Source organism: Vibrio neptunius (assembly GCA_019339365.1).
Lineage (GTDB): Bacteria > Pseudomonadota > Gammaproteobacteria > Enterobacterales > Vibrionaceae > Vibrio > Vibrio neptunius.
This window is the reverse complement of record CP079859.1, coordinates 3,460,285-3,517,955: the sequence shown is the minus strand read 5'-3', so window position 1 is coordinate 3,517,955 and position 57,671 is coordinate 3,460,285. Positions and strand designations below refer to the sequence as shown.

Sequence of the window (57,671 nt, the reverse complement as noted above, 5' to 3'; positions counted from 1 at the left end):
ACTTCAAGATCATTATCAGGGCGAAGCTCAGACCCTTGCCAGTGGCACCGAAGAGAACTTACTCAAGCTGGCTGAACTTAGAGGCAATATGACCCCAGACCAAATGGACAGGTGGGAAGAAATCAAACAGAGCTATCAACGTCAGCAACTCATGGGAGACTCTGAAGACAGAGCCGGTCAAGTTGTCCAACAATTAGCAATGCTCAACCAGCATGTCGCGCGTTTTGGGCAGGAGAGTACCAATGAATCGTAATCAATGGGCCAAATGGCTGGAAGAGTCTTTGATAGACTATCGCCTTGATGACCATGAGAGACGCCATCTTCAGGCGGAACTGACGGAAGCGGTAATGTCAGAAGAAGACCGAGCGTTTTTACGCAATCAGAGTTTTAAGCTCGCTAAGCAATTCATGGAGAAAGGCTCTGATCCGATGGCGGTATTACGTTGGCTTGAACGTATCATTAAGGTACTGGATAACGTCATCGCGGGTCAGTCAAGTGAGTTAGCGACCAGTTGGTTTTCGCCAGGGAGAAGCTGCTCTACTGGCATAATTGAGCAGTTAAAGTTGGCTCGTGACTCCATCGATATTTGCGTGTTTACTATTGCTGATGATGATCTGACTAAACACATTCTTGAAGCTCACCAACGTGGAGTCACCGTTCGAATTATCTCAGACAACGACAAAATGTATGACAAAGGCAGCGATATTGAGTATTTAGCCGAGCAAGGTGTTGCTGTTAAAATTGATACCACGCCCTATCATATGCACCATAAGTTTGCGATTTTCGATCAGAAGCGTCTTATTAATGGTAGTTTCAACTGGACACGTAGCGCATCGAAATACAATCAGGAAGACATAACTTTGTCTGATGACAAACGCTTCCTTCAATCCTTTTCAAGACAGTTTGAAAAACTGTGGCAGCAGTTTCCCTGCCATCAGCCTTCACAATATTAAGGAGCACCTATGACGGAACCTGTTACAGCCCCGCCAGAAGTGATGAAAGTAGAAGCAACTCCAGAAGTAGTGGCTATTGCCGAACGTTTTGATCCCTTTGACAGTGTGGCGACCATTACTTTTGGTAGTGAAGCGCTGGAGAAAATCACCGCTTTCTCTGATTCTGTTTTAGCTCAGGTTAGAGTCAGAGACAGTGGTGAAGCTGGCGATATTCTTCAAGCCATGGTGTCTTCAATGGATAGCAGTGCGTTTGATCAACTAGGTCAGCGTAGCTTACTGTCGCGATTACCTTTGTTTGGTGAAGTGTTTGATTCGTTCAAGAGGTTTTCAACGAGCTTTGACTCAGTGAGAAATCAGCTAGATCAATTGGTTGAGCGCTTGCAAGGACAGGAAGTGAAATTAGCGCATGACATTAATCAACTTGATACGCTGTACCAACATAATCTAGAGCTACTGGAAGGGTTAGAACATTATATTGACGCAGGTCGATACAAGTTAAGTCAGCTTAATAGCGATGTGTTACCGCGGCTGCTTGCTAAATCCGAACAAAGTGAAGATGCTTTAGATGCGCAGCAATACCGAGATGCGACACAGGCTGTGGCGAGGTTAGAAAAACGCGTACACAACTTGGAGCTCACTAGGTTGGCCGCGATTCAAACTGCACCACAGATTCGTTTGTCCCAAGAGGGCAACAAAATGTTGATGGAGGATATTCAAGATATCGTTCATAACACTTTCCCGTTGTGGAAGCGCCAATTTTTGATTGCTATTTCCAATTATGAAAAGGAAAAAGCGCTGCAAGTTACACATGCGGTCAAAGATTACACCAACAAGCAGTACGTTCAGAATGCACAGAAGCTCAAAGTGTTAGAAGAGCAAATTGCCGAGAACTACCAGCGCGGTATTTTGGATTTAGATTCGTTACAAACAGTCAATCAGCTCACCATTGAAACTCTAAGCAATACCCTCTCAAGAGCAAAAGAAGGTCGAGAGCAGCGTGAAAAGGCGCAGCGAGTGATTGAGCAGGCAGAGCAAGAGCTGAAATCTGCCCTACAACAATCTCTGGAAAAATAACGTTCAGGCAACGACGGCTAATCTTAGCCGTCGTTTTATTCTATGCTATCCGCAAAGTGATTGAACAGGAAACTAGATATGGAGTTAAGCGCGCAGTTGGGAGCTTTGTTGCAATCTCAACAATACATTCTGACCACTGCTGAATCTTGCACTGGTGGTGGCGTTTCAGCCGCGATTACGGATATTGCAGGTAGCTCTGCTTGGTTTGAACGAGCATTCATTACCTACAGCAATGAAGCAAAAATGGAAATGCTGGATGTTGAAGCATCGACCTTGATCGCTCATGGTGCCGTCAGTGAAGAAACGGTTACTGAAATGGTGTTGGGGGCGATTAAACACTCAAATGCCAATATTGGTGTATCTGTCAGCGGTATCGCAGGGCCAGATGGCGGAAGCGAAGATAAGCCAGTAGGGACCGTATGCTTTGCGTGGGCTGATGACAGTGGATGGAGTAAAGCAGCAACGTATTGCTTTGATGGCGACCGTCATGAAGTTCGTAGGCAAGCTGTCGAAGTGGCGCAAAAGGTCCTGTATGAGGAACTAAGTGAGCGTGTGCAGTCGTAGGTTTTTAAAATTAAAGTATTTAAAAATTAGATAGATATAACGAAAGTCTAAAAAAAATTCATACAGCTATAGACACTGTATGAATCAACAGTATAATGATTTTCATTGATTGCCTCAGTGGACTCTGAGGAAAATAGAGAAGAATTCAAAGATCATCAATGCGTTGATGAAAAAATCGGAGAAAGTGATGGACGATAACAAACAGAAAGCGCTTGCCGCTGCGCTCGGTCAGATTGAAAAGCAATTCGGTAAAGGCTCTATTATGCGTCTTGGTGATAACCGTGCTATGGATGTTGAAACCATCTCGACAGGTTCACTTTCTCTTGATATCGCATTGGGTGCTGGTGGTCTGCCAATGGGCCGTATCGTTGAAGTTTATGGCCCAGAGTCATCAGGTAAGACGACGCTAACTCTTGAGCTGATTGCTGCTGCACAACGTGAAGGTAAAACATGTGCCTTTATTGATGCCGAACACGCTCTTGATCCTGTCTACGCTAAGAAGCTAGGCGTAGATATTGATGCACTATTGGTTTCTCAGCCAGACACGGGTGAACAAGCATTAGAGATTTGTGATGCTCTGGCGCGATCAGGTGCGATTGACGTTATGGTTGTCGACTCTGTGGCTGCATTGACACCGAAAGCGGAAATCGAAGGTGAGATGGGCGATAGCCATATGGGTCTTCAGGCGCGTATGCTTTCTCAAGCAATGCGTAAGCTGACGGGTAACCTGAAGCAGTCAAACTGTATGTGTATCTTCATCAACCAGATCCGTATGAAGATCGGTGTCATGTTTGGTAACCCTGAAACGACTACAGGTGGTAATGCACTAAAATTCTACGCTTCTGTTCGTCTTGATATCCGCCGCACAGGCTCTATCAAGGAAGGCGACGAAGTGGTAGGTAACGAAACTCGCATTAAAGTGGTTAAGAACAAGATCGCGGCACCGTTTAAACAAGCGGAAACGCAAATCATGTACGGCGCAGGCTTTAACCGTGAAGGTGAGTTGATTGACCTAGGCGTGAAGAATAAGCTGGTTGAAAAAGCGGGTGCTTGGTATAGCTACAATGGCGATAAGATTGGCCAGGGTAAAGCCAATGCGTGTAAGTACCTGCGTGAAAACCCAGCGGCGGCTCAGCAAATCGACACTAAACTGCGTGAGTTGTTGCTAACTCCGGCAGAAATTCAGCCAGACGCCGCTGAGCTAGGTGAAATGCCAGAGCAAGAAGAGCTATAAGTACTCATAGCTCAGAGTTTTGAAGCCCTGCAACTTGCAGGGCTTTGTTGTATTTAGCGTAACCGAATAATGTTGAGTGCTTATGTTTCAACGCAAACCTCCCACTTTATCCAGTAAAGAAGCCGCCATTCAACGGCTTAGTCGGCGTGACCATGGTGAGTATGAGCTTTATCAGAAGCTTGCAATGAAAGGTTATGAAGAAGAGGCGATTCAAGAAGCGGTGAAGTTCTGTCTTGACCACAACTACTTAGACGACCTTCGTTACGCCAAAAGCCAGATCCGACAGCATGTATACAAAGGGCATGGTGAACGACGTATTCGTCAGGAACTTAATCAGAAACGTGTCAGTGAACCCACCATCGAAAAGGCATTTGAAGAAGAGCCACAAGACTGGTTTGAGTTGGCGAAACAGGCTGCCGAAAAAAAGTTCAAAGGCCTTAAAGCGAAAGATCAGAAAGAGTATGCAAAACAGGTTCGATTTCTTCAATATCGTGGCTACAGCTTTGAACAAATAAGCTATGCCCTGAGTACTGAAGACGGATCATAAATAGTGGTTATGCGCTCATTTTTTGATTTATTGCGAAAATCGCGCAGAAAAGGCTCTTTTCTACAAGAAAGCTAGTCGTGGCTGATTGCTTGATCTACAATACGGCAAAATTCTAACTCGACTATTTTCAGGAAGAGCTGCATGTACATGAGCACTGATGAGGTTCGCAATTCGTTCCTCAAGTTCTTTGAAAGCAAAGGACACCAAATCGTAGACAGTTCATCGTTGGTTCCACATAACGATCCAACCCTGCTATTTACTAACGCAGGTATGAACCAATTCAAAGATTGCTTCTTAGGCGCTGAAAAGCGAGCCTACACGCGAGCAACTACGGCTCAGCGTTGTGTACGTGCAGGTGGTAAACATAATGACCTTGAAAATGTTGGCTTCACCGCTCGTCACCATACATTCTTCGAAATGTTGGGTAACTTCAGTTTTGGAGATTACTTCAAAGAAGACGCGATTGCGTTTGCTTGGGAGTTCCTGACTAAAACTCTTGGCCTACCAGAAGAGAAGCTACTGGTTACGGTATACGAAACAGATGACGAAGCCTTCGAGATCTGGAACAAGAAAGTCGGTGTACCTGCTGATAAGATTGTTCGCATTGGCGACAAAGAAGGTGGCAAGAAGTTCGAATCTGACAACTTCTGGACGATGGGTGATACAGGTCCTTGTGGCCCATGTACTGAAATCTTTTATGATCACGGTGAGCACATCTGGGGCGGTCGCCCTGGCACTCCAGAAGAAGATGGTGACCGTTTCATCGAGATCTGGAACAACGTGTTCATGCAGTTCAACCGTCATGCAGATGGCACGATGGAGGAACTACCAAAGCCTGCTGTTGATACAGGTATGGGTATCGAGCGTATTTCTGCAATCATGCAAGGCGTTCACTCAAACTACGAAATCGATGTATTTCAAAAGCTAATCAAAGCGACGGCTGAGGTGGTAGGTCACGACGATCTATCAAACCAGTCGCTACGCGTTATTGCTGACCACATCCGTTCTTGTTCATTCCTAATCGCTGATGGCGTGATGCCTTCAAACGAAGGTCGTGGTTACGTCCTACGTCGTATTATTCGTCGTGCCGTTCGTCACGGTAACAAGTTGGGTGCGCAAGGTGTATTCTTCCACAAACTTGTTGGTGTACTTGCTGAAGTGATGGGCAGCGCTGCAGAAGAACTTAAGAAACAGCAAGAGCTTGTTGAGAAAGTACTTCGCATCGAAGAAGAGAACTTTGGTCGCACACTAGAGCGCGGCATGGTGATTCTTAATGAAGCACTAGACGCACTTGAAGGCAATGAGCTAGACGGTGAAACCGTCTTCAAGCTTTACGATACTTACGGTTTCCCTGCTGACTTAACTAACGATGTAGCTCGCGAACGTGACTTTACCATCGACGAAGCTGGCTTTGAGAAAGCGATGGCAGAGCAGCGTCAACGTGCTCGCGAAGCAGGCCAATTCGGTACTGATTATAACGCAACGATCAAGACGGAAGCTGAGTCTGAGTTCTGTGGCTACACAGGTACTGAAGGTAAGAGTACTGTTGCTGAAATCTTCGTTGAGGGTGAAGTAGCAGACTCTCTATCGGCAGGCGACAAAGCGATAATCATCCTTGGTGAAACACCATTCTATGCAGAGTCTGGCGGTCAGTGCGGTGACGCGGGCGTGCTAAAAACCGAATCTGGTCTTTTTAAAGTCGAAGATACTCAGAAATTAGGTAACGCAATTGCGCACCATGGTGTTCTTGTGGAAGGCGTTCTAGCGAAAGGTGATGAAGTAGGAGCGATTGTCGATGCTGAGCGTCGCGCTTCCATCTCTCTTAACCACTCAGCGACTCACCTATTACACGCAGCGTTACGTTCAGTACTGGGCGAGCACGTTACTCAGAAAGGCTCGCTAGTTAAACCTGAAAACCTACGTTTCGACTTCTCACACCTAGAAGCGGTAACGCCAGAAGAGCTAAAAGACGTTGAGCGCCTCGTGAATGCTCAAGTTCGTCGCAACCACGTTATTGAAACTAACGTGATGGACATCGAGTCAGCGAAGCAGAAAGGTGCAATGGCACTATTCGGCGAAAAGTATGATGATGAGGTTCGCGTTCTATCTATGGGTGAGTTCTCTACTGAGCTTTGTGGTGGTATCCACGCATCAAACACGGGTGATATTGGCCTATTCAAGATCACTTCTGAAGGTGGTATCGCAGCAGGTATCCGCCGTATCGAAGCCGTAACCGGTGAAGCAGCACTAGACGCAATCGAAGCTCAACAAGCGAAGTTCGAAGAGAAGCTTGCAGAATCTGCGTCGAAAGCAAAATCTCTAGAGAAAGAGATTCAGAAGCTAAAAGACAAGATGGCAGCAGCTGAAAGTGCAAACATCATGGGCAAAGCTCAAGAGATCAACGGCGTTAAAGTCCTTATCGCTGCGATGCAAGATGCCGATCCTAAGAACCTGCGTACTATGGTTGATGACATCAAGAACCAGATGGGCAGTGGTGTCGTCATGCTGGCGAACGTCAATGGTGAGAAGATTGGTTTGATTGCGGGGGTCACAAAAGATCTTATCGGCAAAGTTAAAGCGGGCGACTTAGTGAAAATGGTTGCTGAGCAAGTCGGCGGCAAAGGTGGTGGTCGACCTGACATGGCTCAGGCTGGCGGCACAGACGTTGAAGCGCTTCCTGAAGCAATCAAGTCTGTTCAGCCATGGCTTGAAGAGCGCCTGTAAAATCTGATTTGTATATAAATACGCTCAATCAATTGTTTGATTGGGCGTAATTTTTTTCTACTAACCAAGTGGTTTAATAGCTCAGTTACTCTGTGCTGATTAAGCAGCTTGGTTTTTGTTATTAATGCTGCAAACAATATTCAATTGATTGAATGCGGCCTAATGAGACTTTGGTCTTGGGAAGGTGAAGACTGGTGAAAAAGCCCCTTATCGTGCAAAAGTTTGGCGGAACCTCTGTGGGTTCAATTGAAAGGATCCACAAAGTCGCTGAGCACATCATTAAGGCGAAGAATGATGGTAATCAAGTTGTAGTCGTTGTGTCTGCTATGTCTGGAGAGACAAACCGACTATTGGATTTGGCAAAGCAGGTAGACAGCGTGCCAACTGCCCGAGAACTTGATGTTTTGCTCTCTGCTGGTGAGCAGGTGTCGATGGCACTGCTGGCAATGACTCTAAATAAACTAGGTTATGCCGCACGCTCACTTACCGGAGCACAAGCGAACATTGTGACGGACAATCAACACAATGACGCGACGATTAAGCACATTGATACCTCAACAATTGAATCATGGCTGGCACAAGACAATATTGTCATTGTCGCGGGCTTCCAGGGTATAAATGAGAATGGGGACATCACCACGTTAGGTCGAGGGGGATCTGATACCAGTGCTGTTACTTTAGCTGGCTTTCTACAAGCTGAAGAGTGCCAGATTTTTACTGATGTCGACGGCATCTATACTTGCGATCCTCGCACGGTTCCTAGTGCCAAGAAGCTGGATGTGATTGATTTTCCTTCTATGGAAGAAATGGCACGTAAAGGAGCGAAAGTGCTCCACCTTCCTTCGGTTCAGTACGCTTGGCGACATAATGTGCCACTTCGTGTTCTCTCCACGTTTGATAGCAATACAGGCAGTCTGGTCAAGGGCAGTGAATGCCAAAAGGCGATCTGTGGTGTCGCAATCCAGCGTGAACTGACAATGCTTAAGGTTGACCGTGATGCATTCTGTGGCCTAGAGAAACAGTGTCAGATGCTGGGTGTCACGATTTGGAATGTGATCGACCATGCAGAATGGGTAGGTGCGGTGATAAAACACGATGCTTATGCCAAGCTGGAACTGGTGTTCGGTGACAAAATCCGTAATAGTGAAGAGGTTAGCTTGCTTACAGCAGTAGGCCTTCAGGTCGAAGGATTGGTTGAACAGTCTTATGCCTTGTTGTCTGAACAGGGGATAGATGTGATGCATTATGCAGTGAATTCACAGTCGTTGATGTTGGTGTTGTCTCCAGAATACGTCGACAAAGCGGCAAACATACTGCATGATGCTTACATTACTTCTGCAGAGGCGCTCGACTGCCAGCAAAAACATGCCTTTTTAGGTTAATTAGGCTCGAGAATAGAGTTTACGAAAATATAACTTTTGTTGGATAATAGCCTCGTAGCAAGAAAAATCAGAGATTACTCAAGGAGCACAGAATGCTAATTTTAACTCGCCGCGTTGGCGAAACTCTAATGATCGGTGATGAAGTCACAGTCACAGTACTGGGCGTGAAAGGCAACCAAGTACGTATCGGTGTTAATGCGCCGAAAGAAGTGTCTGTTCACCGTGAAGAAATCTACATGCGCATTCAGGCAGAAAAAGGTAATGGTAACACTGCACCAGGCAACTACTAATTACACGAGAAGGCTGACATTATGTCAGCCTTTTTTATATTGTTGATAGGCATATTTATAGCAAAAAGAGCGAATTAGCATCGCTTTGATTAAATAGCCAACGGTTGGCCAACTTTTTGCTGATTTTGCCAAGAAAATGTTTGACATATTTTGGGTAAATCGTAATATGTGCCTCCGCAAGACGGTGAGGTGGCCGAGAGGCTGAAGGCGCTCCCCTGCTAAGGGAGTATGCGGTTTGTAGCCGCATCGAGGGTTCGAATCCCTCCCTCACCGCCATTCTTGCACTGCTCTTCGGAGCTGCTTTAAAACAAGCATTGCGCGCTCGTAGCTCAGCTGGATAGAGTACCTGGCTACGAACCAGGCGGTCGAAGGTTCGAATCCTTCCGAGCGCGCCATATTTCCTTACCAGGGAATAAAACGGTGAGGTGGCCGAGAGGCTGAAGGCGCTCCCCTGCTAAGGGAGTATACGGTTTGTAGCCGTATCGAGGGTTCGAATCCCTCCCTCACCGCCATTAATTGGCTTATGGCCAATTTTTTTGTTTTAAAGCCCTGTTGTTTCAAAGAAGTAGTGTGATATACTTCACAACTCTCTTTTGGGAGAACATTGCGCGCTCGTAGCTCAGCTGGATAGAGTACCTGGCTACGAACCAGGCGGTCGAAGGTTCGAATCCTTCCGAGCGCGCCACTATTTCGTTTGGTAAGTTTAAAACTTGTTGAACACCCCGTGCGTCCTTAGCTCAGCTGGATAGAGTACCTGGCTACGAACCAGGCGGTCGGAGGTTCGAATCCTCCAGGACGCGCCACTAATTAAGGTCACTGACCTGATATTGATTCTTCAATATAAAACATTGCGCGCTCGTAGCTCAGCTGGATAGAGTACCTGGCTACGAACCAGGCGGTCGAAGGTTCGAATCCTTCCGAGCGCGCCACTATCTCGTTTAGTAAGTTTAAAGCTTGTTGAACACCCCGTGCGTCCTTAGCTCAGCTGGATAGAGTACCTGGCTACGAACCAGGCGGTCGGAGGTTCGAATCCTCCAGGACGCGCCATTAATTAAGGTCACTGACCTGATATTGACTCTTCAATATAAAACATTGCGCGCTCGTAGCTCAGCTGGATAGAGTACCTGGCTACGAACCAGGCGGTCGAAGGTTCGAATCCTTCCGAGCGCGCCACCATATAAAGGCCCTGCTAGAAATAGCAGGGCTTTTCTTTTAACAATTTCTTATCATTTTATTAACTTTGTTTTTACAAATTGTTGTTTTCTAAGAACTTTTTTGGAAAACATTACCCCTATCGCAGTAATCATCCGATTTATCTAATAACGTCTGAAAATAGGCAGTTATTTATTCTTATATCGTCTCAGATTGCAGATTTATGTGATTTTTATGACGCAATCATCCCTAGAAATGTGCAATATCATCAAGAGTGCTTTAAACAAAATTGACAAATTTTAACCAATCGAGATAATCCTAGACCTCTTATCAGGATATTTGACTACTTTTCCTGAAAGGAAGCGTCAGCACAGAACTGACGTTAAAAAGGTCATTTAGGACACGAAGTCCCAATTATTAAATGGCCAATATCTTGTCAGGATGACAAAGAAAGGATGCTTAAAATGGAAAATATTGGAAGCCTGCTAGTCGATGCTGCGACCCTGATGCTTACAGGGATGGCCGTAGTATTTATATTCCTAACTATTCTCGTCTATCTCGTTCGGCTAATGTCTAAACTGTTGCCAGAAGAAGTGCCAGAGCCGATCGCTACACCGAAACAAAATAATAAAATTCAACCAACCTCTTCTGCTATTAGCCCCAAGGTAGTTGCAGCGATTTCTGCTGCGGTGCATCAACATCGCACTTCTACTGCTAAGTAGCATTTAAATGGATTAAAAGGAGTTAATGAGCATGTCTAAACCACTAGCTTTAACCGACGTGGTGCTTCGTGACGCCCATCAGTCGCTGTTTGCTACTCGTATGCGTCTTGAAGATATGTTACCTATCGCAGCGGAGCTCGATAAAGTGGGGTACTGGTCTTTAGAAACTTGGGGTGGTGCTACCTTTGATGCGTGTATCCGTTTCTTAGGAGAAGACCCTTGGGAACGCCTACGTGCGCTTAAAAAAGCGATGCCCAATACACCTATGCAAATGCTGCTTCGTGGCCAAAACCTGCTAGGTTATCGCCACTACGCAGATGATGTGGTTGAAAAATTTGTCGAACGTGCACACGCCAATGGCATGGATGTATTCCGCATTTTTGATGCAATGAACGATGTACGCAACTTCCAGAAAGCGGTCAAGGCTGCAGTCGATGTAGGCGCTCACGCACAAGGTACGCTCTCTTATACTACTAGCCCGGTTCACAATACCGACACTTGGGTTGATCTGGCGAAGCGCCTTGAAGATCTTGGTTGCCATTCTTTATGCATTAAAGATATGTCAGGTTTGCTTAAGCCGTATGAAGCGGAAGAGCTGATCTCTCGTATCAAATCATCGACCGATATTCCTTTAGCACTTCACTGTCACGCAACGACTGGCCTTTCTACTGCAACAGCAGTCAAAGCAGTCGAAGCTGGAGTCGATATTCTTGATACTGCGATCTCCTCAATGAGCTGTACATACGGTCACACTCCGACGGAAACTGTGGTTGCGATGCTCCAAGGTACAGAGCGTGATACCAACCTTAAGTTGGATGAGATCGAACCAATAGCGGCTTACTTCCGCGAAGTTCGTAAAAAATATTCGAAGTTTGAAGGTCAGCTGAAAGGAGTCGATTCACGCATTCTTATCGCTCAGGTGCCAGGTGGCATGCTGACGAATATGGAAAGCCAGCTTAAAGAGCAAGGTGCGGCGGATCGTATTGATGAAGTATTGGACGAGATCCCGCGCGTGCGCGAAGATCTGGGCTTCATTCCTCTTGTGACACCAACTTCACAGATTGTCGGCACACAAGCCGTGATTAACGTACTAACGGGTGAGCGTTACAAGAGCATCACTAAAGAGACGGCGGGCGTCTTAAAAGGGGAGTACGGCGTCGCTCCGGCTGAAGTCAATCCAGAGCTACAAGCAAAAGTACTGGATGGTGCAGAGGCTATTACTTGTCGACCTGCTGATCTACTCGAAGCTGAATTAGATACCCTCACTGAAGATTTACTGGCTAAAGCAAAACAAGACGGTATTTCATTGGCGGCAGATACGATTGATGATGTATTGACCTACGCACTCTTCCCTCAGGTTGGTCTGAAGTTTCTTAAAAATCGTCATAATCCTGATGCTTTCGAACCTGCTCCAGGTAAAGAAGAGCCTGTGGCAGCGCCTGCTCCTCAGCCAGAAAAGGGTAGTATCGAGACTTACAGTGTGAAAGTTGACGGGCAAATTTACGATGTAGAAGTTGGCCCACAAGGTCAATTGACATCGGTTGCTCCGTCTAGCTCAACGCCTCAACAGGCGTCGCCAGCTTCTGCTGCTCAATCAGGCAATTCAGAGATGGTTCCTGCGCCATTGGCGGGGAATATTTTCAAAGTGAATGTTCAAAGTGGCTCTCAAGTTGAAGAGGGTGAAGTACTTCTGATCCTCGAAGCGATGAAGATGGAAACTGAAGTTCGTGCAGCCCGTGGCGGTATTGTTCAAGAGCTTCACGTTAAGGAAGGTGATTCAGTGACGGTCGGCGCACCGCTATTGAGCTTGGCGTAAGGGAGCATCATGGACGGATTAATGACCTTATGGTCAGAAACAGGGATTGCTAACTTTGAGTTTGGCCAGATATGCATGATTCTGGTTGGTTGTATTCTGTTGTATTTGGCTATTCGTAAAGGTTTTGAACCCTTACTTTTATTGCCCATTGGCTTTGGTGCCATCTTGGCCAATATACCTAATGCAGGCTTTACCGATGAGGGGGATTGCTTTACTACGTGTACTATGTGGGGATTGAGTCGGGGATCTTCCCGTTACTGATTTTCATGGGCGTAGGAGCAATGACTGACTTTGGTGCTTTGATTGCCAATCCGAAGACCTTGTGGTTAGGAGCCGCTGCACAATTCGGTATCTTCGCGACGCTGTTTGGCGCGATTCTACTCAATTACGTGCCGGGCATGGAATTCAGCATGCCTGATGCGGCTTCGATTGCCATCATTGGTGGCGCTGATGGCCCAACCGCTATTTTCTTAGCAAGCAAGTTGTCACCGGACCTTCTCGGTGCGATTGCCGTAGCGGCATATAGCTATATGGCTCTTGTGCCTATCATTCAGCCACCGATCATGAAAGCGCTGACAACACCTGAAGAACGCAAGGTTAAGATGGCTCAGTTGCGCCATGTAGGCAAAGCTGAAAAAATTCTCTTTCCACTTGCTGTGTTGTTGATGACAATCTTGTTTCTACCTTCAGCGACCCCACTAGTTGGTATGTTTTGTCTCGGTAACCTGATGCGCGAAGCGGGTGTGGTGGATAGATTGTCGAAAACGGCGCAGAACGAATTAATCAATATTGTCACCATCTTCCTTGGTTTAGGAGTGGGATCTAAGCTTCAATCGGAAGAATTCCTCAATGTAGAGACCTTAGGTATTCTTGCTTTAGGTGCTGTTGCTTTCAGTATTGGTACTGCAGGCGGTGTCTTAATGGCTAAGTTGTTGAATAAGTTCTCCAAAGAAGATATCAATCCATTGATCGGTGCGGCTGGAGTATCTGCCGTACCTATGGCGGCGCGTGTGGTGAATAAGGTTGGTTTGGATGCTAACCCACAAAACTTCCTCCTGATGCACGCAATGGGGCCTAATGTTGCGGGGGTTTTGGGTTCTGCGGTGGCTGCAGGTATCCTCTTAGCATTGGTGAATTAACGTAAGTTATTAGTCAATTTGAGAATAGGCAGTTAACTTGTAGCCAATAAATGGTATATATTCAAAGGGATGCTTTCGCATCCCTTTTTCGTATCGATAGGGAAATGATGACATGGAAAATAAACAAATCGCGATAACTCAATTTGGTGATCCTGAAGTCTTAGCCATTCAAACTAGCGCTGTGCCTGAGCCTCAACAAGGTGAGGTGTTGATTAAAGTCGCTTTTGCTGGCGTTAATCCTATTGATGTGAAAACACGTGCAGGGCTTGGTTGGGCCGCTTCACAGAATAAAGATAATCTACCTTGGGTACCGGGATATGATATTTCTGGTGAAGTGGTGACGTGTGGCGAGCAAGCAAAGCGATTTGTTGCGGGTGACAAAGTGGCCGGATTTATTGGCTTCCCGCTTCAAGGCGGCGGCTACAGTCAGTACGTGTGTGTGCCTGAGGCCGAACTTAGCTTAGTGCCAGAGTCTATCACTTTAGAAGCCGCAACGGTGTTACCTCTGGCAGGGCAAACTGCGGTTCAGGCTTTGGACAAAGCCAGTGTTAAGGAAGGTCAAAGAGTGCTTATTCTCGCTGGTGCCGGTGGCGTTGGTCATATTGCCATTCAGGTTGCTGTGGCCGCGAAGGCTGAAGTCTTTACCACTTGCAGTGAAGCCAACCTTGATTACATGGCAACTTTAGGTGCCCATGCGGTGAACTATCAGTTTTCCCCTGTTTCAGAGCGCGTTGAAGAAGCCGATGTGCTGATCGATCTTGTTGGTGGAGATGCGGCTTTGGACGCGCTCAAGTGCCTGAAAGATGGGGCTAAAGTGGTGACTGTGCCGACTATCACAGCAGAGCTGATTTGCGAAAAGGCCAAATTGCTTGGATTTGAAGCGACAGGCATGCTGGTTGATCCGAACCCTGAACAGTTAGACGCCTTGATTTACATGGTCAGCGTCGGGCTGCTGAAAACAGAGATCCAGCATATCTACCCTATGGAGCAGGTGATGGACGCGCATAAACAAATTGAAACTGGGCATACGCGAGGCAAGATCTTGCTTGATATGCAGTGCTAGAGACATTTAACACCGCGTTTGAAAGTATCGCTCTATGGTTTTCTGATTCTGCACTTTGGGTTCTATTCCTGTCTGGCTTTCTGAGTGCTACCCTGCTTCCAGGAGGTTCAGAAGCTGGGTTGATTGCCGTTTTGAACCTCAATCAATACTCCACTCTTTCTGTTATTGCTTTGGCGACCTTAGGGAATACCTTAGGTGGCCTGACTAATTACTGGCTGGGTTTATGGTTGCCCAATCGAACTCAAAACGAAAAGTATGGTCATAAAGCACTACAATGGCTGAGTCGATACGGCTATTGGTCCCTTTTATTTAGCTGGTTGCCTGTTATAGGTGATCCGCTTTGTTTGGCTGCAGGCTGGTTACGAATGCGTTTTTGGCCTTGTTTATGGTTAATCGTGGTTGGTAAAGCATTGCGGTATAGCCTGTTGGCAGCCCTTTACTACGGTTTTTTCTAGGAGATGTCATGAGAAAAATCTGGCTAGGTGCATTTTCTCTCGTTGCTCTTTATGGTTGTTCAAGCAACACACTCTTTTCTGATCCTCAGCTATCTTCACTTCCTCAAGGCGTCTCTTTGATTGAGGAAGTGCCAGCAGAGTCAGGTAAGGCGATGATCCCTTACTCCAAATATCAACTTGATAATGGCTTAACGGTTATTCTTTCTCCTGACGATTCTGATCCTTTGGTCCATGTTGATGTCACTTATCATGTCGGCTCTGCGCGGGAAGAAATTGGTAAATCAGGCTTTGCCCACTTTTTTGAGCATATGATGTTTCAAGGCAGTGAGCATGTTGGGGATCAGGAGCACTTTAAAATCATTACCGAAGCAGGAGGTACCCTTAACGGGACCACTAATCGCGATCGAACCAATTATTTCGAAACGGTGCCTTCGAATCAGTTAGAAAAAATGCTGTGGTTGGAATCCGATCGGATGGGGTTCCTGCTTGATGCTGTTTCACAGCGCAAGTTTGAGATTCAGCGAGATACGGTGAAAAATGAACGTGCACAAAATTATGACAACAGACCATATGGCCTGATGTGGGAAAGGATGGGCGAAGCGCTTTATCCAGAAGGTCACCCGTACTCTTGGCAAACCATTGGTTATGTGGAAGATCTCGATCGTGTTGATGTCAACGACCTTAAAGCATTTTTCCTACGCTGGTATGGGCCGAATAATGCCGTGTTGACAATAGGTGGTGATATAAATGTCGAGCAGACACTGCTATGGGTCAATAAGTATTTCGGTTCCATTCCCAAGGGGCCGGAAGTCAAGCAGGCACCAAAGCAGCCTGCTGTGCTGACAGAAGATAAATACATCACGCTTGAAGATCGTATTCAACAGCCTATGGTTTTGGTGGGTTGGCCGACGACGTATCTCGGAGAAAAGGCAGAAGCTTCATTGAATGCGCTTGCTAACGTTTTAGGCAAGGGGGCCAATAGCCTGCTTTACCAAGAATTGGTGAAAACACAAAAAGCCGTTGATGCGGGCGCATTTCAAGATTGTTCAGAGCTGTCATGTAACTTCTACGTATATGCGATGGCTCCGTCAGGAGAGAAAGGGAAACTGAAACCACTTTACGAAGCGCTGATGCAGACATTGCAGAAGTTTGAAGAACAAGGGGTAGAGCAGGCTCGTCTAGATCAGAACATTGGCATGGCGGAAGCGAGTTCAGTCTTCGCACTACAAAGCGTAAAAGGTAAGGTGTCTCAGCTCGCTGCCAACCAGACTTTCTTTGGACAGCCTGATCGACTGCAAACTCAGCTAGAGCAAATACGTGCGGTTTCGCCAGAATCTGTCATGAAAGCTTATGAGGATTTCCTTAACGGCCATCACAAAGTGACGTTGAGTGTGGTACCTAAAGGTAAACTCGATTACGTTGTTGAACCCGCGACTTTTGTTACACCAGAAAGAACGCTACCAAAGCATAAGAAGATCAAGGATCAAGATCTCGCTTATCGCCGCCCAGTCGATGAGTTTGATCGTTCAGTGATGCCTGAAGTAGCTGAAGCTGTGAAGGCGCAAATGCCTAAGTTGTACAAACTGTACTTCGATAATGGCGCCGAGTTATTGGGTACCCAAAGTAGTGAGACGCCTACGGTTCAACTAGAAATTCGTTTCCCAGCTGGAGAACGCTATGTTCAACAAGGCAAAGAAGGTCTAGCGAATCTAACGGCTGCGATGATGGAAGAAGGTACGTTAGATTCAACAGTCGAACAGCTGCAGGCGAAGCTGGATAAACTGGGCAGTACGGTATCTATCAGTGCCGCGAATTATACGACCAGTATTTCCGTTTCTAGCCTTGAGAAAAATTTGACTCAAACCTTGGCTATTGTCGAGGAAGTCTTATTTAAACCTGCGTTTAATGAATCCGACTTTGAACGTAATAAGCAACAGATGCTAGAAGGGATTGTTTACCAACATCAGAAGCCAAGTTGGCTGGCTTCTCAAGCAACAAGACAAGTACTGTTTTCTGGCTCTATCTACCAACGCTCTAGTGATGGAACGAAAGAGTCTGTATCTGAATTGACTTTGGATGACGTCAAAGCATTTTATCGCCAACATTACACCCCACACGGTGCTCAGATTGTCGTAGTAGGCGACATTACCAAGCGTCAGGTTAAGAATGAATTGGCCTTTTTAGAAGACTGGCAAGGGCAAGAAGCACCTCTATTACGCCCACAACTTGTGAATAAAAAGGGCCCACAGAAAATTTACTTGATTGATAAACCAAGCTCACCACAAAGTATGGTTCGTTTTGTACGTCAGGGGCTGCCTTTTGATGCAACAGGCGAAGTATATTTAACACAATTGGCAAATTTTAATTTGGCAGGTAATTTCAACAGCCGAATAAATCAGAATCTGCGCGAGGATAAAGGCTACACCTACGGGGCAAATGGTTACTTCGCGGCGAATCGAGAAGTTGGTGCCATTGTTTTCTCTGCTCAAGTTCGTGCCGACTCAACGGTTGCTTCTATCAAAGAGATAGAACAAGAGCTGAGTCAGTATAGTGAAAAAGGAATGACAGATGAGGAAATGAAATTTTTACGCTTAGCAGTCGGTCAACAAGATGCTCTGAAGTATGAAACGCCTTCACAGAAAGCACAGCTGTTAAGTAGTATTCTGGCTTACAGTCTGGACGAAGACTACCTCAAGCAGCGCAATGAGATTGTCGATACAGTGAGTAAAGATACCTTGAATCAGATGGCAGCCAAGTGGTTTACCCCTGATGCCTATCAGATCATTGTGGTTGGAGATGCAAAATCGCTAAAGCCTCAGCTAGAAAGTTTGCAAATCCCAGTAGAAGAGCTTGAAATCGTCCGCTAGAGTACACATAAATTAGAGCATGAGAGAGGGTTTGGCGAAGCTCCTGCCCTCTGATAATTTAAACGGTCCAGAAGTAATTGGACCAAGACTATAAGCGAACCTTCATTTTGACTGATTTTGCTGCGCGACTGGAGCGAGTTGCACAAACCCCTGATATTTTTCAATCCTTTAGCCGTGGTGTAGAGAGAGAAACTCTGCGTTATAAAAAGGATGGCAGGCTGGCTACGACTCCTCATCCGAAAGAGCTGGGCTCTGCTTATGCGAATGATTGGATTACGACAGATTTTTCGGAATCATTGCTGGAGTTCATTACGCCTGTATCCAGTGACATCAAAACTCTGACTGCGCAGTTAGAGGACATTCATCACTTTACTCAAACTAAATTGGGTGAAGAGAAAATGTGGCCGCTTTCCATGCCATGTTATGTTAGCCAAGAGGATGATATCAATCTTGCGCAATATGGAAGCTCTAATTCAGGTAAAATGAAAACCCTCTACCGAGAAGGTTTGAAGCGTCGCTATGGTAGTCTGATGCAAATCATCTCTGGTGTGCACTTCAATTTCTCTTTTCCAGAGTCGTTCTGGGATGCACTGTACGGACAGCAATCTGAACAAGAGCGTCAGACGACTAAGTCTGAAGCATACTTTGGCCTAATTCGTAATTACTACCGCTTTGGCTGGCTGATTCCTTATTTCTTTGGTGCTTCTCCAGCGCTATGCTCCTCTTTTATAAAAGGAAGAGATAGTAAGCTGCCATTCGAAAATATCGGTGAAACCCTATACCTTCCCCATGCGACTTCTTTGCGTATGAGTGATCTGGGTTACACCAATAGTGCTCAGAGCGTCTTGAAAATTGGTTTCAATAGTTTGGAAGAGTACTTGGATGGCCTTAATGCAGCGATACGTACGCCGTCTGCTGAGTTTGCTGAAATTGGCGTTAAGGTAGGCGGTCAATATCGCCAGTTAAACAGCAATGTATTACAAATTGAAAACGAACTGTACGCACCAATTCGACCTAAACGCGTAGCAAAAGATGGTGAGAAACCATCCGAAGCTCTATCGCGTGGTGGGGTTGAATACATCGAAGTACGAGCATTAGATGTTAACCCATATAGCCCGATTGGTATTGATGAAGACCAGATTCGCTTCTTAGACCTATTCCTTACTTGGGCGGCGATTACTGAATCAGAGCCGATGGATTTCTGTGAGCAAGCATGTTGGCGTGAAAACTGGAATAAAGTGATTGAATCTGGGCGTAAGCCAGGCCTAGACCTGCAGATTGGTTGTAAAGGTGAAATCTTGACTCTACAAGATTGGGCACAACGTGTATTCGATGAGATTACTCTAATTGCAGAGAAGATGGATGCAACTGTTGGTGGAGAAGCCTATCAGTCGGTTTGCCATAAGTTGATGACTTGGATAAATAACCCGGAGCTAACAATTTCTGGCCAGCTTTTGGCAGATACTAAGCGCTTGGGTGGACTGGGCAAAGTTGGCTGTGAATTCGGCCTACAGTACCGCGAAAAACATTTGAATCATGCGTTCCAAGTGTATAGTGCGCAAGTAATGGAGCAAGAAGTTGAACGTTCCCGTGATGCACAAGTAAACACCGAGCAAGCTGATACGCTCAGTTTCGATGAATTCCTAGATGACTATTTTGCTTATTTAAAGTCATAGGAAAAAGCTGTGAAAAGGACTTTACTGCTAATCAGTATGATGGCTTTAGGTGGTTGTTCTACGGCGCCACCTAAGAATCAAAGCAATCTTTGTGATATCTTCCGTGAGCATAAAGATTGGTATGATGATGCGGCGGATATGCAGGAAGAGTGGGGGACGCCTATTCAGGTTGCGATGGCGTTTGTAAAGCAAGAAAGTAGCTTTCGCCATGACGCTCGTCCGCCTAAAGATTACCTGTTGGGAATCATTCCTTGGGGGAGAGTCAGTAGCGCTTACGGATACGCTCAGGCACAAGACCCTGCATGGGAAGATTTTCAAAAAGCGACAGGCCATGGTGGTTCGAGAACCAACTTTGATGATTCATTGATGTTTATTGGTTGGTACACAAGTGAAACCCAGAAGCAACTAGGGATCTCCAAATGGGATCCTTACAATCAATATTTGGCCTATCATGAAGGACGTGGTGGTTATAAGCGTAAAACTTATCAATCCAAACCTTCATTGATCAAAGTTGCTCGTAAAGTTGAGCAGCAGGCAAAGGATTATGGTTGGCAACTCAAACAGTGCCAGCAAGAACTGGAAAGCAACCGGAGCTGGTTTTTCTAGCTCGGTAGGAAGGAGAAGGATAATGCCATTATTAGATAGCTTTACTGTGGATCACACTCGCATGAATGCCCCTGCGGTGAGAGTCGCTAAGACGATGACTACGCCGAAAGGCGATACCATTACTGTGTTTGATCTACGTTTTACTGCACCAAACAAAGACATTCTTTCTGAGAAAGGTATTCACACATTGGAGCATTTGTACGCAGGTTTTATGCGCAGTCACTTAAACGGCGATAGCGTAGAAATTATCGATATTTCGCCAATGGGTTGCCGTACTGGCTTTTACATGAGTTTGATTGGCAAGCCAACAGAAGATCAGGTCGCTCAGTCTTGGTTATCAGCAATGCAAGATGTGCTTAAAGTGGAAAACCAAAGCAAGATCCCGGAATTAAACGAATATCAATGCGGCACTGCAGCCATGCACTCTCTTGAAGAAGCAAAGCAAATAGCCCAGGCGATTATTGATGCAGGGATCAAAGTGAACCTCAATAACGAGTTAGCTCTACCCGAGTCAATGCTTAAAGAGCTAAAAGTCGATTAAATCAGATATAGATAGAATAAGAGGAAGGCAATGCCTTCCTCTACTTTATTGAGCTTTAGGTAAGACAACGACTTGTGTCTTAGCCCAAATGTCATGGAAGCCACGCTTTTTCGGATCAATCGGGACAGTAAAATTAGCTAGTCCAAAGCCTGATGTCGCAATTCGAATTAAAGCCTGGGTAGTTGAGATCGCACTGCCATCGGCGTTACGTACTTGTATTTTCCAAGCTCTCATACCAAGAGTTTGTCCTGCGCGAGTCCAGAAGAAAACAAAGAAGTAGATCCAAATGACGGCGAGATACAAAGTATAAACTGGTCCCCATATTGGGTGATTGGTGAGAAAGTCGCTGACGTCTGCGTAAGGAGCAGCATTAAATCCCCCCATAGCAACCAGCGCATGCAAAACTGCAATTACGACGCCAGCAGCCATCATTTCAATCGCAATCACGATCAGACCATCGTAAAACAATGCACCGAGGCGGCGCATCAATCCTGCTGGTGGCAGGGTATCTGTTGTCGACATAATAATAACTTACCAAATTTTAGAAGGCGTCAGAATATAGCTTCACTGTGAGTCTGAAAAGAGACTTTGCGCACAGCTTAATAATTTGTGGCGATTTTATCAGCAAACGGCAATTAATTCAGTCTTTTGCACTTGCACGAATACTTTGCTTACGTATAATGCCAACCATCAAAGGGCAACAGCCTAATGATGCCGGTGTGGTGAAATTGGTATACACGACGGATTCAAAATCCGTTGCCTTCGGGCGTGGCGGTTCAAGTCCGCCCACCGGTACCATATTTAAACAACAAAGCCTCGACGAAAGTCGGGGCTTTGTTGTTTCTAAACTCAATAAATTTCCATTCCAGTATTAAAGTGATGAGCCTAGCCGTCTCATAGCATCCCTTCTTATATTCATGCATTTTTAGTGTCCCAATTGTCTTGATAGCGCTTACAGTTGCGCTGATAAATCTCAAAAATCTTTAATTTTTTCTGTTAGTTAAGCAATTATTGTCTATCTTTTAAAGAGGAATGTTATCTGAAAGGACCCAAATCCATGTATCAACTCACCCCCTATTTATTTTTCGCTGGGCGTTGTGATGAAGCTCTTGAATTCTATTGCAAAGCTTTTGGCGGTGTTGTTGTCACCAAGCAGTATTTTAAGGATGCACCACAACATATAGAGGGCGCCGATCCTGATTGGATTATGCATGCAGAATGTGAAGCATTTGGGATGAAGCTGATGCTATCGGATGGTCTAGTGGCAAAAGAGCGTTCTGGCAATCATATGGCATTGTCGTTGGTATTGGACGATCTCAATGAGCAGGCCAGATTGTTCGACAAGCTGTCACACGGAGGTCATATAATGATGAACTTATCTGACACCTTTTGGGGAGGGCGCTTTGGAAAAGTAGAAGATCAGTTTGGTATTCGTTGGATGCTGCATTGCGATGTAGTGAAGTAGTCGAATAGAGGGCACGTCCCAAGTTTGCCGTTGGTAAACGCAGTGTTTATATCACCTAAATTATTTCAAGGATTAATTTGTATATAAATCGTGGCTAGCATAAAAATCACCGTAGACAGGCTCCAGCCAGGGTTGCATATCCGACTCCCAGTCAAATGGAATGAGCACCCGTTTTTGTTTAATAGCTTTAAGATTAAAGACGAGGAACAGATCCGTTTGATTCGTCACTTAGGCATTAAGCATGTCTTTATGAATCCGAATCAAAGTGATACTCAACCTCTTCCCCCTTCGACTGAGACTGAGAAAAAGGATGATGCTTCAGCAGAGGAGATCGATCTTGAAGCACAGAAGTTATGGAAAGAGAAACAAGATCGGATTGAAAAGCTCAGTGCGTATCGGCGCAGAGTGATCAATTGCGAAAAAGAGTTTGAGCGCTCACTATCGAGAATGCGTGCAGTAATGAATAAAATTCGCAACCGACCAGAACAGGCCGTGGATGAAGCTGCGCAGTTGGTTGATGATATCGTTGATAAGCTACTTAGTGATGATCATGTCACTTTACACCTGATGAACGGTAAAAGTGAATTTGAAGATATTTATTTCCATTGCCTCAATGTGTCCGTCATCGCCATGATGATAGCCCAAGCTAAGAAGCTTGAAGCGCAGAAAATTAAAGAAGTCGCTTTTGCTGCTCTTTTCCACGATATGGGAAAAGTCAAAGTTCCTTCTGCAATTGTACGCAAGCAGACCCCTTTAAGTGAACCAGAAAAGAACTATCTTAAACTGCATACTAAATACGGTTTGGATATCGCGAATAATATGGAGAGCTTTCCTGAAAGTGCAAGAACGGTCATCGCCCAGCACCATGAGTTGAATGATGGCTCGGGTTATCCAGAAGGTTTGAAAGGGGAGCATATTGATGAGCTGACGCAAATTATCTCAGTAGCTAATGCTTACGACAATCTGTGCCACAGCAACGTTCCTTCAGAGCAAAAGATACCTTATGTGGCACTTTCTCATCTATATAAGAATTGTAAGCATCTATACAACAACGAAAACCTAAATATCCTAATTAAGTTCATGGGCATCTACCCTCCGGGAACCGTGGTACAATTGTCTAATGATATGGTGGGGTTAGTGATATCGGTGAATGCACGTAACATTCTTTTCCCCAACGTCCTTATCTATGACCCCTCGGTTCCGAGAACGCAAGCCCCCATCATCGATTTGGCGGAGAAGGAAATAAAGATAGTCAATGCTATTCTGCCAAATAAACTGCCAGATAAAGTTCGCGAGTATTTAAACCCACGCTCAAGGGTCTCTTATTTCTTCGACAGTGATGACTAGTTATCCACAATCTTCTGTGAGTAGGTTGCTAATAAGGTGATGATAAAATGGTACTAAACAAGCGCTTGAATGATTAATAGTCATTCAAGCATTTTTTTATCAAAAAAACGGTTTTTGTGCTTGCCTTCTTTCCTCGTCTATCTATAATGCGCATCCACTGACACGGCAGACGCCACAAGGCTTCAGCGGTGTTAGAGAGGTGAAAAGCTTCTGAGAAAATAAGTTTGAAAAAGTGTTTGACTCTTCAAATTATCTCGCTAGAATGCACCTCCGCTTTGAGAGAAAGTTTCTTGAAAAGCACAGCTCTTTAACAATATAAACCTATCAATCTGTGTGGGCACTCGTTGATGATAATCCAATTAGAAGCTTCGGCTTCAAATTAGGTTTCAATGATACGAAGTGACCATTGAATCTTCGGATTCAGCACAGTCAATTCATTATCGTTCTGTTGGAACGATAATAGCTTTAAAATTACACAGTAGTTTTGAAGTCAGTATTCATTGAGCCGAACAAAATCTTAAATTGAAGAGTTTGATCATGGCTCAGATTGAACGCTGGCGGCAGGCCTAACACATGCAAGTCGAGCGGAAACGAGTTATCAAAGCCTTCGGGTGGAGTTAACGGCGTCGAGCGGCGGACGGGTGAGTAATGCCTGGGAAATTGCCCTGATGTGGGGGATAACCATTGGAAACGATGGCTAATACCGCATAATAGCTTCGGCTCAAAGAGGGGGACCTTCGGGCCTCTCGCGTCAGGATATGCCCAGGTGGGATTAGCTAGTTGGTGAGGTAATGGCTCACCAAGGCGACGATCCCTAGCTGGTCTGAGAGGATGATCAGCCACACTGGAACTGAGACACGGTCCAGACTCCTACGGGAGGCAGCAGTGGGGAATATTGCACAATGGGCGCAAGCCTGATGCAGCCATGCCGCGTGTATGAAGAAGGCCTTCGGGTTGTAAAGTACTTTCAGCAGTGAGGAAGGTGGTGTCGTTAATAGCGGCATCATTTGACGTTAGCTGCAGAAGAAGCACCGGCTAACTCCGTGCCAGCAGCCGCGGTAATACGGAGGGTGCGAGCGTTAATCGGAATTACTGGGCGTAAAGCGCATGCAGGTGGTTTGTTAAGTCAGATGTGAAAGCCCGGGGCTCAACCTCGGAATTGCATTTGAAACTGGCAGACTAGAGTACTGTAGAGGGGGTAGAATTTCAGGTGTAGCGGTGAAATGCGTAGAGATCTGAAGGAATACCGGTGGCGAAGGCGGCCCCCTGGACAGATACTGACACTCAGATGCGAAAGCGTGGGGAGCAAACAGGATTAGATACCCTGGTAGTCCACGCCGTAAACGATGTCTACTTGGAGGTTGTGGCCTTGAGCCGTGGCTTTCGGAGCTAACGCGTTAAGTAGACCGCCTGGGGAGTACGGTCGCAAGATTAAAACTCAAATGAATTGACGGGGGCCCGCACAAGCGGTGGAGCATGTGGTTTAATTCGATGCAACGCGAAGAACCTTACCTACTCTTGACATCCTCAGAAGAGACTGGAGACAGTCTTGTGCCTTCGGGAACTGAGAGACAGGTGCTGCATGGCTGTCGTCAGCTCGTGTTGTGAAATGTTGGGTTAAGTCCCGCAACGAGCGCAACCCTTATCCTTGTTTGCCAGCGAGTAATGTCGGGAACTCCAGGGAGACTGCCGGTGATAAACCGGAGGAAGGTGGGGACGACGTCAAGTCATCATGGCCCTTACGAGTAGGGCTACACACGTGCTACAATGGCGCATACAGAGGGCAGCCAACTTGCGAAAGTGAGCGAATCCCAAAAAGTGCGTCGTAGTCCGGATTGGAGTCTGCAACTCGACTCCATGAAGTCGGAATCGCTAGTAATCGTGGATCAGAATGCCACGGTGAATACGTTCCCGGGCCTTGTACACACCGCCCGTCACACCATGGGAGTGGGCTGCAAAAGAAGTGGGTAGTTTAACCTTCGGGGGGACGCTCACCACTTTGTGGTTCATGACTGGGGTGAAGTCGTAACAAGGTAGCGCTAGGGGAACCTGGCGCTGGATCACCTCCTTATACGATGGACAGTTTGCTTTCACTTTTTAAAAGTGAAGACAAATGAGTCACGATGAGTGTCCACACAGATTGATACGTTTATACACGTTAAGAGACGATACTGGGTCTGTAGCTCAGGTGGTTAGAGCGTTCGCCTGATAAGCGAGAGGTCGGTGGTTCAAGTCCACTCAGACCCACCAATCTTCCTCCCAGAAGAATTGGCACACAGTATCAACACCTGATGGGGCTATAGCTCAGCTGGGAGAGCGCCTGCCTTGCACGCAGGAGGTCAGCAGTTCGATCCTGCTTAGCTCCACCATCTTTAAGCGCATTTGCGTAAGTGTTCTTAAAAATGGTTTTCATCAGCTATTTATTAGCAAAGAAAGCTAGCTCTTTAACAATTTGGAAAGCTGACGAATAACAACAATCCCCATCTCTATGAGATGCGTTGTTATTCATTGAAAAGTTCTCAAATCCTAATGATTTGTTCATTAGGTACCAACACACATTCAAGTGTTCTTGGAAACATCCTTGCGATGTTTATATTTGAGTCCGGCAAAATCGAGTCTGCATCATGTTTAAATAATTGCAGACAACTTTGGTTGTTTGACTGTAAGACCCTTTGGGGTTGTATGGTTAAGTGACTAAGCGTACACGGTGGATGCCTTGGCAGTCAGAGGCGATGAAGGACGTATTAACTTGCGATAAGCCCAGATTAGGCAGTAAAAGCCATTTGAGTCTGGGATTTCCGAATGGGGAAACCCACCTGCATAAGCAGGTATCATTATCTGAATACATAGGGTAATGAGGCGAACCGGGGGAACTGAAACATCTAAGTACCCCGAGGAAAAGAAATCAACCGAGATTCCGAAAGTAGCGGCGAGCGAAATTGGATTAGCCCTTAAGCCTTTAATGCGTCAGGTGAAAGTTCTGGAAAGGTCTGCGATACAGGGTGATAGCCCCGTAACCGGCAGCGCATTTTAGGTGAAATCGAGTAGGGCGGGACACGTGATATCCTGTCTGAATATGGGGGGACCATCCTCCAAGGCTAAATACTACTGACTGACCGATAGTGAACCAGTACCGTGAGGGAAAGGCGAAAAGAACCCCTGTGAGGGGAGTGAAATAGAACCTGAAACCGTGTACGTACAAGCAGTAGGAGCACCTTCGTGGTGTGACTGCGTACCTTTTGTATAATGGGTCAGCGACTTATATTCAGTAGCAAGGTTAACCATCTAGGGGAGCCGTAGAGAAATCGAGTCTTAACTGGGCGTCGAGTTGCTGGATATAGACCCGAAACCAGGTGATCTAGCCATGGGCAGGTTGAAGGTTGAGTAACATCAACTGGAGGACCGAACCGACTAATGTTGAAAAATTAGCGGATGACTTGTGGCTAGGGGTGAAAGGCCAATCAAACCTGGAGATAGCTGGTTCTCCCCGAAATCTATTTAGGTAGAGCCTCGGACGAATACTACTGGGGGTAGAGCACTGTTAAGGCTAGGGGGTCATCCCGACTTACCAACCCTTTGCAAACTCCGAATACCAGTAAGTACTATCCGGGAGACACACGGCGGGTGCTAACGTCCGTCGTGGAGAGGGAAACAACCCAGACCGCCAGCTAAGGTCCCAAATTACAGCTAAGTGGGAAACGATGTGGGAAGGCTTAGACAGCTAGGATGTTGGCTTAGAAGCAGCCATCATTTAAAGAAAGCGTAATAGCTCACTAGTCGAGTCGGCCTGCGCGGAAGATGTAACGGGGCTAAGCTGTAAACCGAAGCTGCGGCAATGCATTTTATGTATTGGGTAGGGGAGCGTTCTGTAAGCCGTTGAAGGTGAGTTGTAAAGCTTGCTGGAGGTATCAGAAGTGCGAATGCTGACATGAGTAACGATAAAGGGGGTGAAAAACCTCCTCGCCGGAAGACCAAGGGTTCCTGTCCAACGTTAATCGGGGCAGGGTAAGTCGACCCCTAAGGCGAGGCCGAAAGGCGTAGTCGATGGGAAACGGGTTAATATTCCCGTACTTCTTACAATTGCGATGGGGGGACGGAGAAGGCTAGGTGGGCCTGGCGACGGTTGTCCAGGTTCAAGTGCGTAGGCTTGAGAGTTAGGTAAATCCGGCTCTCTCTAAGGCTGAGACACGATGTCGAGCATCTACGGATGTGAAGTCATTGATGCCATGCTTCCAGGAAAAGCCTCTAAGCTTCAGATTGTAAGGAATCGTACCCCAAACCGACACAGGTGGTCGGGTAGAGAATACCAAGGCGCTTGAGAGAACTCGGGTGAAGGAACTAGGCAAAATGGTACCGTAACTTCGGGAGAAGGTACGCTCTTGACGGTGAAGTCCCTCGCGGATGGAGCTATTGAGAGTCGCAGATACCAGGTGGCTGCAACTGTTTATTAAAAACACAGCACTGTGCAAAATCGTAAGATGACGTATACGGTGTGACGCCTGCCCGGTGCCGGAAGGTTAATTGATGGGGTTAGACGTAAGTCGAAGCTCTTGATCGAAGCCCCGGTAAACGGCGGCCGTAACTATAACGGTCCTAAGGTAGCGAAATTCCTTGTCGGGTAAGTTCCGACCTGCACGAATGGCGTAATGATGGCCACGCTGTCTCCACCCGAGACTCAGTGAAATTGAAATCGCTGTGAAGATGCAGTGTACCCGCGGCTAGACGGAAAGACCCCGTGAACCTTTACTACAGCTTGGCACTGAACATTGACCCTACATGTGTAGGATAGGTGGGAGGCTTTGAACCCGGTACGCCAGTATCGGTGGAGCCGTCCTTGAAATACCACCCTTGTAGTGTTGATGTTCTAACTTAGACCCGTTATCCGGGTTGAGGACAGTGCCTGGTGGGTAGTTTGACTGGGGCGGTCTCCTCCCAAAGAGTAACGGAGGAGCACGAAGGTGGGCTAATCACGGTTGGACATCGTGAGGTTAGTGCAATGGCATAAGCCCGCTTGACTGCGAGAATGACAATTCGAGCAGGTGCGAAAGCAGGTCATAGTGATCCGGTGGTTCTGAATGGAAGGGCCATCGCTCAACGGATAAAAGGTACTCCGGGGATAACAGGCTGATACCGCCCAAGAGTTCATATCGACGGCGGTGTTTGGCACCTCGATGTCGGCTCATCACATCCTGGGGCTGAAGTCGGTCCCAAGGGTATGGCTGTTCGCCATTTAAAGTGGTACGCGAGCTGGGTTTAGAACGTCGTGAGACAGTTCGGTCCCTATCTGCCGTGGGCGTTGGAAGATTGAAGGGGGCTGCTCCTAGTACGAGAGGACCGGAGTGGACGAACCTCTGGTGTTCGGGTTGTCATGCCAATGGCATTGCCCGGTAGCTAAGTTCGGAATCGATAACCGCTGAAAGCATCTAAGCGGGAAGCGAGCCCTGAGATGAGTCTTCCCTGACCCCTTGAGGGTCCTAAAGGGTTGTTCGAGACTAGAACGTTGATAGGCAGGGTGTGTAAGCGTTGTGAGGCGTTGAGCTAACCTGTACTAATTGCCCGTGAGGCTTAACCATACAACACCCAAAGGGTTTTGATGGACTCAAAGCAAGAACAGATTGAATGTGTAGAGAACACGCTCTTAGTATAAGAGAAAGCAGCTTTCCGAATTAAAGAATTTGCTTGGCGACCATAGCGTTGTGGACCCACCTGATTCCATGCCGAACTCAGAAGTGAAACGCAATAGCGCCGATGGTAGTGTGGGGCTTCCCCATGTGAGAGTAGGACATCGCCAGGCTTTAAATACCTTGTTTGAGATAAATATCTTGAGCAAAATTATGCTGATATAGCTCAGGTGGTAGAGCGCATCCTTGGTAAGGATGAGGTCCCCAGTTCGAGTCTGGGTATCAGCACCAGCAAAGAATTTTGCTTGGCAACCATAGCGCTTTGGACCCACCTGATTCCATGCCGAACTCAGAAGTGAAACGAAGTAGCGCCGATGGTAGTGTGGGGCTTCCCCATGTGAGAGTAGGACATTGCCAGGTTCCCTTTCTGTTTTTAGATTTTAGAAAAATCTAAAGGCAAAAAACTTAGACTCAAGAGTCTAACCAGTGCGGAGCGGTAGTTCAGTTGGTTAGAATACCGGCCTGTCACGCCGGGGGTCGCGGGTTCGAGTCCCGTCCGCTCCGCCACTTATTCCAGACCTCAGCAGAAATGCTGGGGTCTTTTTGTATCTGCGTATTGGAGAGCTGGAACGGACTTCGTCCTCTAGAATCGGGATCGGGCTTCGCCCTACGAGAGGTGAATGTTGATGCTAAGTTGATAGAGCCGATGGTTTAGAAGCTGGTTCCTAAGGGGACAGATTAAACAGATTCGCATACTTCAATAGCTTCGGTCATTCCATGGAGCGACGGAGGAGTGAGCAGGGAATCTATTTTGGTTTTCGGCTTGCGACAAGAGATCCTCAACTCACTCGTCCCTCATTCTTGAGGATGACAGTAATAAAACAGAGGGTGACACCAAGTTCCAACCCTTCTAGCGCTTTCCAGTTTGCCGTAGGGCGAAGCCCGTTCCCGCATCCCTTACCCCGTTCCCTGTTCCCGCTATTCCTTACCATTCAAATCCCAATCGTACGCATAACTAAATTTGCCGTTCAGACTTTCTAACTCTGGGCGATATTTAGCTAGGTGTTGGATCAACTCTTGTTTATTACCAAAGTCATCAGCAAACCAATCATAAATGGAAGATAGTTGAGTATTACCACTTTTGATGAGCACGCCTTTTTCACTGTTTATGAAGGTGGTCGCTGCTTGCTCAAGTAAGGCTTCTGTATTTTCAGCAGTAAACGCCTGAGATTGCAGGTTTGGACAGCCTAAGCTAGCACAGTTGACCGCATAATGGGTTCTTGGATCATTCCATATCGGGCGTAAAATTTGATGTTCAATATCATTCAGCGTGAGCTCTTTTCCATTGATGGAAACCACTTCATCTCCCCAAGGACCAAAACTGAATAACCCACCTAATTTTGTGATCGATTTGATTGGGTAAGCGTCTAAAATCAAATCGACGGTAATCGCGTTATATAAATTTACCCAGTAAGGGTACTGCTCAGCTTTGCTTAACTGAAGTGGATTGATATGACTCAATTGAACTATGTAGTCATTGAGTTGTTGTTTATCTTGGACACTGACTGATGAGTATTTAAAAAGGGTGTATTCGCCTTCCGTGATGAGATATTTATCGAGTATTTGTTGCCAAGGCTGATGGTCAACTTTGGTGGTATTAGATTCATTACTGGTATTCCAGTAGGGCCAAAGTTCAGATTTGGGAGCAGAGGAAGCGTGGAAAGATATCAACGCGGCGATAAAAGCAAGAAAGAGTCTCATGGTCAGTCCTATTCATAACAACATTAAGATTTTAGACCGAGCCTACGAATGATAACTTTCAAAAATAAAAAAGGCTGGCATGAGCCAACCTTTTTATATCGATTTTAATTACTTGAGAAATGAGGGAATCTTACTTTCGTAATCGGCAATTTTATCTTCGTGCTGGAGTGTCAAACCGATGTTGTCCAAGCCATTTAGCAAGCAGTGACGACGGAATTCGTCGATCTCAAATGAATACTCTTTACCGTTTGCGCGAACTCGGTTGGCTTCTAAGTCGACCTCAACCTGTGCCCCTTCATTTGCCTCTACAAATTGGAAGATTTCATCGACTTCTTGCTCTGTGAGACGAACCGGTACCATTTGGTTGTTGATTGAGTTGCCATAGAAAATATCGGCAAAGCTTGGCGCGATCATCGCCTTGATGCCATAGTCTGCCAGTGCCCACGGAGCGTGTTCACGTGAGGAACCACAGCCAAAGTTTTCGCGAGCGAGTAGGATAGAGGCACCTTGATAACGAGGTGCATTCATTACAAACTCTGGGTTTGGCTGCTCACCTGCATCATCTAGGAAGCGCCAATCATGGAATAGGTGTTTACCAAAACCCAAGCGAGAAACTTTTTGTAGGAATTGTTTAGGGATAATGGCATCGGTATCGACGTTCGCGGCATCTAGAGGAACGACTAAGCCTGTGTGTTGTTTAAAACCTGACATCTGTTATCTCCTTAGTCCAACTCACGAATATCTACAAAGTGACCAGCAATTGCTGCCGCTGCTGCCATCGCAGGACTTACCAAATGGGTACGACCATCACGACCTTGACGGCCTTCAAAATTGCGGTTTGAGGTTGACGCACAACGCTCATGTGGGCCTAATCGATCGTTGTTCATCGCCAAGCACATTGAACAGCCAGGAAGGCGCCATTCAAAGCCCGCTTCTTTAAAGATGACGTCTAAGCCTTCTGCTTCTGCTTGCGCTTTGACTTGCTCAGAGCCCGGTACGATAAGAGCTTGCACGTTGTCTGCAACTTTACGTCCTTTTGCTACTTCTGCAGCGGCGCGCATGTCTTCGATACGAGAGTTAGTACAAGAACCAACAAATACCTTATCGACTTTGTAATCTGATAGTGCTTTGCCAGCTTCTAGCCCCATATACGCCAATGCTTTTTCTGCTGATGCTTTCTCGACAGGATCGGCAAAGCTTTCTGGTGCTGGGATAGGTTGATCAACGGCGATTACCTGACCAGGGTTTGTACCCCAAGTCACCTGAGGTTTGATATCCGCGGCATTTAGAGTGACGACTGCATCAAACTCTGCATCATCATCAGTTTTGAGTGAAGACCAGTACTCAATAGCCGCTTCCAAATCATCGCCTTGAGGTGCGAATTTACGGCCTTTGATGTATTCGAACGTGGTTTCATCTGGTGCGATTAGACCCGCCTTGGCACCAAGCTCAATCGCCATATTACACACTGTCATACGACCTTCCATCGTCAGATCAGTAATTGCTTCACCACAGAACTCAACGACATAGCCCGTACCGCCAGCTGCTGTTGTCTCACCAATGATGGCTAAAACGATATCTTTCGCTGTGATGCCAGGGTTAACCTGACCTTTCACCTCAATCTTCATTGTTTTAGCTCGTGCCTGCTTCAGCGTTTGAGTCGCTAAAACGTGCTCAACTTCAGAAGTACCGATGCCAAAAGCTAATGAGCCAAACGCACCGTGAGTGGCTGTGTGAGAGTCACCACAAACGATCGTCATGCCAGGTAAGGTAATACCTAGCTCTGGGCCCATTACATGCACGATACCTTGGTATTTGTGGTTAATGTCGTAAAGGGTTACCCCAAACTCCTCACAGTTCTTTGACAGCGTTTCCATCTGAATACGTGCCATCTCACCAGATGCATTGATGTCTTTAGTAGTGGTGGAAACGTTGTGGTCCATGGTGGCAAAGGTCTTGCTGACCTGGCGCACTTGACGACCTTTTTTCACGCAGGCCATCGAAGGCCTGGGGTGAAGTCACTTCGTGTACCAAGTGGCGATCGATATACAAAATTGGGTTCTCACCCTCGGCGGCTACGGCAACGTGTGCATCGTAGACTTTCTCATACAGTGTTTTGCCCATTATTACTATCCCGTGTATAGCACCTGACAACGGCTTATCAGGTGCGAATAATTATTATGAATTTAAAATGTACTCAGCGATTTTATCGCCCATTTCTGATGTCGAAAGGGCAGGATTGTCACCTGCTAGATCGGCGGTCAGCTCTCCAGCAGACAGTGCTTTAGATACTGCTGCTTCAATATCTTGTGCAGCAGCTTCTTCACCTAGGCTGTAACGCAGCATTAGTGCAGCAGAAAGAATCTGTGCAACAGGGTTTGCGATGTTTTTACCTGCGATGTCTGGTGCACTGCCACCTGCTGGCTCATACAAGCCAAATTGGCTTTCGTTCAAGCTGGCAGAAGGTAACATACCCATAGAACCAGTGATCATTGCACATTCGTCAGAGATGATGTCGCCGAAGATGTTTGAACACAGCATGACGTCAAACTGCGCAGGATCTTTGATTAGCTGCATGGTCGCGTTATCGATGTACATGTGTGACAGCTCGACATCTGGATAGCTTTTCGCCACTTCTTCGACCACTTCACGCCACAGGATAGAGCTCTGTAGAACGTTCGCTTTATCGATAGAGCACACTTTTTTGCGACGTAAGCGCGCTGATTCGAATGCTATTTTAGCGATGCGCTCAATTTCAAAACGGTGATAAATCTCGGTATCAAATGCTTTTTCATTCGCTCCTTCGCCTTCACGGCCTTTTGGTTGGCCGAAGTAGATACCACCTGTCAATTCACGTACCACGACGATATCAAAGCCATTGCCAGAAATATCTGCACGTAGAGGTGAGAAAGCTTCTAGGCCTTTGTGAATTTGGGCTGGACGCAAGTTACAGAACAACTGAAAGTGCTTACGCAGAGGTAAAAAGAGCACCACGTTCAGGCTGATCATTTGGCGGTAAATGTTCCCACTTAGGGCCGCCGACTGAGCCGAATAGTACTGCATCTGCTTCTTCACAGGCTTTTACTGTGCTGTCTGGTAGTGGGCAACCATGATTGTCGATGGCAATACCACCCACATCGTGTTGGTTGCGAGAGAAAGCAATACCGTGTTTCTTTTCGATGGCGTCTAGCACTTTGTGTGCTTGCTGCATTACTTCTGGGCCAATGCCGTCTCCTGGTAGAACGGCAATATTGTAAGATTTGTCTGTCATGATAATCCTTTAATTTTTTTATATCTTTTATTCTAGGGACGACTCGCATCCCTAGAGTCTATTTATACTGTTGCGATTTTTTGCTGTTTGATTTCGGCAATCTTATCTGCACGGTGAATGCTGTTGATTACGTGCAGTAGTGCTTGACCAGAAGCTTCTACGATGTCTGTTGATACACCAGTACCGTGGTATTTACGACCTTTGTAGTTGGCAATAATGTCAGCCTGACCAAGCCCGTCTTCACCTTCGCCTTTCGCGGTTAAATCAAACTTGTCTAGCACGATATCATATCCGGTGACGCGATAGATACATTGGTAAAGCGCGTCAACAGGGCCGTTCCCTACCGCAGCTTCAGACGTCTCTTTATCACCACATTGCAGTTTAATACTTGTGGTTGCCATGACGCTACCTGACTGAACGCTTAGGTAGTTCAATTTGTAGAAATCGTCTTCTTCACGCAAGTTAGAAAAGTGCATTAGCGCTTCTAAATCGTAGTCAAAGACTTGGCCTTTGCGGTCAGCCAGTTTCAAGAAGTCTTCGTATAGCGCATCCAAGTTGTACTCGTCTTCTTTGTAGCCCATGCTATCCATGTGGCTTTTCACTGCAGCACGTCCACTGCGGCTGGTTAGGTTCAACGCTTGATTTTTCAGACCGATTGACTCTGGGGTCATGATTTCGTAAGTGTTTTTGTTCTTTAGCATGCCATCTTGGTGGATGCCCGAAGAGTGACTGAATGCGTTGGCACCAACAATTGCCTTGTTGCTTTGGATTGGCATGTTACATAACTGACTGACCAATTTACTGGTGCGATGAATCTCATCATGCTTAAGACCAGTGTGAACACCCAAGAATTCCTGACGAGTCTTGATAATCATCGCGATTTCTTCTAGAGAGCAGTTCCCCGCTCGTTCACCAATACCATTGATCGTACCCTCAATTTGTCGTGCGCCTGCTTGAACAGCTGCAATTGAGTTAGCGACTGACATACCTAAGTCATCGTGACAGTGAACAGAAATAATGGCTTTATCAATATTTGGAACACGATCAAACAGAGTTTGGATAATTCCGCCAAACTCGTTTGGCACTGTGTAACCAACGGTATCAGGAATGTTGATCGTGTTAGCACCAGCGTTGATAGCGGCCTCAACCATGCGACATAAATTGTCAATTGGGGTACGGCCAGCATCTTCACAGGAAAATTCGACATCATCAGTGTAGCGACGGGCGTGTTTTACCGCTTTGACTGCCATCTCGACAACGTCATCATAACTGCGGCGTAGTTTGTCTTGGACGTGAACGGTGGAAGTAGAAATGAAGGTATGAATACGGAATTGATCAGCGATTTTTAACGCTTCGCCTGCAGCGTCAATGTCTTTCGCAACGGCACGTGCTAGCGCACAGACTCGGCTGTCTTTTACGTGTTTGGCGATGGTCTGCACGGATTCGAAGTCACCAGGAGATGAGACAGGAAACCCCGCTTCAATGACATCAACACCTAGCCTTTCTAGCGCATAGGCAATCTGCAGTTTCTCTTTAACTGTCAAGCTTGCTGACAACGCTTGTTCGCCATCACGCAACGTGGTGTCGAAAATAATGACTTGATCGTTCATGTTTGCTTCCTTCCTGACTTGTGTGTTTACCACACTGTTAATCGTTTTCTTCCGGTATTTTAGGTATAAAAAAACCCGCATCTTTGTGCGGGTTTCTGATATCTCATTGTGGTTATTTTTCTTCCACAGCCTACCCGCGCGATCGTGTCACGATAAGGAGGAGGCTCAGCAGGATAGAAAAACGCTTCATCATTGTTAACGGTTCCTATTAGGGCGTTAAATAAACCACAAAATTAAGTTAATAGATTAGTACCGCACTCCACTGAGTACGTCAACCCTAAAGTTGTTTTTTTATTCATCAATAGTCAAATGAACTAATTTATGGCGATAAACCATATTAGGTATACAGAAGATATTGTCCTGCTATTCGAGCAGTGAATGGCAAGATGAATGAGATGATTAATCTCTGGTTCATCTCACTATACCTATGATGTGACTTCGCATGTGATCACAGGAGAAAAGTACCGTGCGTGCCGTTGATCCCATCATCAAATTTGACTTGGCATTGTCCTCATTTTGCTTAGGTCATCGCTTTAATCTGCCGCTGGCTAAGCTGAGTCGCCTGATTTCTCATACTGGAGATGGGCATCTGTATTTGCTGATTGGCCTGATCGCTTGGGCGCTGGATACGACCACAGGTGCCGCTTTTCTTAAAGTCGGCATTCTGGCATTTATCATCGAATTACCCATTTACTGGGTTTTGAAGAATGGTTTTCGGCGCCGTCGTCCCTATGATTGTTCCGAATCACTCACCTCATTTATTCAACCAGCGGATCAGTATAGCTTGCCATCCGGTCATACTGCGGCTGGATTTTTGATGGCTACATTAATTGCGAGCTTTTACCCTCAATATGCGATTGCAGCGTACGGCTGGGCGGCAGCAGTGAGCACCTCACGTATTTTTCTGGGCGTGCACTTCTTCACTGATATCGTGATAGGGGCGGGTTTGGGCATTGCGTGTGCCAAGCTGGCGTTGATGTTAACGATGTAACTGAATCAACCTGAAAGCTTCACTGATTTGTCACTTACTTCTCTTAATTTGAACGTAGAACCGTCGTTGCAAGGAGTCGGTAATGCGTTCAATCGAACCAATCGCCAAGTTTGATTTGGCATTCTCACTGTTTTGTCTACAACATAAATTCTCATATCCACTCTCTCGATGGAGCAAAGCCGTCTCTCACACGGGAGATGGGCATTTGTATGCTGTGATAGGCCTTGTCGCTTGGTGGTTTGGTGGCGAAATCGGTACGCTCTTTTTACTGGCCGGTTTGATTGCCTTTGCCGTGGAGCTACCTATCTACTGGACAGCTAAAAACCTCTTTAAACGTCGCCGACCAGAAGAGCTATCTGAACTGGTGACGTCCTTCATTACACCTTCAGATCGTTACAGCTTGCCTTCAGGGCATACAGCCGCCGCTTTTTTAATGGCTACGCTGATCAGTCACTTTTACATCGACCTAGAAATGTTTGTCTTTTTATGGGCGGCTTTGATTGCAGCTTCTCGTATTTTACTGGGTGTCCACTTTCTAACAGATGTGGTACTCGGTGCACTATTGGGTATTGGTTGCGCTCAAATTGGACTATCTGTGATCATGGGAGTGTAAAGTATGAGAGTTCTGTATGGGGTTCAAGGTACAGGAAATGGTCATATCGCTCGAGCTAGAGCAATGAGTTATGCACTCAAACGTCGGGGCATTGACGTTGAGTTTCTTTTTTCTGGTCGTGCAGTCGATAAATACTTTTCAATGGAAGCGTTTGGTGATTATCACACTCGACGTGGTTTGACATTTGTGACTGAGAGTGGCCAAGTCAATTACCATAAAACATGCCTGCGTAATAACTTACTCACTTTCTGTAAAGAGGTGAGGCAGCTTGATTTAAGTGATTATGATATCGTTTTGAATGATTTTGAGCCCGTTTCAGCATGGGCATCGAAAATGCAAGGCAAGGTTTCCATCAGTATCAGCCATCAGAATGCATTCCGATACTCTGTGCCTCTCAAAGGAGCGAGTTGGCTAGACAAAAAAATCATTAAGTACTTTGCTCCTGCTTTGCACCATATCGGTTTGCATTGGTACCACTTCGATCAACCCATTCTTCCTCCTATTGTTCATACCCATAATGAACAAGTCGAAGGTGAAGACTTTGTGCTCGTGTATTTGCCATTTGAGAGCATAGATGATATCGCGGAGCTATTGCTGCGATTCTCACAACAGCGATTTGTCTGCTTTCATCCGGAAATTAGGCAGGAGCAAATTGTCGACAATGTATGCTATTTGCCATTGAGTTTTCAGAAATTTCAATATCACCTTAATCGCTGTAACGGTGTTATTGCCAATGGTGGCTTTGAACTCCCATCGGAAGCTCTGACTCTAGGGAAAAAATTATTGCTTAAGCCCCTGAGTGGGCAGTTTGAGCAGATGAGTAATGTAGCAACCTTAGAAGTTCTAGGCCTAGCCAGTTGTATGGACATGCTTGACGCTTCTGTTGTACGTCATTGGCTCGATGACGATCAAGCGGAAAGCGTCACTTATCCCGATGTCGCTGAAGCGATTGCTGACTGGCTGATAAAAGGTGACTGGGATAACAAGTCTGAGCTAACTCAAACCTTGTGGGATAAAGTAGACTTTCCAAGTTACGTCACCAATATTTAGCTTATTGCCACTTTTCTCGGGTACACAGCATCAAATTATTGATGCTGTTTTTGTATCGACCCTATAAATTATTTTTTCTACCAATACATCTCGTCACGATCTTAACTTCATGCTTAAACCTAATTGATTAGCTAATCCTTTACAGTATTTGCGATTTATAATTTTTTATATATGACATAACTTAATGATTAATAATATTAATTTTATAGCTTAAATAAAAAATACTGATTAATTATCAATCTTGTTGCTAATCATTGATTGATTCGCTGATAGTAGCAATCCGCCGGGAAATATCTGACGGATAAATATAACACTATCTGGGTTATCTATTCCCAACCAATATTCATTTTAAGAACCATTTACATTGACGAATACAAGAGGCTTGCCCTGATGATTGATAAGAAAGAATCTATGAGTGCGATTGCTAGCTACCGAATGGAAAGTACTCTACGTGGAGTAGATCTAAACCTTCTCACTGTTTTTGACGCAGTAATGCAAGAACAAAATATTACCCGTGCCGCTCATAACCTGGGCATGTCTCAACCAGCAGTAAGTAATGCGGTTGCACGCTTGAAAGTTATGTTCAATGACGAGCTATTTATGCGTCAGGGGCGTGGTATTCAACCGACTCAGCGTGCGCGTCTGTTGTTTGGTCCAGTTCGCCAAGCACTGCAACTTATCCGTAATGAGCTACCAAGCTCAATTTTCTCGCCTGAAACATCAACGCGTTTGTTTAAACTGGCGATCTGTAGTCCTTGTGATATGCGCTTTGCGCCTAGAATTATGTCGACAATTCACGATCAGGCTCCAAATGTACAGCTTCATCTTGATGCTGAATTTGACCGCCAATTAGCGGAGAGAATGCGCTATCAAGAAATCGACTTCGTGGTTGATTACGCACGTTTCGACGAACAAGGCTTCTCAAGTACAGAAATCTTCCAAGACGAGCTTGTTGTTGTTGCTTCTAAATCTCACCCACGTATTCAGGATGCCGTAACTGCTGAGCTTCTTAAAGGTGAGCGTCATGCAAAACTTTCTCGTGTTCATGGTCAGCGCAGTTTCTCTGAGCAAGCATACCGTGATCTAGATGTGCAGGCGTATTACGAAGGAACAAGCTTGAGCAACGTGCTTTACGTGGTTGGACAATCTGAGCTTGTGACTATCGCACCACGTTGGATGGTAGAAAATGCAGCGAACAAAGAACAGTTGCAAATACTGGATTTCCCATTTGAAAATGGCAAGATCAGTGGCTTCCTAAGCTGGCATGAATCAAGCGAAAAAGACAAAGGTCATATTTGGTTACGTGATCAGCTAATGATGATCTGCGGTGAAGTCGTTGCCCTAGACTAATTTACCGTTATTTATGGCAAGAATGAAACCTTGAGTGGCTATTCGCCATTCAAGGTTTTTTACGATTTAATGGATAAGTTTGATACCCGTCAGTTGCCTTTTATGGCCTTAAATGTACACTTGTGCGCTCTAAAAAGCTTACAGGTGTAAGCTAAAGGTAGAAAAGATGGCCAACTTAGATTTTCATATTGTAAAAAGAATTCGTGAACAGATTGCCAAAAGCGGTGACCGTATTGCTCTAAAACACAAAGTGGGTGATATGTGGAATGGCATTAGCTGGAAGCAATTTGGTCAGCAAGTGGATGCTTTGTCACTTGCTTTGTTGGCTCATGGGATCCGAATTCAAGATAAGATCGGTATCTTCTCTAACAACATGCCGCAGTGGACAGTGGCGGACTTTGCTGCTCTTCAAATTCGCGCGGTCACTGTACCCATTTACCCAACGAACACAGCGGCTCAATCTGCGTATATCTTACAAGATGCAGATGTGAGAGTTCTATTTGTTGGTGAACAGGCTCAATTTGATGCTGCCGTGTCTATTTTTAATCAATGTGAACAACTAGAACTTATTGTTGCTATGTCTGATGATATTGATGTGGGGGAACACGGATTTGCCATCCGTTGGCAGAGACTCATTGCCAATGTAGATAAAACCCAACAGCAAGAACTCGATACTCGCTTAGAGCAAGCGAATTTAGATGATCTTCTCACTTTGATCTATACCTCAGGTACCACAGGTCAACCGAAAGGTGTGATGCTCGATTACGCCAATATCGGTGCTCAACTTGAAGGTCATGATCAGCGTTTAAGCCTATCGCAAACTGACGTTTCTCTTTGCTTTTTACCTCTTTCTCATGTTTTTGAACGAGCATGGACTTTCTACGTTCTGTATAAAGGTGCTACCAATTGTTATCTACAAGATACCATGCAAGTACGTGATGCCTTGAGTGAGGTGCGCCCGACAGTGATGTGTGCGGTTCCACGTTTTTACGAGAAAATCTTCTCAGCCATTCATGAAAAAGTCTCCAAGGCTCCGATGATTCGCAAGGTGTTGTTCACCTGGGCTGTGAATATGGGCGCTAAAATGGCCGCCTGTGATCAGGAAGGGCGTCAACCCTCTTTAATTTTGAAAAAGTCCCATCAGCTGGCTGACAAGTTGGTGCTGTCCAAGCTACGCGCTCTACTGGGTGGTCGAATTAACTTTATGCCATGTGGTGGTGCGAAGTTGGATGAGACGATTGGCCGCTTTTTCCATGCGATGGGAATTAACGTCAAGCTTGGCTATGGCATGACAGAAACGACAGCGACGGTGTCGTGTTGGTCAGACAATAGCTTCAACCCAGATTCCATAGGTATGGCGATGCCTGGCGCTCAAGTAAAAATCGGCCAAAACAATGAGATCCTAGTCCGCGGACCTATGGTAATGCGTGGTTACTACAAGATGCCAGAAGAGACGGCAAAAACGTTTGATGAGCATGGTTTCCTCAAAACCGGAGATGCGGGCCATATCGACGAAAATGGCAACTTGTTCATTACCGAACGCATTAAAGAGTTGATGAAAACATCAGGTGGCAAGTACATTGCGCCGCAGATGATCGAAGGAGCAATCGGCAAAGATCATTTTATTGAGCAGATTGCAGTGATTGCCGATACGCGTAAGTTTGTTTCTGCGCTTATTGTACCGTGCTACGACAGTTTGGAAGAGTACGCGAAAGAGCTGAACATAAAATATCATGATCGTGTTGAACTGATTAAGCATCATCAGGTGTTGGAAATGCTCGAACAACGAGTCAACGACCTACAGCAAGAGCTGGCGAAGTTTGAGCAGGTTAAGAAGTTCAAATTGTTACCAAAGGCTTTCTCAATGGATGATGGTGAACTAACACCAACACAGAAATTGCGTCGCAAGGTGATTAACGACAAATATCAGGACGAAATCGAAGAAATGTACAGTGATACGGCAATGAAAAAGTAAATCTCTAACAAGTTAAATTTTGAATTGTTTAAAATTCCCTCAATCGGTTGCCTTTGACTGTTGAGGGATTTTTTATACCTAAACAGATGACCTGATGAGGGTAAAGCTTCGCTCTTATCTGACATTGGCTAATATTTTACTCTGAATTTTTTGTTTTTTTTTATCTCATTTTCTGTTTTTTTTGTTTCATCTGGTGTTCTTTCCTTATATTAGTTTGATAAATAGCATATTGCTTAAAATGAGAATTATGTCTCATTAGACCCTTTGATAAGAAAACGTTACATTTGTTGCGTGAACTTGTTTTCTGTTACGACAGAGCAAGACATAGCCGAAAAAGTGAAAGTATTTCGATTTAGGCTACGAATAAGCCCTAGACTATGTAAAACCAGCCCAATTAGTTGACCTTATTAATTGGTATTCTGGTGAGGAGAATAATATGACAGCAATGTTGTCCGGTGCGGAGATGGTTGTTCAATCTCTGATCGAAGAAGGCGTAGAACAAATTTTTGGGTACCCTGGCGGTTCCGTTTTGGATATCTACGATGCGCTTCATGCTAAGACAGATCAAATTAAGCACGTCTTAGTTCGTCATGAACAAGCGGCTACCCATATGGCAGATGGCTATACCCGTGCCACTGGCAAGCCAGGCGTGGTTCTGGTGTGCTCTGGTCCCGGCGCGACCAATACTGTGACAGGTATTGCAACCGCGTACATGGACTCGATTCCAATGATCGTGATTTCAGGTAACGTACCTAATAACCTGATTGGTAATGATGCTTTCCAAGAATGTGACATTGTCGGTGTTTCGCGCCCTATTGTTAAGCACAGCTTCTTGGTTAAGAAAGCGGAAGATATTCCTGAAATCATGAAGAAAGCTTTCTATATTTCGACGACAGGGCGTCCTGGCCCGGTTGTTATTGATCTGCCGAAAGACGTGATGAATCCGCAGGTCAAATTGCCATACGAATATCCTACCAGTATTGCAATGCGTTCATACAAGCCAACCACAACGGGCCATAAAGGTCAGATCAAAAAGGCTTTGAAGGCATTACTAGAGGCGAAAAAGCCTGTTCTTTACGTCGGTGGCGGCGCTGTTATTTCAGAAGCTGATGAGCAGCTTCTGAAGTTATCAGAGGCGTTAAACCTACCTGTTGTCAGCACTTTAATGGGGTTAGGCGCCTTCCCAGGTACGCATAAAAACTCGCTTGGTATGTTGGGGATGCACGGTGTGTATGAGGCCAATATGGCGATGCACAACGCAGACTTAATTTTTGGTATCGGTGTGCGATTTGATGATCGAACCACCAACAACCTAGAAAAATATTGTCCGAATGCCAAAGTGATGCATATTGATATCGATCCGTCGTCTATCTCGAAAAACGTCAAAGCAGATTTGCCTATTGTTGGCTCAGCAGAGAAAGTTCTGGCGAGTATGGTGTCACTCTTGGAGGAGCAAGGCTCCACCAACGATGGTGAAGCACTACAAAGCTGGTGGGATGATATCCAGACTTGGCGTGATCGTGAATGTTTGTCTTATGAATCCACGCCTGAGCGTATTAAACCTCAACAAGTTATTGAGGTTCTGCACAAGCTGACAAATGGCGATGCGTACGTTGCTTCTGATGTGGGTCAACACCAAATGTTCGCAGCGCTCTACTATCCGTTTAATAAACCACGTCGCTGGATTAATTCTGGTGGTCTAGGCACGATGGGCTTCGGTTTGCCAGCTGGTCTAGGGGTTAAATTTGCTAAGCCTGATGAAGAGGTCGTAGTGGTGACTGGTGATGGCAGTATCCAGATGAACATTCAGGAGCTGTCGACGGCGTTGCAATACGATATCCCAGTTAAGATTATTAACCTAAACAACCGTTTCCTAGGCATGGTGAAACAGTGGCAAGACATTGTTTACCAAGGAAGACATTCTAACTCATATATGAGCTCCGTTCCGGACTTTGTTGCGATTGCAGAAGCATACGGACATGCGGGAATTCGCATTGAAACGCCAGACCAACTTGAGTCTGGTTTAAAACAAGCATTAGAAATGAAAGATCGTTTAGTGTTTGTGGATATCAATGTTGATGAAACTGAGCATGTATACCCAATGCAAATTAAAGGCGAAGGTATGGACAAAATGTGGCTAAGCAAAACGGAGAGAACGTAATATGAGACACATTATTTCACTGCTGATGGAAAACCAACCGGGTGCATTATCTCGAGTGGTAGGTCTGTTCTCACAACGTGGTTACAACATTGAGTCGTTAACGGTGTCACCGACAGATGATGAGACGCTGTCGCGCATGAACATCACTACGATTTCGGATGACATGCAGCTTGAACAGATCCAGAAACAGCTCAATAAGCTGATTGATGTATTGAAAGTTCAGGAAGTTACCGAACTTGATCATATTGAGCGTGAGCTGATGATGGTTAAAGTGAAAGCCAGTGGCTTTGCGCGCGCAGAAGTCAAGCGCACAGCAGATATCTTCCGTGGTCAGATTGTTGATGTCACCGCTTCTCAATACACGGTTCAACTAGCGGGTACCAGTGAAAAGCTGGATGCGTTCATTCAAGCGATTTCAGAAGTGACTGATGTCATTGAGGTTGCGCGAAGTGGTGTGGTAGGGATTGCACGCGGTGAGCGTTCACTGAAGCCTTAACTTGATATTAGTTGTGAAAGAAAAGCCTTAGTTATGGACTAAGGCTTTTTTGTTTAAGGACTATTTGTTGAGAAAGCTAACTGCTTTGTCTGGGAAATCGGTAAACAGGCCATCTACTTTGACCTGATTGTAGAAGACATCCATCATTCCCTCGAAGCTATCCGTATAACTCGGAATACGGCCAGGATCGGCTCGGAAAGTGTATGGGTGAACATCTAGGCCTGCTGCTTTTGCCTCTTTCATCAAAGGTTTGATAATAATGTTGTCTTTGGTTGATTTATCATCGACCAACATTGGTTTCCAAGGGCCAATGCCTTCAGCGTACTTGGCAACTTCCTTCATTGCGCCTGATTCGAACATCCAATCATAGCTATACGGGGTTGCCGTGTCGCCTTTGTAGACCATGGTTTCGTTCCAGTCAGTGTAAGCCATCAGTTGCACTAACTTGAGATCCATGTCCATACTAGGCATGAGTTCATTGTTGATGCGTTTGAGCTCATTGGCGTCAAAGCATTGTAGGTAGACTTTGTCATCCTGACTGTCATAGCCGTACTGTTTTAATAACTTGAGTACCGCAGAAGAGATGTCTTTTCCTTCATGGCGGTGGAACCATGGAGCTTTGATTTCAGGGTAAATACCAATATCGTAACCAAGCGTTTTGTTGAGCCCTTGAATGAGCTCAATTTCTTCAGCGAGAGTAGGGACGCTGAAGTCGGATTTCCACATTGGAAAACGGGTCGGATAACCCGCAACTTTATTACCATTGTCATCAATATTGAACCCTTCTGTCACTTTTAGGGTTTTGATTTCTGCGAGCGTAAAGTCAATGGCATAATAGCGGCCATCAGCGCGAGCACGATCAGGGTAGCGCTCTGCTACATCGGTGACTCGATCTAAGTAATGATCATGGAGGACAACCAGTTGATCGTCTTTAGTCATGACAACATCTTGTTCGATGTAATCCGGTTTCATTGCGTAAGCCAAAGCTTTAGCTTCTAGAGTATGTTCTGGCAGATAGCCTGATGCGCCGCGGTGAGCGATGACTAGAGGCTTAGCCAAAGCTCCAGCAGATAGACTAAGAGCCAGAAATGTAGCGCAAACTGACGTTGTTTTCATTCTTCATTCCTTGATTAAAATAAGGCAGCTGTACTGCCTCTTTGATGAGTATTAAGCGAGTGCTGCCTTTTCGGCTTCTTTCTGTTTATGGTGAGCACGTTCGCCAACAAATGCATAAATTAGACAAATAATAGATGCGATACAAGATGCGACCAGAATGATAAATCCACCATCCCAGCCAAAGTGATCCACGGTGTAACCCAGAATCGCGTTAGCTGCAACCGCGCCGCCAAGGTAACCAAATAGTCCGGTTAGACCTGCAGCCGTACCTGCGGCTTTTTTCGGTGCAAGTTCAAGAGCATACAAACCGATCAACATCACCGGACCGTAAATCAGGAAGCCAATGGCAACCAGCGCCATCATGTCTACCGCAGGGTTACCGGCTGGGTTGAACCAGTAAACCAAGACCGCAACTGTCACTAAGGCCATAAAGAGGATACCGGCTGGAGCGCGGCGACCTTTGAACAGCTTGTCGGAAATCCAACCACACAATAAGGTGCCAGGAATACCCGCCCATTCGTAAAGGAAGTAAGCCCATGAAGATTTATCAACCGTGAAATCTTTTGCTTCTTTGAGGTAAACCGGCGCCCAGTCAAGCACACCGTAGCGAATGAGGTAGACAAACGCGTTCGCAATGGCGATTGACCAGAGTAGTTTGTTAGAAAAAACGTACTTAAAGAAAATTTCTTTGGCCGTCATTTCCTTTTCATGCGATTTATCGTAGTCGTCTGGGTAGTCGTTTTTGTACTCTTCAATGGGCGGTAAACCACAGGATTGTGGCGTGTCGCGAACTGTCATCCAGATAAAGATGGCAACTAGCGTGGCGAAGAAAGCAGGAACGTAAAAAGCGGTACGCCAGTCGTCATTGAATGCCCACAGGCCAAGGATAAAGAGAGGACCAATTAGGCCACCGCCAACATTATGAGCGACATTCCATACCGAAACGATTTCCCCACGTTCTTTACGAGACCACCAGTGCACCATAGTTCGACCACAGGCAGGCCAGCCCATCCCTTGGAACCAACCGTTTAGGAAAAGCAGGATGAACATGGCAGTGATACTACCGGTTGCCCAAGGCATGAATCCGAAGCAAAACATGATCAACGCCGACATCAGCAAGCCACCACTGAGGAAATAGCGCGGGTTTGAGCGATCAGAGACGCTACCCATTAAGAATTTAGATAAGCCGTAAGCAATTGAAACTGCCGCTAAAGCAACACCAAGATCGCCACGGCTAAAGCCTTGTTCAATTAGGTAGGGCATTGCCAAACTAAAGTTCTTGCGAACTAAGTAATAGCCAGCATAGCCAACAAAAATACCGATAAAGAGTTGCCAACGTAATCGGGAATAAGTGCTGTCGAGCTTATCGGAAGATAAGCGGTCGATGTGCGCCTTAGGTTTGAAGATTCCAAACATAGGGACCTCATTGTTATTGTGCGATGGTAAGTAAAGGGAAAGTGAACGAGCAAAATTAATTTCGTTCGAAAGCGTTGGGCATTGTATGAATAATGACAGTTATTTCTGTGATAAATGTTGCATAAATATTAATATTTTCGAAAATACAGAAGGTTAGTGTGAAAAAGTTCGACTTGGATTCCGTAATAGATCAGTTGCGTGATAGTTCAGAAATACATCAACGAACTGCTTTTGTTCCTAAGGGAACATTATGACTCGATACTTTTTGAGGGGAGAAATGTGAGTTAACAAAAAGCCACTGCAATAGCAGTGGCTTTGATAGCGTCGAGGTTTAACTTAGTGAAGGATACGTGCGCGTAGTGTGCCTTCAATACCTTTGAGTTTCTTAAGTGCTTCTTCAGAGCGGCTGGTTTCAACATCAATGACGACATAACCGATATCGGCGCTGGTCTGCAGATACTGACCCGCGATGTTGATGCCTTCTTCTGCGAAGATAGTATTAATTTGAGTCATGATACCTGGGCGGTTTTTATGAATGTGCAACAGACGCGAACAATCACGATGCTCAGGTAAAGAGACTTCAGGAAAGTTAACACTGGAAAGCGTTGAACCATTGTCAGAGTATTTCGCCAGTTTACCCGCTACTTCTACACCAATATTCTCCTGAGCTTCCTGTGTAGAGCCGCCCACGTGTGGGGTAAGGATAACATTGTCAAATTTTTGCAGTGGCGATTCAAACGGGTCTGCGTTAGTTTTAGGCTCGGTTGGGAATACGTCAATCGCAGCACCAGCAAGATGACCAGATTCCATCGCATGACAAAGTGCTTCGATATCAACTACAGTGCCACGCGCTGCGTTGATGAAAATCGCCCCCGGTTTCATACGAGCAAATTCTTCTGCACCCATCATGTTTTTGGTGCCCGCGGTTTCTGGAACGTGCAGAGAAATTACATCACATTTGTTGAGTAGCTCACTCATGGTATGCACTTGAGTTGCGTTACCAAGTGATAGCTTGTTCTCAATATCGTAGAAGTAAACACGCATCCCTAAGTTTTCGGCGATAATACCCAACTGCGTGCCGATGTGGCCGTAGCCGATAATACCTAAGCGTTTGCCTCGTGCTTCGTACGAGTTATCGGCGCTTTTCTTCCAGATCCCACGGTGTGCTAGGGCGTTCTTTTCTGGAATCCCGCGTAGTAGAAGTAGGACTTGACCGAGCACCAATTCCGCTACACTGCGTGTATTCGAGAATGGGGCGTTAAACACTGGAATACCGCGAACGGCGGCTGCATTAAGATCGACTTGGTTGGTACCAATACAGAAACAGCCAATCGCGACTAACTTTTCCGCTGCGTTGATCACTTCCTGCGATAGGTTAGTGCGGGAGCGAATACCGATGAAATGCACATCCTTTACCGCTTCTAGCAATTCGTCTTCCGGTAACGAGCCTTTGTGGTATTCAATATTGGTGTAACCAGCAGCCTGCAGTACTTCTACCGAAGATGGGTGAAGACCTTCAAGCAGGAGGATCTTAATTTTGTCTTTTTCCAGTGAAACTTTGGCCATTGTCTTCGTCCTTAAAATGGAAATTTGGGGCTTAACTGGCGCACAAGCGATGTAATGTTATTAAAGCAAACGTTTTGTTAGCAAAAAGCCTGACGCAAACGTTTTCCTTGTGCGTCTTCTGCTCACTAAGTTAACAAAAAAAATACACTTTGGGTAAGAAAATTACGGAATAAGGAATAATTTTTATAGGATAAAAGACGAAAACGACACCTAATGGTGCCGTTTGTAATGAAATAACCGAAACTAGCTTCAATTAATCTTCGATTTTAGCCCCCTGAGGCGTGCCAGTGATCACCACGTCCGCACCACGGTGAGCAAATAAGCCAACCGTCACAACACCTGCGATAGCATTGATTTTATCTTCCATTTCTTTAGGGTTGGTGATCTGCATGCCATGCACATCCAGGATAACATTGCCGTTATCTGTCACTACACCTTCACGGTACACAGGGTCGCCACCAAGTTTAACCATTTCACGAGCAACGTAAGAACGCGCCATTGGGATGACCTCTACAGGTAGCGGGAACTCACCCAGAACGTCAACAGCTTTGGTACCATCTACGATACAGACAAACTTATCTGAAATAGCGGCAACAATTTTCTCGCGTGTTAGCGCCGCGCCACCACCTTTGATCATGTCGCGCGCTGCGTTGATTTCGTCAGCACCGTCAACGTAAACATCTAAGTTCGATACTTCATTACAGTCGAAGACTTCAATGCCTAAACCTTTCAGTTTTTCAGTTGATGCTTCTGAGCTAGAAACCGCACCTTTGATATCGTCTTTGATTGTACCGAGTGCATCGATGAAGTGATTTACCGTAGAGCCTGTACCAACACCGACAATGCTGTCTTTTTCAACATACTTAAGTGCTGCCCAACCAGCTTCTTTCTTCATTTCATCTTGAGTCATGCCCATCTCCTGAATGAGGTTTGAATTTAACGTTTGCGGCGCGATTATATAACCAATCTAAGGCTATTCCCAATCCCAGATCTGCTTTGGTGTCACTATTTTTGGTAAAGGCACATCCCAAGATTCAGTGGGCAGTTGCTCGACCTGTTGGCAATCATGCGCGAGGCCTATGGGTTTAGGCCCAGATTGATGATGGAACCAAGGCTCCAACGTTCGGTCGTAGTACCCTCCACCCATACCGAGACGATGTCCATGGTCATCAAACGCGACTAGTGGAGTACAGATAAGGTCGAGCTGACTGACGGGAATAATTTGAGTTTGGTCTAGCTTAGGTTCTTGAATCTTATAACGATTAAGTACCATAGGTGTTTCAAGGTCGTAGCGTAGAAACAACAAATGTCCGGCTGAAAATGGGTGGATAACAGGGAGGTAAATCGTTTTTCCTTGCTGTCTCAACCAGTCAATTAGTGGGGCGGTATTGATTTCACCGTCAGCAGACAGGTAAAGGGCAATGTGTTGAGCTGAAGAGGCTTCCGGCAATTGAGCAAATTGGGCAATTATATCCAACCCCGCTTTTTGCTGGGTTTCATCATTGAGTTGATTGCGCTTGGTGCGGATTAGTTTTCTGAAATCTTGTCGAGAAAGAATCATAAGAGTACCCATGGTTGTTGGGTACCGAGGAGGATACCCCAGAGTGCCGTTGGAGATTTTGACCCTTGAACCAGCTGGTTCAAGGCGGATCAGCAATGATAGCCGTAGGCTTCTCGGTTCAAGCCGAGCTTGCTCAATAGCTATCAAGTACCAACCCTTAGGGATTGCTTATCGGCTCAGGGACTTAATCCCCTCACGAACACTCCAGGGTAAATTCTTGTTTGGCGGTAAAGGCTATTGCTGTCCTGGCTTTACTTTACTTAGTGCATCACTGAGTGATGTGGTGAGCCTTTCCAATTGCTCATTTAACGCATTTTTTTGCTGCTCATCTACTGTATCACGGCTTTCGAGCTCATGACAGACATTCAGAGCGACAAAGGTGAGCAGTTGAACTTCGTTGGTAATCTTTGTCTTGGCAGCCATGTCTTGTAAACGCTCATCAAGGTGCTGAGCGGCGTTACGTAAAGACTCTTCCTGTCCAGATGGGCAGTTAACCCGGGTTAGTTTGCCTAAAATTTCGACTTCAACTGCTTGATTACTCATACCGACTCTAAATGCGTTAGTAGGGGTGATATGCAGACAATCACCGAGGAGGAAACTATAGGAAAAGGCTTGTTAAGATTCAAGCTTTTCCCAATCAAGGTGCACAAATCATGACGCAATAACACAGTAATTGGGCAAATTGTATAAAAGCTATCCACAATTGCGCAATCGCTCGTTTTCGCTGGTCTTGGTAAATGGTAGGATTGGCCTTATTTAGCAAATTTAGGTCTCTTTCATGAGCGAACGCAATCTTCCAGAATACCTGACATTGGCAAGTGAACTTCAGTCTGCTGGTCTGGCGGTGAACCCTGCGGAACTGCATGGCCTCTTAGCGGGAATGCTGAGCGGCGGTTTAAGTCTGACAGACAAAAGCTGGCAACCGCTAATTTTTGATTATACCAATGATGGTATGGGTTGGCCTGCTAAGTCACTGCAATTGGCTCAGGCGACATTGGACGCAACCATCGCTGAATTTACCGGTTCAGGCATGGATATCTCAATGTTGATCCCTGATGAAGATGCCAGTGCAAGCCTGTTTGATACCGCTGACGGTGTCGCGGAATGGGTGAATCACTACATTTCTGGCTTAGGCCTTGTGAATGCCGATCTGAAAAAGGCCTCGACGGACGTTAAAGAAGCGTTGGCCGATTTAGAAGAGATTGCCAAGCTGGGCATCGATGAAGATGACGATATGCAAGAGCAAGCTCAGCTGCTAGAGCAAGTGATTGAACATGTTAAAGCGTGTGCGTTGACGATCCACGCTGAATTTGGCCAAAAGCCGGTAGAGCAGAAGGCTCCAACCATCCATTAATCAGGACTCCCCATGAAGCAGTTTGATGTTGTAATTGCTGGTGGCGCAATGGCGGGCATGACGCTGGCACTGGCGATTAATAAACTCACTCAGCAATCGCTGTCTATCGCAGTTGTTGAGCCTTACCAAGTCGACCATCAGGCTCACCCAGGCTTTGATTCTCGCTCTATTGCTCTGTCTTACGGTACCGTCAATATTCTAAAGCAATTCGGGTTGTGGGAAGACATTTCAACCTTCGCGACGGCTATTCGCCATATACATGTTTCTGACCGCTCTCACGCAGGTATGACTGAGATTGATAACCTCGAGGTTGGCGTTGAAGCTCTGGGCTACGTAGTCGAATTAGCGAATGTTGGCCGTCTCTATCATGAAAAGGTCGCTCAAGACCCTAATATCACTTTGCTGTGCCCTGCCTCGGTTAATCAGATTGAACGACAGCAGCAATGCGTTCACATTAATCTAGATGATGGTCAAACCATTAGTGGGAAACTGCTAGTGGCGGCGGACGGTGCGATTTCGACCTGCTGTCAGCAAATCGGACTCGATTTTAACGAGCACGATTTCGAGCAAGTCGCAGTTATTGCTAACATTAAGACGGCAGAGCATCACCAAGGGCGCGCTTTCGAACGCTTTACCTCTTCAGGCCCTGTAGCTCTCTTACCAATGAGCGAACATCGCATGTCTTTGGTTTGGTGTGTAAGGCCAGATGACGCTCAGCGTATTCTGTCGCTCGATGATGATGCCTTTCTACAAGATCTCCAGCACGCATTTGGTTGGCGATTGGGGAAATTGGAAAAGGTCGGCCAGCGGGCTGCATATCCATTATTGTTGCGCTATCGAGAGCAGAACACATCGCATCGATTTGTCATTGTTGGCAATGCAGCACAAACATTGCACCCGATTGCAGGGCAAGGGTTTAACCTTGGAATTCGTGACGTAGCGACACTGGCCGAGTCGATAGCCAATCATAGCGGCGATCCTGGAGATTATTCGGTACTGAGCCAATTTAAACATCGCCGCGAAAACGATCGTAGTGCGACGATTTCACTGACATCGTCTCTGGTTCATATTTTTTCTAATGATTATCTCACACTACGTATTGGTCGAAATCTCAGCTTGGCCGCGATGGACAACATTCCGGTGTTGAAAGCGCCTTTATTAGCAAGAACTTTAGGCTTAGTTGCTCGATAGCAGCTTGAATGAGGATTGAATTCAGATGATGCAAAGTGTTGATATTGCAATTGTCGGTGGTGGCATGGTTGGCCTAGCTTTGGCTGCAGCATTTAAAGAGACCGATTTACGTATTGCGGTGATAGAAAGCCGAGTACCTGAGAGCGAATTAGCGGACTTACCGGATGTTCGCGTGTCAGCCCTAAGCCGTTCAAGTGAAAATATATTACGTAATGTAGGGGCTTGGAATGGCATTGTAGAGCGCCGTGCCGCACCATACTCGGCGATGGAAGTCTGGGAACAAGACAGCTTTGCTCGAATTGAATTTGATGCGCAAAAGCTTGCTCAACCCGATCTCGGACACATTGTTGAGAATCGTGTGATTCAGCTATCACTACTTGAGCAGGTGAAGCAGCAGTCGAATGTCAGTTTGTTTATGCCTGCACAGTGCAACGCTATGGCGGTTGGAGAAAGTGAAGCTTGGCTCACTTTGGACAATGGTCACGCATTGACGGCTAAACTGGTGGTCGGTGCGGACGGTGCCAACTCTTGGGTGCGCAAACAACAGGATATTCCGTTAACGCACTGGGACTATGGGCATAGCGCTGTGGTTGCGAATATCTGGACTGCAGAAACCCATGACAAAGTAGCACGTCAGATCTTTACCCCACAGGGACCTTTGGCTTTCTTACCTATGGGAGAAAGTAATATGAGTTCGATCGTTTGGTCTACAGAGCCGAATCGCGCAGAGAGTTTAGTAGCGATGTCCAATGAAGAGTTCAATAAGTCACTGACGGCTGAATTTGACGCTCGACTAGGATTATGTGAAGTCGTTGGTCAACGTTTCGCTTTCCCGCTCAAAATGCGTTACGCACGCGATTTTGCTGTTGAACGAGTCGTTCTAGTGGGGGATGCTGCACATACTATCCATCCATTAGCAGGTCAGGGTGTGAACCTTGGTTTACTTGATGCGGCGAGCCTAGCGCAAGAAGTGATGACCTTGTGGCGCAAGGGTGAGGATATCGGCACCAAGCGTAACCTACGTAGTTATGAACGCTGGCGTAAATCCGAAGCGGCAAAAATGATTGCTGCGATGCAAGGCTTTAAAGATCTGTTTGCTGGTGATAACCCTGCGAAGAAGCTCGCGCGAGGTATTGGCATGGCTTTGGTCGGACAATTGCCAGGAGCGAAAGATGAAATCATGAAACACGCCCTTGGTTTAAAGGGGAATCTTCCTGCATTAGCGCAATATCATGAAGCGACCTTACCTTGATGATATCTTAAATGACAAAGGGTTGGCGATTGCCAACCCTTTTTAATTCTTGCCTACGCATATGCACAGCGTAGTCTCATAATTTCCTGATTCACTTCCTTGACCGTTTGGAAATGTCGCCGTTCGGCTTTTTCCGGTAAGACAAGCTTACCGTTATCAAATTCAAACTTACCAATACCGTAGATATAAATTCTTCCCTTAAATAGCCGACTTACGTGTTTAGCAATCATACCTGGTGTATAGCGCTTAAACAGTCTCATAGAGTAATCCTTATGTTTAGCAAGCACTGCAAAGTATACGATTTTCCGCCTGTTATTTATGTGATTATGGTGGAGGAATATGCAGTAAAATGAGTTTGTTTGGATATTTGTGTTGTTGTGTGCAAAACAGCCGATAAATATCCACTTTATTGTGATGATTACCTCACTTATGTTCTGTGGCGGGAACTCATCTTGGTTAATCATTCAACACAATAGTTAAACCAAGATTTATGACATTTATAAGATTAGATTATTTTTTAAATAATATGCCAGCTTACGGTAAATTTTTTGTATAAAAAAAGCCCGCATAATTGCGGGCGAATAGTCACAGATGCATTACACAAAAAGTGGATGTCCAGAAACAATCAGTGGATTCACTTTTTCGTTGGAGAAGGATTTGTGTGTTTACTACTATTCAAACGCTCAGCTGCTAAACACACCAAGCAATACATCATAATTCGCTCGCACTTTAACCAACGAAAATAAGCATAAACTAAAATATTATTTTTGACTATGTATGCCTTATATTTGAATAATAATTTAAATTGAACATATTTCTTATTGAGATCTTTGTCACATTTAGGTGCAATTTTTATGACGTGATACAAGAGGATTTGAAAGGCTTATCAACGGCAGATGTCTGCAAGTACTGGATTGCAGAGACGAATGAGATCATCTCGTGCTAATGCTATCCCTGCCATGTTGGAGCCGCTGCTTATGGTCACTGTCTCCTCATTCAGCAGTCGACGATCAAATATGATTGGCATCTCTACTAGCAAGAGTAGGGGGTTACCGTGCCAATCTGGTAGCCGGTCAGTTCTTCAACCATGGAGAGATCAACACAGGTCATTCGGCGGCAAGCGAGCAACGCTCGCACTTTTTGGGGTCAACAGATTGATCACCTGGCGTACAAGCCAGCGCATACAAATCGCCCATATCGCGCAAAAGCATAGATTTGACCATTTGAGCAGGTCTCACTCCTCGCTGATGAGCGGCGTCTTCAATCGTGGTTGCAGGGGTACGGTGGGGAAGAATGCGGAAAGATACCCGCTGCTCGGTTAAGTAGCGGGTCAGTTTCGTCTCAAACTTATTCGTCATCTTCGAGAGAATATGGCAGTGCTTGCATTGTCCAGATCGAATCTGGCGCCTCTTTCAAACGGAATTGTGTATCAGAATCAAGGTTGTTTGGCAGTACGATGAGGCCGATAGAGATGCCGTCATTGAAGCGGTAACTGCTCATCAACTGACCAGCGCTGCGCCAATTGTCACCAACTGAACGTTCTATTTCAGCTCCGACTTTTATTTCGTCATTGGAGCGTCCTTTAAGTATTTGTAACGCGCGCTTGTTCATACCGCGGTACTTGGCACGAGCAACCGTTTCTTGGCCTGTGTAGCAACCTTTGCTGAAGCTTATTCCACCCAGAGCTTGTACGTTAATCGCTTGGGGAATATGTTCGCTTTGTTGCTCTTGTGTGACTGCAGGTATAGCGGCTTCAATATCCAGTCGAGTCCAGATATCTTCATAAGCTTTGGTCGCATTTATCGACTGGCACAATTGTTCCGCAGTCGTGGCATCTACAGCCAGCAACCAGCGTTGGTTATCGATTTTAATCGCGGTCCCCCCATCAATTGCTCGAACATCACCGCTTTGTTGTGAAAGATCTTCAATGATATGGGTTGCTTTCTCGCCAATTAAGCCCAGTAAGACATCAGTACTTTGTGTGAATTCTATTTTGGAGAAAATGGCGTATTTTTTGAGTTCGGCGAGCTCAGTCTCAATGGCTGAATTTGGCTGTAGCATTGCGTAACCGCCTCGATGGTGGAACAAACGGAATACACTCCAGACTTTTCCTTTTGCATCACAATGCGCGCCAAACGTAGCGGTATCTTCGGCTAGTTGAACAACATCGCAGGTAACCTGACCTTGTAGATAAGACTTTTTATCATCGCCTAGTGCGGTGATCATTCCCCACGATGTGAGGTGGGTGAGTACGAGCTCGGGAAGAGAGTCATTGCTAGAAAGAGAAAGGGGAGCAAAGTCGTGTTGCCATTCCATGATGTTTACCTGAATGCTATCGAATAGTGCTATGTTAGCGCTTAAACACTAATGGAAACAACCTTTCAGATGTATGGTTTTTTACAGTAAATGCCCGAGCTACCTCTGGAGTGTGACTGAGTTAGTAGTTGTGGGCAACTTTGATTGTTACACTCGGCGCCTACAACCGAACAGGTGAGGAATGAGAATGTACACCACCGAAGAAAAAGCGCGAATTAAATGGGCGTGTCGTCGTGGAATGCTAGAATTAGATGTTGTCATTATGCCTTTCTTTGAAGAATGTTTTGAAGAATTGAAAGACAATGAACAGCGGGATTTTGTGTCTCTGCTTGAGTGTGATGACCCCGATTTGTTTACTTGGATTATGGGTCATGGTCGCAGTGAAAACTTAGGTCATGCCTCTATGGTCGACAAGATTGTTGCCCACAACCTCAGTAAAGTGCGTTAGGCTCTTAGCTTCAACGTCATTTGTTTCGCAACAGGTCAACTTCGGTTTGCTGATGTTGGCCTGCTGTTTTTTGATTGCCTCCGAATTACCTCTGATACCTACTATCTTTACGGTGATGCTAATCCTTAAATATCACAGTCAAACCAACTGGCTTGTTGAACCGATGCAAGGGCGTTTGGTTTTCTCCTCCGCTAAATCATGCGAAATCGATAATGAGTCTATGGAGATCCAAAGAAGTGTCTTGAGTTTAGCCGTATTCGGAGTCCTTATTTGGTCCAAAAGCGGCAGCAAACACATTATTTGGCGAGACAGTGTGAGCGAAGAGCACTACCGGCAGTTATTAGTGATGTTAAAAAGGGAGCGCTAAGCTCCCCCATGATTAACCGTTGATTTTCTCTGGTTCAAGGATCGTTGGACCGCTGTCTGGGGCGAGCCCTGGATAATCGAGTGTATAGTGTAGGCCTCTGCTTTCTTTGCGCTCCATTGCACAACGGACCATCAACTCAGCAACTTGAAGTAGGTTACGCAGTTCAAGTAAGTTGTTAGACACTTTGAAGTTGCTATAGTACTCGTGCGTTTCCTGTTGCAACAACTGAATACGACGTAGCGCACGTTCAAGGCGTTTGTCAGTACGAACAATTCCCATGTAATCCCACATGAATAAGCGTAATTCGTGCCAGTTGTGCTGAATCACGACCTCTTCATCAGAACAGCTAACTTGACTTTCGTCCCATGCTGGCAGAGAAGGGGGAGTTTGGCAGAATCCATTCGGCGGATAATATCGTTCGCTGCCGACCATGCATAGACGACACACTCTAATAATGAGTTTGACGCCATTCGGTTAGCGCCATGCAATCCGGTATAACTCACTTCTCCAATGGCATACAGATGAGAAAGGTCCGTTTCACCTTGCTTATTAACCATGACCCCTCCGC

42 protein-coding genes, 13 tRNA genes, 4 rRNA genes, 1 other RNA gene and 5 pseudogenes (2 of these 65 only partly in view) are annotated in these 57,671 nt (G+C 45.8%); 48 read left to right on the top strand and 17 right to left on the bottom strand.

Annotated elements, in window-relative coordinates; genetic code table 11:
• The 26 genes and pseudogenes from KW548_16335 to luxS all read left to right on the top strand — a co-directional run.
• Positions 1–253, top strand: partial view of a DNA repair ATPase gene (locus KW548_16335; GenBank protein QXX06572.1) — the 3' portion only. The gene continues 4,613 nt to the left of window position 1, outside the view; the window shows 253 of its 4,866 coding nt (coding positions 4,614–4,866); the start codon falls outside the window, past its left edge; the stop codon is at positions 251–253.
• Positions 243–953: a phosphatidylserine synthase gene (locus KW548_16330; protein QXX06571.1), complete on the top strand. Its 711-nt coding sequence runs from the start codon at positions 243–245 to the stop codon at positions 951–953. The genes KW548_16335 and KW548_16330 overlap by 11 nt, the downstream gene beginning before the upstream one ends.
• Before the next feature lie 9 nt (positions 954–962).
• Complete coding sequence (locus KW548_16325; GenBank protein ID QXX06570.1) at positions 963–2,027, top strand: toxic anion resistance protein; 1,065 nt, start codon at positions 963–965, stop codon at positions 2,025–2,027.
• A 78-nt stretch (positions 2,028–2,105) separates the two neighbouring features.
• Positions 2,106–2,591 carry a nicotinamide-nucleotide amidase gene (pncC, locus tag KW548_16320; protein ID QXX06569.1) on the top strand — a complete coding sequence of 162 codons (486 nt, stop codon included), beginning with the start codon at positions 2,106–2,108 and terminating at the stop codon, positions 2,589–2,591.
• A 187-nt stretch (positions 2,592–2,778) separates the two neighbouring features.
• Positions 2,779–3,825, top strand: a complete 1,047-nt coding sequence (gene recA / locus KW548_16315) for a recombinase RecA (protein QXX06568.1) — start codon at positions 2,779–2,781, stop codon at positions 3,823–3,825.
• Between the two features lie 82 nt (positions 3,826–3,907).
• Positions 3,908–4,372, top strand: coding sequence for a recombination regulator RecX (recX, locus tag KW548_16310; protein QXX06567.1), 465 nt, complete (start codon positions 3,908–3,910; stop codon positions 4,370–4,372).
• A gap of 141 nt (positions 4,373–4,513) precedes the next feature.
• Positions 4,514–7,096: an alanine--tRNA ligase gene (gene alaS, locus KW548_16305; protein ID QXX06566.1), complete on the top strand. Its 2,583-nt coding sequence runs from the start codon at positions 4,514–4,516 to the stop codon at positions 7,094–7,096.
• A gap of 194 nt (positions 7,097–7,290) precedes the next feature.
• On the top strand, positions 7,291–8,478 hold the full coding sequence (locus KW548_16300; GenBank protein QXX06565.1) for an aspartate kinase: 1,188 nt from the start codon (positions 7,291–7,293) through the stop codon (positions 8,476–8,478).
• 92 nt (positions 8,479–8,570) lie between these two features.
• Positions 8,571–8,768: a carbon storage regulator CsrA gene (gene csrA, locus KW548_16295; GenBank protein ID QXX06564.1), complete on the top strand. Its 198-nt coding sequence runs from the start codon at positions 8,571–8,573 to the stop codon at positions 8,766–8,768.
• A gap of 183 nt (positions 8,769–8,951) precedes the next feature.
• Positions 8,952–9,044, top strand: a tRNA-Ser gene (locus KW548_16290).
• A gap of 42 nt (positions 9,045–9,086) precedes the next feature.
• A tRNA-Arg gene (locus KW548_16285) sits at positions 9,087–9,163 on the top strand.
• Between the two features lie 24 nt (positions 9,164–9,187).
• Positions 9,188–9,280, top strand: a tRNA-Ser gene (locus KW548_16280).
• 96 nt (positions 9,281–9,376) lie between these two features.
• Positions 9,377–9,453, top strand: a tRNA-Arg gene (locus tag KW548_16275).
• 41 nt (positions 9,454–9,494) lie between these two features.
• Positions 9,495–9,571, top strand: a tRNA-Arg gene (locus KW548_16270).
• Between the two features lie 49 nt (positions 9,572–9,620).
• Positions 9,621–9,697 (top strand) — tRNA-Arg (locus KW548_16265).
• Positions 9,698–9,738: 41 nt separating this feature from the next.
• Positions 9,739–9,815, top strand: a tRNA-Arg gene (locus KW548_16260).
• Positions 9,816–9,864: 49 nt separating this feature from the next.
• Positions 9,865–9,941 (top strand) — tRNA-Arg (locus tag KW548_16255).
• 443 nt (positions 9,942–10,384) lie between these two features.
• Positions 10,385–10,642 carry an oxaloacetate decarboxylase subunit gamma gene (locus tag KW548_16250; protein ID QXX06563.1) on the top strand — a complete coding sequence of 86 codons (258 nt, stop codon included), beginning with the start codon at positions 10,385–10,387 and terminating at the stop codon, positions 10,640–10,642.
• A gap of 31 nt (positions 10,643–10,673) precedes the next feature.
• Positions 10,674–12,458 carry a sodium-extruding oxaloacetate decarboxylase subunit alpha gene (oadA, locus tag KW548_16245; GenBank protein QXX06562.1) on the top strand — a complete coding sequence of 595 codons (1,785 nt, stop codon included), beginning with the start codon at positions 10,674–10,676 and terminating at the stop codon, positions 12,456–12,458.
• A gap of 9 nt (positions 12,459–12,467) precedes the next feature.
• Positions 12,468–13,597: pseudogene (locus KW548_16240) on the top strand (sodium ion-translocating decarboxylase subunit beta).
• Between the two features lie 112 nt (positions 13,598–13,709).
• On the top strand, positions 13,710–14,660 hold the full coding sequence (locus tag KW548_16235) for an NADP-dependent oxidoreductase (protein QXX06561.1): 951 nt from the start codon (positions 13,710–13,712) through the stop codon (positions 14,658–14,660).
• Positions 14,654–15,115, top strand: coding sequence for a DedA family protein (locus KW548_16230; GenBank protein QXX06560.1), 462 nt, complete (start codon positions 14,654–14,656; stop codon positions 15,113–15,115). The genes KW548_16235 and KW548_16230 overlap by 7 nt, the downstream gene beginning before the upstream one ends.
• Before the next feature lie 8 nt (positions 15,116–15,123).
• Positions 15,124–17,982 (top strand): insulinase family protein, encoded by a 2,859-nt coding sequence (locus tag KW548_16225; protein ID QXX06559.1) that lies wholly within the window; start codon positions 15,124–15,126, stop codon positions 17,980–17,982.
• Between the two features lie 107 nt (positions 17,983–18,089).
• Positions 18,090–19,658, top strand: coding sequence for a glutamate--cysteine ligase (gene gshA, locus KW548_16220; protein ID QXX06558.1), 1,569 nt, complete (start codon positions 18,090–18,092; stop codon positions 19,656–19,658).
• A gap of 36 nt (positions 19,659–19,694) precedes the next feature.
• The gene (locus KW548_16215) at positions 19,695–20,264 is read left to right on the top strand and encodes a hypothetical protein (protein QXX08094.1); all 570 of its coding nucleotides are present in this window, start codon (positions 19,695–19,697) and stop codon (positions 20,262–20,264) included.
• Between the two features lie 22 nt (positions 20,265–20,286).
• Positions 20,287–20,805, top strand: coding sequence for an S-ribosylhomocysteine lyase (luxS, locus tag KW548_16210; protein ID QXX06557.1), 519 nt, complete (start codon positions 20,287–20,289; stop codon positions 20,803–20,805).
• 45 nt (positions 20,806–20,850) lie between these two features.
• On the opposite strand, the gene KW548_16205 is transcribed toward luxS, so the two are convergent.
• Complete coding sequence (locus tag KW548_16205; GenBank protein QXX06556.1) at positions 20,851–21,327, bottom strand: RDD family protein; 477 nt, start codon at positions 21,325–21,327, stop codon at positions 20,851–20,853.
• A gap of 191 nt (positions 21,328–21,518) precedes the next feature.
• Here KW548_16205 and KW548_16200 point away from each other — a divergent pair.
• The 11 genes from KW548_16200 (at position 21,519) to KW548_16150 (ending at position 29,805) form a co-directional block, all read left to right on the top strand.
• A tRNA-Leu gene (locus KW548_16200) sits at positions 21,519–21,603 on the top strand.
• Positions 21,604–21,862: 259 nt separating this feature from the next.
• On the top strand, positions 21,863–22,270 hold the full coding sequence (locus KW548_16195; GenBank protein QXX06555.1) for a VOC family protein: 408 nt from the start codon (positions 21,863–21,865) through the stop codon (positions 22,268–22,270).
• A gap of 90 nt (positions 22,271–22,360) precedes the next feature.
• Positions 22,361–23,617: an HD-GYP domain-containing protein gene (locus KW548_16190; protein ID QXX06554.1), complete on the top strand. Its 1,257-nt coding sequence runs from the start codon at positions 22,361–22,363 to the stop codon at positions 23,615–23,617.
• Between the two features lie 519 nt (positions 23,618–24,136).
• Positions 24,137–25,688, top strand: a 16S ribosomal RNA gene (locus KW548_16185).
• Between the two features lie 102 nt (positions 25,689–25,790).
• Positions 25,791–25,867 (top strand) — tRNA-Ile (locus tag KW548_16180).
• A 43-nt stretch (positions 25,868–25,910) separates the two neighbouring features.
• Positions 25,911–25,986: transfer RNA gene (locus KW548_16175), tRNA-Ala, on the top strand.
• Positions 25,987–26,301: 315 nt separating this feature from the next.
• Positions 26,302–29,190 (top strand): 23S ribosomal RNA (locus KW548_16170).
• Between the two features lie 105 nt (positions 29,191–29,295).
• A 5S ribosomal RNA gene (gene rrf / locus KW548_16165) occupies positions 29,296–29,411 on the top strand.
• Between the two features lie 42 nt (positions 29,412–29,453).
• Positions 29,454–29,529, top strand: a tRNA-Thr gene (locus KW548_16160).
• A gap of 13 nt (positions 29,530–29,542) precedes the next feature.
• Positions 29,543–29,658, top strand: a 5S ribosomal RNA gene (rrf, locus tag KW548_16155).
• Together the 16S, 23S and 5S rRNA genes with 4 tRNA genes alongside form the textbook arrangement of a ribosomal RNA operon.
• A gap of 70 nt (positions 29,659–29,728) precedes the next feature.
• Positions 29,729–29,805, top strand: a tRNA-Asp gene (locus tag KW548_16150).
• A 411-nt stretch (positions 29,806–30,216) separates the two neighbouring features.
• On the opposite strand, the gene KW548_16145 is transcribed toward KW548_16150, so the two are convergent.
• The 5 genes and pseudogenes from KW548_16145 to leuA all read right to left on the bottom strand — a co-directional run bounded on the left by KW548_16145 (position 30,217) and on the right by leuA (position 35,880).
• The gene (locus tag KW548_16145; protein QXX06553.1) at positions 30,217–30,999 is read right to left on the bottom strand and encodes a DUF547 domain-containing protein; all 783 of its coding nucleotides are present in this window, start codon (positions 30,997–30,999) and stop codon (positions 30,217–30,219) included.
• Positions 31,000–31,107: 108 nt separating this feature from the next.
• Positions 31,108–31,710: a 3-isopropylmalate dehydratase small subunit gene (leuD, locus tag KW548_16140; protein ID QXX06552.1), complete on the bottom strand. Its 603-nt coding sequence runs from the start codon at positions 31,708–31,710 to the stop codon at positions 31,108–31,110.
• An 11-nt stretch (positions 31,711–31,721) separates the two neighbouring features.
• A pseudogene (gene leuC / locus KW548_16135) lies at positions 31,722–33,123 on the bottom strand (3-isopropylmalate dehydratase large subunit).
• A gap of 54 nt (positions 33,124–33,177) precedes the next feature.
• Positions 33,178–34,270 (bottom strand): annotated as a pseudogene (leuB, locus tag KW548_16130) (3-isopropylmalate dehydrogenase).
• Positions 34,271–34,332: 62 nt separating this feature from the next.
• Positions 34,333–35,880: a 2-isopropylmalate synthase gene (gene leuA / locus KW548_16125; protein ID QXX06551.1), complete on the bottom strand. Its 1,548-nt coding sequence runs from the start codon at positions 35,878–35,880 to the stop codon at positions 34,333–34,335.
• 466 nt (positions 35,881–36,346) lie between these two features.
• Here leuA and KW548_16120 point away from each other — a divergent pair, with 466 nt between their 5' ends.
• The 7 genes from KW548_16120 to ilvN all read left to right on the top strand — a co-directional run bounded on the left by KW548_16120 (position 36,347) and on the right by ilvN (position 44,516).
• Positions 36,347–36,871 carry a phosphatase PAP2 family protein gene (locus tag KW548_16120; GenBank protein ID QXX06550.1) on the top strand — a complete coding sequence of 175 codons (525 nt, stop codon included), beginning with the start codon at positions 36,347–36,349 and terminating at the stop codon, positions 36,869–36,871.
• Between the two features lie 82 nt (positions 36,872–36,953).
• Positions 36,954–37,484, top strand: a complete 531-nt coding sequence (locus tag KW548_16115) for a phosphatase PAP2 family protein (protein QXX06549.1) — start codon at positions 36,954–36,956, stop codon at positions 37,482–37,484.
• Between the two features lie 3 nt (positions 37,485–37,487).
• Entirely contained in the window at positions 37,488–38,534 is a 1,047-nt protein-coding gene (locus KW548_16110; protein ID QXX06548.1) for a glycosyltransferase, read from the top strand.
• A gap of 390 nt (positions 38,535–38,924) precedes the next feature.
• Positions 38,925–39,884, top strand: coding sequence for a transcriptional regulator LeuO (leuO, locus tag KW548_16105; GenBank protein QXX06547.1), 960 nt, complete (start codon positions 38,925–38,927; stop codon positions 39,882–39,884).
• Between the two features lie 166 nt (positions 39,885–40,050).
• Positions 40,051–41,859: a long-chain fatty acid--CoA ligase gene (locus tag KW548_16100; GenBank protein ID QXX06546.1), complete on the top strand. Its 1,809-nt coding sequence runs from the start codon at positions 40,051–40,053 to the stop codon at positions 41,857–41,859.
• A 436-nt stretch (positions 41,860–42,295) separates the two neighbouring features.
• Positions 42,296–44,020, top strand: coding sequence for an acetolactate synthase 3 large subunit (locus KW548_16095; protein ID QXX06545.1), 1,725 nt, complete (start codon positions 42,296–42,298; stop codon positions 44,018–44,020).
• A gap of 1 nt (position 44,021) precedes the next feature.
• The gene (gene ilvN / locus KW548_16090) at positions 44,022–44,516 is read left to right on the top strand and encodes an acetolactate synthase small subunit (GenBank protein QXX06544.1); all 495 of its coding nucleotides are present in this window, start codon (positions 44,022–44,024) and stop codon (positions 44,514–44,516) included.
• A gap of 60 nt (positions 44,517–44,576) precedes the next feature.
• Here ilvN and glpQ read toward each other — a convergent pair whose 3' ends face one another.
• The 7 genes from glpQ to zapA form a co-directional block, all read right to left on the bottom strand.
• The gene (glpQ, locus tag KW548_16085; GenBank protein ID QXX06543.1) at positions 44,577–45,632 is read right to left on the bottom strand and encodes a glycerophosphodiester phosphodiesterase; all 1,056 of its coding nucleotides are present in this window, start codon (positions 45,630–45,632) and stop codon (positions 44,577–44,579) included.
• 51 nt (positions 45,633–45,683) lie between these two features.
• Complete coding sequence (glpT, locus tag KW548_16080; GenBank protein ID QXX06542.1) at positions 45,684–47,048, bottom strand: glycerol-3-phosphate transporter; 1,365 nt, start codon at positions 47,046–47,048, stop codon at positions 45,684–45,686.
• A 336-nt stretch (positions 47,049–47,384) separates the two neighbouring features.
• The gene (gene serA, locus KW548_16075; GenBank protein ID QXX06541.1) at positions 47,385–48,614 is read right to left on the bottom strand and encodes a phosphoglycerate dehydrogenase; all 1,230 of its coding nucleotides are present in this window, start codon (positions 48,612–48,614) and stop codon (positions 47,385–47,387) included.
• Between the two features lie 253 nt (positions 48,615–48,867).
• On the bottom strand, positions 48,868–49,524 hold the full coding sequence (gene rpiA / locus KW548_16070; protein ID QXX06540.1) for a ribose-5-phosphate isomerase RpiA: 657 nt from the start codon (positions 49,522–49,524) through the stop codon (positions 48,868–48,870).
• 63 nt (positions 49,525–49,587) lie between these two features.
• Positions 49,588–50,175 carry a 5-formyltetrahydrofolate cyclo-ligase gene (locus tag KW548_16065; protein QXX06539.1) on the bottom strand — a complete coding sequence of 196 codons (588 nt, stop codon included), beginning with the start codon at positions 50,173–50,175 and terminating at the stop codon, positions 49,588–49,590.
• Between the two features lie 31 nt (positions 50,176–50,206).
• A non-coding RNA gene (ssrS, locus tag KW548_16060) (6S RNA) lies at positions 50,207–50,389 on the bottom strand.
• Between the two features lie 20 nt (positions 50,390–50,409).
• Positions 50,410–50,718, bottom strand: coding sequence for a cell division protein ZapA (gene zapA / locus KW548_16055; protein ID QXX06538.1), 309 nt, complete (start codon positions 50,716–50,718; stop codon positions 50,410–50,412).
• Positions 50,719–50,953: 235 nt separating this feature from the next.
• Between zapA and KW548_16050 the strand changes: the two genes are divergently transcribed.
• From KW548_16050 to KW548_16040, 3 genes are read left to right on the top strand one after another with little or no spacing between them, the layout of a single operon-like run.
• The gene (locus KW548_16050) at positions 50,954–51,529 is read left to right on the top strand and encodes a YecA family protein (protein QXX06537.1); all 576 of its coding nucleotides are present in this window, start codon (positions 50,954–50,956) and stop codon (positions 51,527–51,529) included.
• A 12-nt stretch (positions 51,530–51,541) separates the two neighbouring features.
• A complete protein-coding gene (gene ubiH / locus KW548_16045; protein QXX06536.1) occupies positions 51,542–52,720 on the top strand; it encodes a 2-octaprenyl-6-methoxyphenyl hydroxylase in 1,179 nt (392 codons plus the stop codon).
• A 25-nt stretch (positions 52,721–52,745) separates the two neighbouring features.
• Positions 52,746–53,972: an FAD-dependent 2-octaprenylphenol hydroxylase gene (locus tag KW548_16040; protein ID QXX06535.1), complete on the top strand. Its 1,227-nt coding sequence runs from the start codon at positions 52,746–52,748 to the stop codon at positions 53,970–53,972.
• A 53-nt stretch (positions 53,973–54,025) separates the two neighbouring features.
• Here the strand turns inward: KW548_16040 and KW548_16035 are convergent, their stop codons facing one another.
• The 3 genes and pseudogenes from KW548_16035 to ygfZ all read right to left on the bottom strand — a co-directional run bounded on the left by KW548_16035 (position 54,026) and on the right by ygfZ (position 56,288).
• Positions 54,026–54,232, bottom strand: a complete 207-nt coding sequence (locus KW548_16035; protein QXX06534.1) for a DUF1107 domain-containing protein — start codon at positions 54,230–54,232, stop codon at positions 54,026–54,028.
• 626 nt (positions 54,233–54,858) lie between these two features.
• Positions 54,859–55,330, bottom strand: a pseudogene (locus KW548_16030) (YbaK/EbsC family protein).
• Positions 55,320–56,288, bottom strand: a complete 969-nt coding sequence (gene ygfZ, locus KW548_16025) for a tRNA-modifying protein YgfZ (protein QXX06533.1) — start codon at positions 56,286–56,288, stop codon at positions 55,320–55,322. The pseudogene KW548_16030 and the gene ygfZ overlap by 11 nt, the downstream one beginning before the upstream one ends.
• Positions 56,289–56,475: 187 nt before the next feature.
• Here ygfZ and KW548_16020 point away from each other — a divergent pair, with 187 nt between their 5' ends.
• Positions 56,476–56,736 (top strand): succinate dehydrogenase assembly factor 2, encoded by a 261-nt coding sequence (locus KW548_16020; protein ID QXX06532.1) that lies wholly within the window; start codon positions 56,476–56,478, stop codon positions 56,734–56,736.
• Positions 56,737–57,115: 379 nt separating this feature from the next.
• Here the strand turns inward: KW548_16020 and nadB are convergent.
• Positions 57,116–57,671, bottom strand: a pseudogene (gene nadB / locus KW548_16015) (L-aspartate oxidase) (it continues 1,060 nt past the right edge of the window).

Coding starts and splice junctions, on each gene's coding strand:
- KW548_16115 (QXX06549.1), top strand. CDS start 36,954: ATGCGTTCAATCGAACCAATCGCCAAGTTTGATTTGGCATTCTCACTG.
- leuD (QXX06552.1), bottom strand. CDS start 31,710: ATGTCAGGTTTTAAACAACACACAGGCTTAGTCGTTCCTCTAGATGCC.
- glpQ (QXX06543.1), bottom strand. CDS start 45,632: ATGAAAACAACGTCAGTTTGCGCTACATTTCTGGCTCTTAGTCTATCT.
- alaS (QXX06566.1), top strand. CDS start 4,514: ATGTACATGAGCACTGATGAGGTTCGCAATTCGTTCCTCAAGTTCTTT.
- KW548_16065 (QXX06539.1), bottom strand. CDS start 50,175: ATGATTCTTTCTCGACAAGATTTCAGAAAACTAATCCGCACCAAGCGC.
- KW548_16195 (QXX06555.1), top strand. CDS start 21,863: ATGTATCAACTCACCCCCTATTTATTTTTCGCTGGGCGTTGTGATGAA.
- KW548_16035 (QXX06534.1), bottom strand. CDS start 54,232: ATGAGACTGTTTAAGCGCTATACACCAGGTATGATTGCTAAACACGTA.
- KW548_16110 (QXX06548.1), top strand. CDS start 37,488: ATGAGAGTTCTGTATGGGGTTCAAGGTACAGGAAATGGTCATATCGCT.
- KW548_16330 (QXX06571.1), top strand. CDS start 243: ATGAATCGTAATCAATGGGCCAAATGGCTGGAAGAGTCTTTGATAGAC.
- KW548_16235 (QXX06561.1), top strand. CDS start 13,710: ATGGAAAATAAACAAATCGCGATAACTCAATTTGGTGATCCTGAAGTC.
- KW548_16250 (QXX06563.1), top strand. CDS start 10,385: ATGGAAAATATTGGAAGCCTGCTAGTCGATGCTGCGACCCTGATGCTT.
- KW548_16215 (QXX08094.1), top strand. CDS start 19,695: ATGATGGCTTTAGGTGGTTGTTCTACGGCGCCACCTAAGAATCAAAGC.
- glpT (QXX06542.1), bottom strand. CDS start 47,048: ATGTTTGGAATCTTCAAACCTAAGGCGCACATCGACCGCTTATCTTCC.
- ygfZ (QXX06533.1), bottom strand. CDS start 56,288: ATGGAATGGCAACACGACTTTGCTCCCCTTTCTCTTTCTAGCAATGAC.
- KW548_16095 (QXX06545.1), top strand. CDS start 42,296: ATGACAGCAATGTTGTCCGGTGCGGAGATGGTTGTTCAATCTCTGATC.
- pncC (QXX06569.1), top strand. CDS start 2,106: ATGGAGTTAAGCGCGCAGTTGGGAGCTTTGTTGCAATCTCAACAATAC.
- luxS (QXX06557.1), top strand. CDS start 20,287: ATGCCATTATTAGATAGCTTTACTGTGGATCACACTCGCATGAATGCC.
- KW548_16205 (QXX06556.1), bottom strand. CDS start 21,327: ATGTCGACAACAGATACCCTGCCACCAGCAGGATTGATGCGCCGCCTC.
- serA (QXX06541.1), bottom strand. CDS start 48,614: ATGGCCAAAGTTTCACTGGAAAAAGACAAAATTAAGATCCTCCTGCTT.
- oadA (QXX06562.1), top strand. CDS start 10,674: ATGTCTAAACCACTAGCTTTAACCGACGTGGTGCTTCGTGACGCCCAT.
- csrA (QXX06564.1), top strand. CDS start 8,571: ATGCTAATTTTAACTCGCCGCGTTGGCGAAACTCTAATGATCGGTGAT.
- KW548_16100 (QXX06546.1), top strand. CDS start 40,051: ATGGCCAACTTAGATTTTCATATTGTAAAAAGAATTCGTGAACAGATT.
- KW548_16225 (QXX06559.1), top strand. CDS start 15,124: ATGAGAAAAATCTGGCTAGGTGCATTTTCTCTCGTTGCTCTTTATGGT.
- leuO (QXX06547.1), top strand. CDS start 38,925: ATGATTGATAAGAAAGAATCTATGAGTGCGATTGCTAGCTACCGAATG.
- KW548_16020 (QXX06532.1), top strand. CDS start 56,476: ATGTACACCACCGAAGAAAAAGCGCGAATTAAATGGGCGTGTCGTCGT.
- leuA (QXX06551.1), bottom strand. CDS start 35,880: ATGAACGATCAAGTCATTATTTTCGACACCACGTTGCGTGATGGCGAA.
- KW548_16040 (QXX06535.1), top strand. CDS start 52,746: ATGATGCAAAGTGTTGATATTGCAATTGTCGGTGGTGGCATGGTTGGC.
- recA (QXX06568.1), top strand. CDS start 2,779: ATGGACGATAACAAACAGAAAGCGCTTGCCGCTGCGCTCGGTCAGATT.
- ubiH (QXX06536.1), top strand. CDS start 51,542: ATGAAGCAGTTTGATGTTGTAATTGCTGGTGGCGCAATGGCGGGCATG.
- rpiA (QXX06540.1), bottom strand. CDS start 49,524: ATGACTCAAGATGAAATGAAGAAAGAAGCTGGTTGGGCAGCACTTAAG.
- KW548_16050 (QXX06537.1), top strand. CDS start 50,954: ATGAGCGAACGCAATCTTCCAGAATACCTGACATTGGCAAGTGAACTT.
- KW548_16145 (QXX06553.1), bottom strand. CDS start 30,999: ATGAGACTCTTTCTTGCTTTTATCGCCGCGTTGATATCTTTCCACGCT.
- KW548_16325 (QXX06570.1), top strand. CDS start 963: ATGACGGAACCTGTTACAGCCCCGCCAGAAGTGATGAAAGTAGAAGCA.
- zapA (QXX06538.1), bottom strand. CDS start 50,718: ATGAGTAATCAAGCAGTTGAAGTCGAAATTTTAGGCAAACTAACCCGG.
- ilvN (QXX06544.1), top strand. CDS start 44,022: ATGAGACACATTATTTCACTGCTGATGGAAAACCAACCGGGTGCATTA.
- recX (QXX06567.1), top strand. CDS start 3,908: ATGTTTCAACGCAAACCTCCCACTTTATCCAGTAAAGAAGCCGCCATT.